The sequence below is a fragment of the Roseibium aggregatum IAM 12614 genome (assembly GCF_000168975.1).
GTDB classification, from domain to species: Bacteria; Pseudomonadota; Alphaproteobacteria; order Rhizobiales; family Stappiaceae; genus Roseibium; species Roseibium aggregatum.
Genome location: NZ_AAUW01000029.1, coordinates 1 through 57671, shown reverse-complemented (window position 1 = coordinate 57671; position 57671 = coordinate 1). Strand labels below are relative to the sequence as shown.

At 57.5% G+C, this 57671-nt stretch carries 47 protein-coding genes and 1 pseudogene (1 of these 48 running past the window's edge); 31 read left to right on the top strand and 17 right to left on the bottom strand.

The window, feature by feature from the left end:
* Together SIAM614_RS28400 and SIAM614_RS28395 are read left to right on the top strand one after the other, a co-directional pair.
* Nucleotides 1–282: the end of an aldehyde dehydrogenase gene (locus tag SIAM614_RS28400; RefSeq protein ID WP_006939978.1), read on the top strand. 1206 nt of this gene lie to the left of the window's left edge; the window shows 282 of its 1488 coding nt (coding positions 1207–1488); its start codon lies beyond the left edge, outside the window; the stop codon is at nucleotides 280–282.
* An 8-nt stretch (nucleotides 283–290) separates the two neighbouring features.
* Nucleotides 291–1529 (top strand): Tm-1-like ATP-binding domain-containing protein, encoded by a 1239-nt coding sequence (locus tag SIAM614_RS28395; RefSeq protein ID WP_006939977.1) that lies wholly within the window; start codon nucleotides 291–293, stop codon nucleotides 1527–1529.
* 237 nt (nucleotides 1530–1766) lie between these two features.
* Here SIAM614_RS28395 and SIAM614_RS28390 read toward each other — a convergent pair whose 3' ends face one another.
* The 5 genes from SIAM614_RS28390 to SIAM614_RS28370 all read right to left on the bottom strand — a co-directional run bounded on the left by SIAM614_RS28390 (nucleotide 1767) and on the right by SIAM614_RS28370 (nucleotide 10922).
* Nucleotides 1767–4328, bottom strand: coding sequence for a GcvT family protein (locus SIAM614_RS28390; protein WP_006939976.1), 2562 nt, complete (start codon nucleotides 4326–4328; stop codon nucleotides 1767–1769).
* A 299-nt stretch (nucleotides 4329–4627) separates the two neighbouring features.
* The gene (locus tag SIAM614_RS28385; protein ID WP_006939975.1) at nucleotides 4628–6820 is read right to left on the bottom strand and encodes an EAL domain-containing protein; all 2193 of its coding nucleotides are present in this window, start codon (nucleotides 6818–6820) and stop codon (nucleotides 4628–4630) included.
* The gene (locus SIAM614_RS30980; RefSeq protein ID WP_006939974.1) at nucleotides 6795–8681 is read right to left on the bottom strand and encodes a sensor histidine kinase; all 1887 of its coding nucleotides are present in this window, start codon (nucleotides 8679–8681) and stop codon (nucleotides 6795–6797) included. The genes SIAM614_RS28385 and SIAM614_RS30980 overlap by 26 nt, the downstream gene beginning before the upstream one ends.
* 381 nt (nucleotides 8682–9062) lie before the next feature.
* Entirely contained in the window at nucleotides 9063–10367 is a 1305-nt protein-coding gene (locus SIAM614_RS28375; protein ID WP_006939973.1) for a glycosyltransferase, read from the bottom strand.
* Between the two features lie 15 nt (nucleotides 10368–10382).
* The gene (locus tag SIAM614_RS28370) at nucleotides 10383–10922 is read right to left on the bottom strand and encodes a MarR family winged helix-turn-helix transcriptional regulator (protein WP_006939972.1); all 540 of its coding nucleotides are present in this window, start codon (nucleotides 10920–10922) and stop codon (nucleotides 10383–10385) included.
* A gap of 335 nt (nucleotides 10923–11257) precedes the next feature.
* Here SIAM614_RS28370 and SIAM614_RS28365 point away from each other — a divergent pair, with 335 nt between their 5' ends.
* Nucleotides 11258–13006: a type I secretion system permease/ATPase gene (locus SIAM614_RS28365; RefSeq protein WP_006939971.1), complete on the top strand. Its 1749-nt coding sequence runs from the start codon at nucleotides 11258–11260 to the stop codon at nucleotides 13004–13006.
* Nucleotides 13003–14397 carry an HlyD family type I secretion periplasmic adaptor subunit gene (locus tag SIAM614_RS28360; protein ID WP_157140145.1) on the top strand — a complete coding sequence of 465 codons (1395 nt, stop codon included), beginning with the start codon at nucleotides 13003–13005 and terminating at the stop codon, nucleotides 14395–14397. The genes SIAM614_RS28365 and SIAM614_RS28360 overlap by 4 nt, the downstream gene beginning before the upstream one ends.
* A 16-nt stretch (nucleotides 14398–14413) precedes the next feature.
* Here the strand turns inward: SIAM614_RS28360 and SIAM614_RS32320 are convergent, their stop codons facing one another.
* Nucleotides 14414–14620 (bottom strand): hypothetical protein, encoded by a 207-nt coding sequence (locus SIAM614_RS32320; RefSeq protein ID WP_157140144.1) that lies wholly within the window; start codon nucleotides 14618–14620, stop codon nucleotides 14414–14416.
* A gap of 309 nt (nucleotides 14621–14929) precedes the next feature.
* Here SIAM614_RS32320 and SIAM614_RS28350 point away from each other — a divergent pair, with 309 nt between their 5' ends.
* The 12 genes from SIAM614_RS28350 to SIAM614_RS28285 all read left to right on the top strand — a co-directional run bounded on the left by SIAM614_RS28350 (nucleotide 14930) and on the right by SIAM614_RS28285 (nucleotide 32340).
* A complete protein-coding gene (locus SIAM614_RS28350; RefSeq protein ID WP_006939968.1) occupies nucleotides 14930–15532 on the top strand; it encodes a calcium-binding protein in 603 nt (200 codons plus the stop codon).
* Nucleotides 15533–15642: 110 nt separating this feature from the next.
* Nucleotides 15643–17853 (top strand): glycosyltransferase family 2 protein, encoded by a 2211-nt coding sequence (locus SIAM614_RS28345; protein ID WP_006939967.1) that lies wholly within the window; start codon nucleotides 15643–15645, stop codon nucleotides 17851–17853.
* Nucleotides 17850–18689 carry a class I SAM-dependent methyltransferase gene (locus tag SIAM614_RS28340; RefSeq protein ID WP_006939966.1) on the top strand — a complete coding sequence of 280 codons (840 nt, stop codon included), beginning with the start codon at nucleotides 17850–17852 and terminating at the stop codon, nucleotides 18687–18689. The genes SIAM614_RS28345 and SIAM614_RS28340 overlap by 4 nt, the downstream gene beginning before the upstream one ends.
* Nucleotides 18689–19945: a glycosyltransferase family 4 protein gene (locus SIAM614_RS28335; RefSeq protein WP_006939965.1), complete on the top strand. Its 1257-nt coding sequence runs from the start codon at nucleotides 18689–18691 to the stop codon at nucleotides 19943–19945. Before SIAM614_RS28340 ends, SIAM614_RS28335 begins: the two co-directional genes overlap by 1 nt.
* Nucleotides 19946–19955: 10 nt before the next feature.
* On the top strand, nucleotides 19956–20750 hold the full coding sequence (locus SIAM614_RS28330; protein ID WP_040441383.1) for a hypothetical protein: 795 nt from the start codon (nucleotides 19956–19958) through the stop codon (nucleotides 20748–20750).
* A gap of 6 nt (nucleotides 20751–20756) precedes the next feature.
* Nucleotides 20757–23018 carry a hypothetical protein gene (locus SIAM614_RS30975; protein ID WP_006939963.1) on the top strand — a complete coding sequence of 754 codons (2262 nt, stop codon included), beginning with the start codon at nucleotides 20757–20759 and terminating at the stop codon, nucleotides 23016–23018.
* On the top strand, nucleotides 23015–24352 hold the full coding sequence (locus tag SIAM614_RS28310; RefSeq protein ID WP_006939962.1) for a glycosyltransferase family 4 protein: 1338 nt from the start codon (nucleotides 23015–23017) through the stop codon (nucleotides 24350–24352). Before SIAM614_RS30975 ends, SIAM614_RS28310 begins: the two co-directional genes overlap by 4 nt.
* A 19-nt stretch (nucleotides 24353–24371) precedes the next feature.
* A complete protein-coding gene (locus tag SIAM614_RS28305) occupies nucleotides 24372–25559 on the top strand; it encodes a polysaccharide pyruvyl transferase family protein (protein WP_040441378.1) in 1188 nt (395 codons plus the stop codon).
* 233 nt (nucleotides 25560–25792) lie between these two features.
* The gene (locus SIAM614_RS28300; protein ID WP_006939959.1) at nucleotides 25793–27322 is read left to right on the top strand and encodes a DUF6212 domain-containing protein; all 1530 of its coding nucleotides are present in this window, start codon (nucleotides 25793–25795) and stop codon (nucleotides 27320–27322) included.
* Nucleotides 27323–27328: 6 nt separating this feature from the next.
* Nucleotides 27329–30130 (top strand): glycosyltransferase, encoded by a 2802-nt coding sequence (locus tag SIAM614_RS28295; protein WP_157140143.1) that lies wholly within the window; start codon nucleotides 27329–27331, stop codon nucleotides 30128–30130.
* A gap of 41 nt (nucleotides 30131–30171) precedes the next feature.
* Entirely contained in the window at nucleotides 30172–31515 is a 1344-nt protein-coding gene (locus SIAM614_RS28290) for a polysaccharide pyruvyl transferase family protein (RefSeq protein ID WP_006939954.1), read from the top strand.
* Between the two features lie 15 nt (nucleotides 31516–31530).
* Nucleotides 31531–32340: a glycoside hydrolase family 16 protein gene (locus tag SIAM614_RS28285; RefSeq protein ID WP_006939951.1), complete on the top strand. Its 810-nt coding sequence runs from the start codon at nucleotides 31531–31533 to the stop codon at nucleotides 32338–32340.
* A gap of 75 nt (nucleotides 32341–32415) precedes the next feature.
* On the opposite strand, the gene galE is transcribed toward SIAM614_RS28285, so the two are convergent.
* Nucleotides 32416–33444: a UDP-glucose 4-epimerase GalE gene (gene galE, locus SIAM614_RS28280; RefSeq protein ID WP_006939948.1), complete on the bottom strand. Its 1029-nt coding sequence runs from the start codon at nucleotides 33442–33444 to the stop codon at nucleotides 32416–32418.
* Between the two features lie 258 nt (nucleotides 33445–33702).
* On the opposite strand from galE, the gene SIAM614_RS28275 reads away from it, so the two are divergent.
* Complete coding sequence (locus SIAM614_RS28275; protein WP_324294010.1) at nucleotides 33703–34257, top strand: ABZJ_00895 family protein; 555 nt, start codon at nucleotides 33703–33705, stop codon at nucleotides 34255–34257.
* 84 nt (nucleotides 34258–34341) lie between these two features.
* On the opposite strand, the gene SIAM614_RS28270 is transcribed toward SIAM614_RS28275, so the two are convergent.
* The 5 genes from SIAM614_RS28270 to SIAM614_RS28260 form a co-directional block, all read right to left on the bottom strand.
* The gene (locus SIAM614_RS28270) at nucleotides 34342–34575 is read right to left on the bottom strand and encodes a hypothetical protein (protein WP_006939944.1); all 234 of its coding nucleotides are present in this window, start codon (nucleotides 34573–34575) and stop codon (nucleotides 34342–34344) included.
* 178 nt (nucleotides 34576–34753) lie between these two features.
* On the bottom strand, nucleotides 34754–35320 hold the full coding sequence (locus SIAM614_RS30970) for a phospholipase D-like domain-containing protein (protein ID WP_006939942.1): 567 nt from the start codon (nucleotides 35318–35320) through the stop codon (nucleotides 34754–34756).
* Nucleotides 35320–35991: a phospholipase D-like domain-containing protein gene (locus SIAM614_RS30965; protein WP_081455379.1), complete on the bottom strand. Its 672-nt coding sequence runs from the start codon at nucleotides 35989–35991 to the stop codon at nucleotides 35320–35322. The genes SIAM614_RS30970 and SIAM614_RS30965 overlap by 1 nt, the downstream gene beginning before the upstream one ends.
* A gap of 21 nt (nucleotides 35992–36012) precedes the next feature.
* Nucleotides 36013–36279 (bottom strand): hypothetical protein, encoded by a 267-nt coding sequence (locus tag SIAM614_RS30960; protein ID WP_006939938.1) that lies wholly within the window; start codon nucleotides 36277–36279, stop codon nucleotides 36013–36015.
* A gap of 349 nt (nucleotides 36280–36628) precedes the next feature.
* On the bottom strand, nucleotides 36629–37825 hold the full coding sequence (locus SIAM614_RS28260) for a mandelate racemase/muconate lactonizing enzyme family protein (RefSeq protein ID WP_006939937.1): 1197 nt from the start codon (nucleotides 37823–37825) through the stop codon (nucleotides 36629–36631).
* Between the two features lie 760 nt (nucleotides 37826–38585).
* Here SIAM614_RS28260 and SIAM614_RS28255 point away from each other — a divergent pair.
* The 4 genes from SIAM614_RS28255 (at nucleotide 38586) to SIAM614_RS28240 (ending at nucleotide 42857) form a co-directional block, all read left to right on the top strand.
* On the top strand, nucleotides 38586–39623 hold the full coding sequence (locus SIAM614_RS28255) for a DUF4365 domain-containing protein (protein ID WP_006939935.1): 1038 nt from the start codon (nucleotides 38586–38588) through the stop codon (nucleotides 39621–39623).
* A complete protein-coding gene (locus SIAM614_RS28250; protein WP_006939932.1) occupies nucleotides 39623–40189 on the top strand; it encodes a super-infection exclusion protein B in 567 nt (188 codons plus the stop codon). The genes SIAM614_RS28255 and SIAM614_RS28250 overlap by 1 nt, the downstream gene beginning before the upstream one ends.
* Nucleotides 40190–40414: 225 nt before the next feature.
* A complete protein-coding gene (locus tag SIAM614_RS28245) occupies nucleotides 40415–41473 on the top strand; it encodes an IS110 family RNA-guided transposase (protein WP_006937346.1) in 1059 nt (352 codons plus the stop codon).
* 271 nt (nucleotides 41474–41744) lie between these two features.
* Entirely contained in the window at nucleotides 41745–42857 is a 1113-nt protein-coding gene (locus SIAM614_RS28240; protein ID WP_006931135.1) for an IS110 family RNA-guided transposase, read from the top strand.
* Nucleotides 42858–43814: 957 nt separating this feature from the next.
* Here SIAM614_RS28240 and SIAM614_RS33485 read toward each other — a convergent pair.
* From SIAM614_RS33485 to SIAM614_RS33475, 3 genes are all read right to left on the bottom strand, one after another.
* Nucleotides 43815–44780: a hypothetical protein gene (locus SIAM614_RS33485; RefSeq protein ID WP_198137422.1), complete on the bottom strand. Its 966-nt coding sequence runs from the start codon at nucleotides 44778–44780 to the stop codon at nucleotides 43815–43817.
* A complete protein-coding gene (locus SIAM614_RS33480) occupies nucleotides 44726–45094 on the bottom strand; it encodes a hypothetical protein (RefSeq protein WP_198137421.1) in 369 nt (122 codons plus the stop codon). The genes SIAM614_RS33485 and SIAM614_RS33480 overlap by 55 nt, the downstream gene beginning before the upstream one ends.
* A gap of 158 nt (nucleotides 45095–45252) precedes the next feature.
* A complete protein-coding gene (locus SIAM614_RS33475) occupies nucleotides 45253–46080 on the bottom strand; it encodes a hypothetical protein (RefSeq protein ID WP_198137420.1) in 828 nt (275 codons plus the stop codon).
* 709 nt (nucleotides 46081–46789) lie between these two features.
* Here SIAM614_RS33475 and SIAM614_RS28230 point away from each other — a divergent pair.
* From SIAM614_RS28230 to SIAM614_RS30955, 3 genes are all read left to right on the top strand, one after another.
* The gene (locus tag SIAM614_RS28230) at nucleotides 46790–47245 is read left to right on the top strand and encodes a hypothetical protein (protein WP_006939908.1); all 456 of its coding nucleotides are present in this window, start codon (nucleotides 46790–46792) and stop codon (nucleotides 47243–47245) included.
* Nucleotides 47245–48528, top strand: coding sequence for a hypothetical protein (locus tag SIAM614_RS28225; RefSeq protein WP_006939907.1), 1284 nt, complete (start codon nucleotides 47245–47247; stop codon nucleotides 48526–48528). Before SIAM614_RS28230 ends, SIAM614_RS28225 begins: the two co-directional genes overlap by 1 nt.
* A gap of 344 nt (nucleotides 48529–48872) precedes the next feature.
* The gene (locus tag SIAM614_RS30955) at nucleotides 48873–50195 is read left to right on the top strand and encodes a glycosyl hydrolase 108 family protein (RefSeq protein ID WP_006939905.1); all 1323 of its coding nucleotides are present in this window, start codon (nucleotides 48873–48875) and stop codon (nucleotides 50193–50195) included.
* Between the two features lie 100 nt (nucleotides 50196–50295).
* Here the strand turns inward: SIAM614_RS30955 and SIAM614_RS28215 are convergent.
* Nucleotides 50296–51379, bottom strand: a pseudogene (locus tag SIAM614_RS28215) (IS3 family transposase).
* A gap of 402 nt (nucleotides 51380–51781) precedes the next feature.
* Between SIAM614_RS28215 and SIAM614_RS28205 the strand changes: the two are divergent.
* From SIAM614_RS28205 to SIAM614_RS28180, 6 genes are all read left to right on the top strand, one after another.
* Nucleotides 51782–52330 (top strand): hypothetical protein, encoded by a 549-nt coding sequence (locus tag SIAM614_RS28205; protein ID WP_157140141.1) that lies wholly within the window; start codon nucleotides 51782–51784, stop codon nucleotides 52328–52330.
* Nucleotides 52331–52653: 323 nt separating this feature from the next.
* Nucleotides 52654–52917, top strand: a complete 264-nt coding sequence (gene rpsO / locus SIAM614_RS33625; protein WP_040441390.1) for a 30S ribosomal protein S15 — start codon at nucleotides 52654–52656, stop codon at nucleotides 52915–52917.
* A 438-nt stretch (nucleotides 52918–53355) separates the two neighbouring features.
* Nucleotides 53356–53766, top strand: coding sequence for an IS66-like element accessory protein TnpA (gene tnpA, locus SIAM614_RS28195; RefSeq protein WP_006939894.1), 411 nt, complete (start codon nucleotides 53356–53358; stop codon nucleotides 53764–53766).
* Nucleotides 53763–54110 (top strand): IS66 family insertion sequence element accessory protein TnpB, encoded by a 348-nt coding sequence (gene tnpB, locus SIAM614_RS28190; protein WP_006939891.1) that lies wholly within the window; start codon nucleotides 53763–53765, stop codon nucleotides 54108–54110. Before tnpA ends, tnpB begins: the two co-directional genes overlap by 4 nt.
* A gap of 62 nt (nucleotides 54111–54172) precedes the next feature.
* Nucleotides 54173–55768, top strand: coding sequence for an IS66 family transposase (tnpC, locus tag SIAM614_RS28185; RefSeq protein WP_050789514.1), 1596 nt, complete (start codon nucleotides 54173–54175; stop codon nucleotides 55766–55768).
* The gene (locus tag SIAM614_RS28180) at nucleotides 55725–56321 is read left to right on the top strand and encodes a GrpB family protein (protein ID WP_050789513.1); all 597 of its coding nucleotides are present in this window, start codon (nucleotides 55725–55727) and stop codon (nucleotides 56319–56321) included. The genes tnpC and SIAM614_RS28180 overlap by 44 nt, the downstream gene beginning before the upstream one ends.
* Nucleotides 56322–56361: 40 nt before the next feature.
* Here the strand turns inward: SIAM614_RS28180 and SIAM614_RS28175 are convergent, their stop codons facing one another.
* On the bottom strand, nucleotides 56362–56850 hold the full coding sequence (locus SIAM614_RS28175; RefSeq protein ID WP_081455378.1) for a helix-turn-helix domain-containing protein: 489 nt from the start codon (nucleotides 56848–56850) through the stop codon (nucleotides 56362–56364).
* Between the two features lie 195 nt (nucleotides 56851–57045).
* Between SIAM614_RS28175 and SIAM614_RS28170 the strand changes: the two genes are divergently transcribed.
* A complete protein-coding gene (locus tag SIAM614_RS28170; RefSeq protein ID WP_006939883.1) occupies nucleotides 57046–57357 on the top strand; it encodes a helix-turn-helix domain-containing protein in 312 nt (103 codons plus the stop codon).
* The last annotated feature ends 314 nt before the right edge of the window (nucleotides 57358–57671 follow it).

Here is a 57671-nt window from a genome sequence, read left to right as displayed (position 1 = left end):
CCCGTGCTGGCCGTGACTGCCTTCAAGGATGAGGAAGACGCCATCCGGATCGCCAATGGTACTGACTATGGTCTTGCAGCCGGCATCTGGACATCCGATCTCGGCCGGGCGCACCGGATGATTGCCGGTGTTCGGTCTGGCGTCATTCATGTGAACACCTACGGCGGTTCGGACATGACCGTGCCGCTTGGCGGCATGAAGCAGTCCGGCAATGGTCACGACAAGTCGCTGCACGCACTCGACAAGTATGTCGACCTGAAGACCGCCTGGATCCAGCTCTGAGGATAGACATGACCAAGACGATCCTGTCCATCGGGACCTACGACACCAAGAATGCCGAACTGGAATTCATCGAGCGGACCATTCGCGATCAGGGCGGTGAGGTGCTGACGATGGATGTCAGCGTGCTGGGCGATCCGGCCAGACCGACCGGCATTTCCAAGCGTGAGGTTGCCCGCGCAGGCGGCATGTCCATCGAGGACGTGATCGCGCAAGGCGATGAGAACAAGGCGTTTCAAGTGATGGCGCAGGGCGCGGCGAAGCTTGTTGCCGACCTTTATGCGCAGGGCCGGATTGACGGCATGATCGCGCTTGGCGGAACCATGGGAACGGATCTGGCACTCGATTGTGCGCAGGCGCTGCCGATGGGTGTGCCGAAATTCATTGTCTCCACGGTCAGCTTCTCGCCGCTGATCCCGCCGGAACGGCTGGCCCCGGATATCCAGATGATCCTGTGGGCCGGTGGTCTTTACGGTCTCAATGAAATCTGCAAGTCGTCGCTTGCGCAGGCTGCGGGCGCCGTGCTGGGTGCTGCCAAAGCCGCGCAGATGCCGGATCGCTCAAAGCCACTGGTCGGGATGACATCGCTCGGCTCCAGTTGCCTGTCCTACATGAAACTGCTGAAACCGGCGCTCGAAGAACGCGGTTACGAAGTGGCCGTCTTCCATTCCACCGGCATGGGCGGCATGGCTTTCGAGAGCCTTGCGCGGGAAGGGGCCTTTTGCTGCGTCATGGATTTCTGCCTGCAGGAATTCGGCAACCTTCTGGCCGGGTCACTGGTCAGCAGTGGGCCGGATCGGCTGCAGAATGCGGGCAGGCAGGGCACGCCGCAGATCGTGGCGCCGGGCGCGCTCGATCTGGTGGACTTTGCCGGCTGGCAGGAGATCCCGGCGCAATATGCCGACCGGCCGTTCCACGAACATAACCGGCTGATCAAGAGTTCCGTCTTCAACCCGCGGGAGCGGCGCCAATGGGCGAATGCACTCGCCGACCGGCTGGAGGCGGCAAAAGGGCCGACCCATTTCCTGCTGCCCCTTGGCGGCATTGAGGCCTGGGACAGGGAAGGCGAGGAGGCCCACGATCCGGACGGGCTGGCGGCCTTCATCGATGAAGTCAGGACGGTCTTTCCCGGCCGCCGTGTCGATATGAGCGAGGTGTCGGCCCACATCAACGACCAGGCCTTCGCGGATGCAGCGCTTGGCGTTTTCGACAGATGGGTTGACGAGGGGATTGTCGTCCGGGGCGGCTGAGGCCGCCGCGACGGGCTCAAAATGCAAAAAGCGTCGGTCAGAGCGTGTCGCGTTTACCGGAAAACCCTGCATCGCGTTTTGCGGTGAAATCTGTGATTTCAGGTAGCAAAAAACGATTCCGATAAGACGCGATTTGCTCTGGCGGCGCTTTTTATGGTCGTGAGATGGGGCTTTTGCTTGTTGTTGTGATCTGACGTCAGCCCGTGGCAAGCCGTTGCCTGCCACGGGCCTTGGTCATCAGGACCGCGGTTTCAGGTTTTCCGGATCGTAGAGCGGCTGATAGCCGACACCGGCGACCTCGACCGGGTAGGTTTCCGAAAAATACTCGACATTCAGTTTGCGGCCGACCTGGCAGTATTCCTGCGGCAGGTAGGCAAGAGCGATGTTCTTGCCGATGGTCGGGCCGTAGGCAACAGAGGTTGTGTAGGAAATACGGCCCAGGCTGTCGACCAGCGTCTTGCCGGTGTCCGGATCCTGAACCGGCATCGCGCCGACCGGATACCGTTTGACGCCCTTCGCATCGGTGTTTTCAAGCATCACCAGCGTGCAGAGCATGGCCGGCTGCTTGTCGCGCTCCCGATATTCGACGTGCTTTGCCTTGCCGCGGAAATCGGCTTCCTTGACCTTCGGACGGGCGAGATCAGCCTCATAGAGGTTGTACTGGGTCAGGAGGTCGGCGTTCTGCAGGCGCAGGGATTTTTCCATGCGGCGCGAGTTGGCGTAGGTCTCGACACCGACGGCGATGACGCCTGTGGACCGCAGCGCGTCCCAGACGGCCAGGCCGTCTTCGTACTTCATGTGCAGTTCCCAGCCCTGTTCACCGACGTAGGACAGGCGCAGGGCCATTACGGACTTGCCGGCGATCTCGATCTGGCGGATGCCCGCGAAGGGGAAGTTTTCCGGATCGAGCGCTGCCGGGTCGGCAACCACTTTCTTCAGGTTCTCGCGGGCGTTCGGGCCCCAGATGCCGATGGTGGTGTATTGTTCGCTGACATCGGTCACCGTGACGTCAAAGCCTTTGTCCTCGGCGATGCGTTTCACATAGTGGTAGTCGCGCGGGCCGGCGTCTGCGCCGTCGACGATGCGGCAGCGGTCGGCCATGCGGAAGACCGTGAGGTCGGCACGGACATTGCCTTCGTCATCGAGGAAGTGGGTGTAGATACCCTTGCCGATGTTGGCATCGCCGCCGATCTTCGCGGCACACAACCATTCCAGCAGTTCCACGTGGTCCGGGCCTTCGACGTCGAACATGTAGAAGTGCGACAGGTTGATGATGCCGCAGTTTTCGCTGAGTTCGAGCTGTTCGGCGTTGGAGACCCGCCAGAAATGGCGGTTGTCCCATTCGTTTTCACGAACCGGAACCCGGTCGCCGTATTTTTCCAGCAGGTGCTCGTTGGCGGCATAGCCATGCGCGCGTTCCCAGCCGCCCAGTTCCATGAAGTAGCCGCCGAGTTCGACCTCACGGTCGTAGAACGGAGACCGCTTGACGCTGCGGCTCGTCAGATAGGGCTCACGCGGATGGATCGCCGGGAAATAGATCTTCTGCGCGGCTTCGTAGCAGCGGTCCTCGATGTATTTCTCGGTCAGCTGATGGGAATAGAAGCGCGAATAGTCGATGGACGCGTGGTCGATTTCGGTCCGCCCATCGGTGATCCAGTCAGCCAGCAGCTTGCCGTAGCCCGGTCCGTCCTTGACCCAGATGGCAACGCAGTACCAAAGGCCGCGCACTTTCTGGCTTTCGCCGCAGGACGGGCCGCCGGCGGCGGAGACCTGCAAGAGGCCGTTGAAGGAATGGCCTTCATTGTAGCCGATTTCGCCCAGGATCGGCGTCAGTTCCATGGCACGCTCGAGCGGCTCCATGACCTGTTCCATTTCCAGGTCGCGCTGGGAAGGAGACAGGCGAGCCTGATCCTTTTCCAGGAGATCTCGCGGGTGGCACATGCGCGGGTGGGTCGGTTCGTAGTACCCCCACTCGATCTGGCCGCCTTCTGCGGTCTTTGGATCGCCCGTGTCACGCATGTAGGCCGAGTTGCCCTGGTCGCGCAGCAGCGGATAGCCGATGTCCTTGCCGGTGCCCTCGAATTCGTTGTACGGACCGAAGAAGGTCAGCGGGTGGTCGACCGGCATCACCGGCAGGTCTTCGCCGACCATTTCGGCAATCAGGCGGCCCCAGAGACCGGCGCAGACGATGACATGATCGGCCATGATCGTGCCGCGATGGGTCTTCACGCCCTTGATATGGCCGTCCTCGACGATGAGGGATTGGGCCGGGGTGTTGGCAAAGGCTTTCAGCTTGCCGGATTTCTCGCCTTCATCGACCAGCTTGCCGGCAACGGTCTGCGAGCGTGGAATGACAAGGCCTGCATCCGGATCCCACATGCCGCCCTGGACCATGTCCTCCTCGATCAGCGGGAATTTTTCCTTGATCTCGGCCGGTGTCACCAGGCGCACGTTGGTGCCGAAGGCCTTGCCAGAAGTGACCTTGCGCTTGATTTCCTCCATCCAGGTGTCGTCGCCGGTACGCGCGACTTCCAGACCGCCGACGCGGGCGTAGTGGCCCATCTTGTCGAAGAAATCGATGGAATACTGAGTGGTCCAGACGGACAGATAGTCGTGGCTGGTGGTGTAGCAGAAGTCGGACGCGTGAGCCGTCGAGCCGATGTCGGTCGGGATGCCGGACTTGTCGATGCCGACAATGTCCGTCCAGCCGCGTTCGATGAGGTGATGGGCGATCGACGCTCCGACAATACCGCCGAGGCCGACGATGACGATCTGTGCCTTGTCAGGAAACGCTGACATGTCTCATTCCTTTTTCATCGACCGAACGCAATCGGTCTGCTTCCGGTCCGTGCGCCTGCACCGGATCTCCGTTTTGTGGCGGCAGTATCGCGACTGATCGAAAGGCAAAATAGCGTAATTGCGTCATGGGGCATTATCGCCACGACACGCCGGCTCAAATCACGGTTTCACCAGGAGGGGGAACGGCCGGACAAAACGCCTGCCTGCGCGTCGTCCGGCATGGATTTCCGGGCAAGGCAATTTGCCGCTTGGCCGTACCGGAGCCACCAGAGAGGACCAGCCGGTCATTGCCTTGCCTTTCAGAAGGAAAAGACTTCGAAGGGGCATGGTTTTCCATAAAGGTAACCCTGCCCGATTGTGCATCCGAGAGATGCCAGCGCCTGTTCCTGTTCGGGCGTTTCGATGCCTTCGGCGACGCATTGCAGGTCCAGCGCCTTGGTGGTCGACAAAATGATTGCCGCCATGCTGTGCCGGGCGTTGTCCGCGGTCAGATCGCCGACAAAACTGCGGTCAATTTTCAGAACATCAACGGGCAGGGCCTGGAGCTGGGACAACGAGGAATAGCCGGTTCCGAAATCATCGAGCGCGATGGTGCTGCCCGCCTCGCGCAACATCTGAAGCTGCGAGATCGCGGTGCTCTGGTTCTTCATGGCTATTCCCTCGGTCACTTCGAATTCGAAGGTCTCCACAGGCATGCCTGCCTTCTCGATCGTTCGCAAAAGCTTCCTGGCAAATCCAGGCAGGTTGAGGTCGTACATGGACAGGTTGATCGAGATCTTGAACCCTTTTTCTCGCGGCGTTTCCTTGAGCCATTCAGCCGATTTCTGAAGCACGATCTCGGTCAGGGCGGCAGTCGCGCCGATTGATTCCGAGATGGGGATGAATTCCCCCGGCATGATCAGTTCGTCGCCATACTGCCAGCGGACGAGGGCTTCCGCACCAATGCAGGTCTTGCTTTCGAGGTCGATCTTGGGCTGCATGTAGACGAGGATGCCGTCATGCTGTTCGACAGCTTTTTTCAAAGCGCCCTTCAGGACGTTCCTTCGTTCGATATCGGACCTTAGTTTCTGATCGTAGTGGGTGACCTTGCCGACGCCAGCAGCCCGTTCATGAAGCAAGGCGGCCACCGCCTCACGAAGGATTTCGAGCGGGAAGGTTTCGCTCTTGTCGAGGTTCCGGAACAGCATCCGGCAACAGGGAGCGATTTCCATCCCTTCGATCATGTAGCTTTGTTGGAGGAATGCCTGGATATCTTCACTGGAGAGCTGATCTGGATCGCCCAGAATGGCAAGGGTGCCATCCCCAACCCGGGCGACGATTTCCAGCCCCTTGAGTCGCGACAGTGCGGCATGCATCTGCCGCAGGCACTCCAGTGCCAGGTGCAGGCCATGATCGGCGATCAATTCGTCGAAGCGGTCGATCTGGATCAGTCCCAGGCTCAAAGGCCTTTTCGTGTGTTTCAGGCAGGCTTCGAAGGACCGGTAGAAGGCGTTGAGATTTGGAACCTGAAGCGTGGTGTCGAGAAAGGCCAGTTCGTCCAGACGTTCGACAAGCGAGATGTTGTCGAAGGCAATCTTGATGTTTCCGCAGTAGAGTTTCACCAGCGCCATTTCGGTTTCCGTGACCGGAACGTCAAGCTCGATCACCGCGGCGAGCTTGCGGTGCGACCTGTTGCTGATCGTGAGGAACAGGTAGTTTCCGGACAGCACAGGCTCTTCCAGGTCGGGAAGCGAGCTCAGGATCTTGACGATCTCCTGTTCGGGAACGTCGCTGACGCGCCGGCCGGTAAAATGCAGGAACCGGCCTGCGGCGCAAACCACCTCACTTTCAAGAACGCAGCTTTCGCTTCGCCGGACGCAGACGAGGCCCTTCGGGCTGGAGTTCACCAGCGCGGCGACCTGGAGCAAGATGCCCCAGGCGAACATTTCCAGATTGGTCGGCCTGAACAGTTCCCGGGCGCTCTTGATGATCATTTCCAGGCCTTTGCGGCTTGAATTGATCGCGTGATATTGATTGTAGATGCGCAGGCAGGAGGTGACGACCGTGATCAGACGGGTACGGTTCAGTTCCGTCTTGGTGCGATAGTCGTCGATCTCGTATCGGGCAATAACGGAAAGCTCGGGCGCTAAGCCTGGCTGCCCGGTTCGCAGGACGATGCGCATCTCCTCGAGACCGGCTTTCCGAATATCGTGGATCAGATCCAGGCCGGCTGTCTGAGTTTCCATGACCACATCTATGATCGCCACCGCAACATCTCTGAACTCGGCCATTCTGGCGCGCGCTTCAGATGCGGAATAGACATGTATCAACTGGATCGGACGACCGAAAAAGGTTTCTTCCTTCAACGCATAGAAGGTTGCCTCATGCACGTCCCGGTCGTCGTCAATGACGAGGATCTTCCAGGGTTTTGCAGCGTGGCGCGAGTGGACTGAGGAGCAATCCTCCACCACTTCGACCAGAAGGCTGTCAGGCTGCTTGCTGAGGTTGGGCATCTACTTTTTCCTGTGCGTAGTCTGTCGCGCCATCTGGGGAGACTCTCGGGAAACGGATTGTCAGCGTCGCGCCACCGCCCTGCGCATTGGAGGCCGAGACTGTTCCTCCCAGAACGGATTCGACGATATTGCGAACGATACTCAAGCCGAGTCCGTTGCCGCCGGAAGCGAGCTTGGTGGTGAAGAATCGTTCGAACACCTGCTGTCTCAGATCTTCAGGAATGCCGTGGCCGTTGTCGGCAACAACAAGCTCGATCTCGTCACTGCCGGCGGCCTTGCCGGTGATCGTGATCTGGCCTGACTGGTCGTCGCCAAAGGCATGCATCTGTGCATTGGTGATGAGATTGATGAGCACCTGTGCCAAGGCGCCCGGAAAGGAAACGAGCGTGAGGCCGGGGTCTATCTTCCGGACGATGACGATCTTCTTGCCGCGAATTTGCGGCGAGATGCTTGCCAGAACGTCCTGAACACAGTCGCTGAGTTCGAATTTGCGCCGCCGTTCACTGGTCTGATCCATGGCCATCTGCTTGAAGTGGCCGATGAGATCGGCAGCCCTTTCGAGGTTGCGCAGCAGAATTGTCATGCCGAAACCGAGATCTCTTTCAAAGACCTCCAAATCGGACCGGAGGATCTTGCCGGACTTGATCATCTCCAGAAATTCCTGGAAGCGGCTGGAGAGTGTGCTGCCAACCAGGACAGCGCTGCCGATCGGAGTGTTCAGTTCGTGGGCTATCCCGGCCACGAGGCTACCAAGGCTTGCCAGGCGTTCCCGGCGGATCATTTCCGCCTGTGCTGCCTCCTTGCCTTGCATCGCAAGGTGACGTGCTTCGGCTGCCCGCGCCCAGCCGAAGCAGATCACGGCGAGAGCAGCCATCAGCACTGCCGTGAGCAGTGCGGATGCGACGTTCCAGCTCCCTGGAATTGTCGGCGACGGGAGTTCGGAGAAAGCGACCAGGGCAACATTCCCGCTCGACGGGGATATGTGCTCGGTCAGGTAAGGCGCAAAACTTCCTCTCAAGATCGTGCGGAAAACGTAATGGACGCCGTCCTGATCAAATTCGCCGTCGCCGTGCTGCGTGATCCACGACCAGAGCCGTGGGTTTTCCGTGCCCAAACGGGTTTCCCGTCCGAACATGAAGCCCCAAAGTTCGGTTTCAGGAGCCCCCAGCAGCCAGTATCCATCCCTGTTTGCCAGTTGAATCGGGCTCGCTGTGTCCGCTTGCGTATGGATCACATTGTTCAGCCATCTTTCCGCGTTGATATTCATGATGAGAACGCTGCGCTTGCCATTCCCCTCAGCCCGAAGAGGGGTCGCCAGACGCAGCACCGGCCGCCAGGGTCTTTCGATCTTTCCGTTTTCTACGTTCAGGTCGATAGGGGAAAAATAGATTTGCCCCGTCTTCAGCTTCAAAGCCTCGGTGAAATAGTATCTGCCAGATTTCTTCTGCAGTTTTTCTTGCGGAACTTCATGCGCGAGCCCGTTTTTCCGGTTGACTCGAATGATTTCCTTGCCTTCGCCGCTGATGATACGAAGTTGTGTGATGGAAGATTTGTGTTCCGTAAAGGACATGAACCCCCGCAAGGTGGGTTGATACATGTCCTCATTTCCGAGGGCGAAATCGAGCAGCCTGTCGTCGTGAGACAGAATGTGAAGATCCGTCGCGAATGCCGACAGTTCGGATTGGATGATGGTTTCCGCGCGCTCCAATGCGGCCAGTATTGACGCCCGGCGCTCCTCGAAGTTCGACGTCTCCGACACGTAAAAGGAGGTCTGGAGAATGACAAACAGGAGCGCAGCGGCAAGCAGAAACCTGGTTAGGAAGAACCTGGTTCTGTTGAATTTGACCAAGGTGTAGGCCATGGAGCTGTTGAAATATCTCCGTGTTTCCCAAGCTTCAGTTGCTCCAATCTTCTGTTAAATCGACAAAGAAGTTATTAATTTCACAGAATAAAACGGATTAACAAATAGTATTTCTTTATTGTTATTCGTGAATATTTCCATCGTGTTTTTTAACTATGGTAATTCTTTCAGATATGATCCGGGAGGACTGATAGAGTGTCCTGAGCCCGTTTGTTGTTCAAAATTCTGGACCTTGGCTGCAAGGTGAAAAGTGGCAATCAGTTTCAGTTTTTGGGAAGGGGCAACCCGCCGCAGGTTGTCCGCCGGACGTCATCTGGATGTCGGCGAAGATCACCGGTTTTGCGTTCGGAAGGGGAGGCTTTGCGCCGGGAAGCTATCCGCCTAGACGCGGCTCCAGTGCGGGCCTGGCGTGTGCCTGCTGGTGGCTGACCCTGTTTTGATTGGCCCTGTTCTGATTGGCCCGTGAGCCGTATGCGGCTGTGCCGACCGGCTCGACAGCTTGGTCAGCAGCGCCTGAAGACGCAGGACGCAGCCAGACAGTTCATATCTTGAAACAACGGTGCGGCGAGCCGCCCGGCGCATGGCTTGCCGGTCTGCCGGCGCCTGCAACGCCGAGCAAACCTCCGCCGCGATGGCTCCGGTATCCCAGAAATCGACCAGTCTGCCGTTGACGCCGTCGCGGACCACCTCCTGGACGGGAGCGGTTTTGGAAGCGATGACCGGTGCTTCGCACGCCATGGCTTCCAGGAACGACCACGAGAGGACGAACGGGTAGGTCAGATAAACATGGGCCGCCGACACCTGAAACAGAGACAGGAGATCCTTGTGCGGGATCTGGCCCAGAAAGTGGATCCGGTCCGGCGGCAGCCCGGTTTCCTGAAGGAGCCTTGCGCGCCAGGTCTCGCCGCGCGACGGAGCGCGGCCGTAGCTGACACCGTCACCGCCGGCAACGACGAAAGTGGCGTCCGGGTTGTTGCGCGCAACCTGGGCTGCGGCCTCCATGAATTGCGGAAAGCCGCGGTAGGGCTCCAGGTCCCGCGCCGCGAAGGTCACCACGGGATCGCCCGCACTCAGGTATCTGCCGTCGGACAGACGGAAACCGGCCATTGCATCAGGGCGGGCACGGGTCGTGTCGATGCCTTCGTGCTGAACGATGATTTTTGACTGATATTCGGCGGGATAACGGCTTCTTTGCCAGGCGGTCGGGCTGATGCCTGCATCGAGCTGCTCCAGGGTGGAGAGCTGAATGGCATTGCGCAGCCTCATGATCTGGCGTTGCTGCAGTGTCGTCTCGTCGGATGGAGCAAAGCCGGCATCGCCCCCCTGGGGTTGGAAATAATATTCGCAGAATCCGATCGCGGGCACGTCCGGCAAGGCATCCTTGACGAACATCATGCCACCCCAACCGATATGTCCCATAACCATGTCGGGCTTGCGCCCGGCCAGGCTCAGGCGGTGAAGGATGTCGGCGACTTTGCGGCCTGCCTCGATATAGGGCACCGAAGGCCGTCCGCCTGCGCCACCCGCCTGATGATGGCTGGCCTGATAGCGAAGCACGCGCAGGCCTGGCACCGGCCGGTCCAGGGTTTCGCAAATGAGCGTGGCGGTCCAGCCATCGGCGATCAGGCGCCGTGCAAGATGAACGAACTGACCGGGGCCATGCCGGTGCACGAACACGATATGCATGCGCCTACCCTTCGCTCAAAAACGGGAGCCGTCCAGACGCAAGGGAGATTGTTGAAGGTCCGTCGCCCAAAGAACCTCCAGCTTGCGCAGTAAAGCGAATGTATCCTCAAGAGCCCTCAGGTCCTTTTCGGAGCGGACGATCTGGTTCTGATTGACCTCGTCGGCAGCCTTGATGGCCCTGCAAAGCATCTTGCCCTTGTCCGTGAGCCGGATGCGTGCGGATCGCCGGTCCCGCGCCGAGGCTGTCCGGTCGACATAGCCTGACTGGACAAGTTGCTTGAGGCTGTAGGATGCGTTCGACCCAAGGTAGTGGCCGCGGTCCATCAGGTCTCTCACCGACAGATCGTCGTCGCCGATGGTGAACAGCAGCATGGCGTGGGCGGGGGAGATGTCGTCCGCACCGATCCGGATCAGGTCGACGCGCAGGCGATCCAGATAGCGGCGGTACATTCTTTCGATGACCCTGACGAGTTCGAAATGGTTCGCCTGAGAGGCCGGGTCCGTGCTTCTTTCTCTTTCTCCGTATCCTGAATGATTGAGAGTTTCTTCAACCATAGGTTCAACCCGTGATACGTGCCCGTTCATTTCACTTGCTACGTCTTCCAAGACTTTGTGCATTTGCCCCAAACTCCCACCTAATTTCGAACTAAATTCGAAATAATCTCATCGCTGTTCTGCTCCCTTTTTATGCATATTGATGCATTCATTAGTTTTGTTTTTTCATTTCTTCTCTTCGTCAATCGAATGCCATAATTAAAGTCACTAGATACCCCAAGTTAGTCTATAAGCTTTCGTCATTCCTATGGAAAAGATGTGTCGTTTTCTGGGCAAATTCGCTTTTTTTCGCACGTGCGAACACACTCATCGGTTGAGGATTCGGAGAATCTTGAATGATTGACAAGACAACACCGGATGCAATCGATCCGTTCCGCCTCATCCGGGAGGCGCGTGTCACCTTTGCAACCGGTCTCGCCGCGGCGGCGGCCCTGAGCGGCTTTATCACGCTGCTGCAGATGATCGTGCCGCTGTTCATGCTGCAGGTGCATGATCGGGTTCTGAACAGCCAGAGCCTCGATACCCTGACAATGTTGCTGATCATTGCCTGTGGCGGGCTGATCCTGTTTGCGATTCTGGAATACATCCGCAGTCAGATCTTTCAGGTGATGGGGAGCGAACTGGTTCGGCGCCTCAACCTGACGGCAATCGAGGCGGGGGTGAAGTCGTCACTGGAAAAGGGTGGCGGTATGGCGTCCGAAGTGCTGCGGGATCTGAACGACCTGCGCACCTTCGTCACCAGCAATGCCATCAGCGCACCGCTCGAGGCCATGTGGGTGCCGTTGTTCCTGCTCGTGCTGTTCGCCCTGCATCCGCTCTACGGGCTGCTGGCGGTTGTTTCCGCGATCACCCTGATCGGCCTCAATCTCTTGTCCGACATGCTGACGCGGTCGCTCCTGAAGGAAGCGAGCAACGCCAACATTCAGAATGTCGCCACGATTGCCTCCACGCTTCGCCATGCCGAGACCATCGAGGCAATGGGATTGATGCCGGCACTGACACGCCGGTGGCGCAAGGGGCAATTGCACGCCACGGAGCTGATGGCCATGGGGAGCCGGCGCGGCAAGGCGATCCATGCAATGACTCGAAGCCTCCGGTTCGGCATGCAGATCGCGGTTCTGGCGCTTGGCGCCGACCTCGTCATCAAGGGAGAGGTGACCGCCGGCACGATGATTGCCGCCAGCATTCTGACGGGGCGCCTGCTGACCCCCTTCGATAATCTGACCGAGAACTGGCGCCAGTGGGTGTTCGCCTCAACGGCCTGGGGCCGGGTGCGCGAGGTTCTGGAGAACCATTCGTCCATTCGCCAGACCGTACCGACCCCGCCCAGCCAGGGGACGCTCAAGGTGGACAAGCTGGTCTATGCGCCGCCCAATGCGCCGGTGCCGGTCATCAAGGGGATCTCGTTCACGCTCGAACCCGGCGATGTTCTGGGGATTGTCGGACCGTCGGCGGCCGGCAAATCGACGCTTGCCCGCCTGCTTGTGGGCGTTCTTCAGCCAACCACCGGTGGCGTCTTCCTGGATGGGCACAATGTCTATCTCTGGGAGCGGGCGTCCTTCGGGGCGATGGTCGGCTATCTGCCGCAATCGGTTTCACTTCTCGACGGTACGGTCCGCGACAACATCTCGCGCATGTATGACGCCGATCCGCAGATGGTCATCGACGCGGCGCGGTCCGCCGGTGTCCATGAGATGATCGGCCGGATGCCGCTCGGATACGACACTCCCGTCGGTGACAACCGCTACACCCTGTCGGGCGGACAGAAGCAGCGGGTCGCTCTTGCGCGGGCCCTGTTCGGCCGTCCGCGCCTGCTGGTGCTCGACGAACCCAATGCCAATCTGGATACGGAAGGGGAGGTTGCCCTGCTGCGTGCCATTTCTCAGGCGAAGGCGGACGATGCCATCGTCATCGTCATCGCGCACCGGCCCGCGATCATGGAAGCGGCGGACAAGATCCTGGTGCTGGAAGATGGCCGGATCGGCCAGTTCGGCGACCGCACGGATGTCGTCAGCAGCATTTCCAGGTGTCTGCCGGCGCCTGCCGCCCCCCGTGCCTTGCCGGCAAGTGGAGAAGTGGCATGACCAGGCGATCCGAGCGGACAAACCCTCCGACTGCCTCGTCTTCTTCCGGCGCAGCTTCCGTATCCGGGCAGGCGTACTGGATGGCCGCCCTGAAGGCGGACGACAGCCGCCCACCCAGCTTGCGCAAACCGCTGATGGCGGCGGTGCTGACTGTCTCGATCGGGTTCGGCGGATTTCTGCTGTGGGGCTTTACCGCCGATCTCGACAGTGCTGCGGTCGCCACCGGCAAGGTCATTGTCGACAGCAAGCGCAAGACCATCAGCCACCTGGAAGGGGGGATCCTGCGCCGCTTGCTGGTTCAGGAGGGCGATTTCGTCGACGCCGGCCAGCCGCTGGTGGAACTGGATGACACAAGGGCGCGCGCCGAACTGGCGCAGCTTAACGGCAAACGCGTCAGCCTTCTGGCGAGGCTCGCCCGCCTGAGGGCAGAGCGGGATCTGGCGGAGGAGATCGTTTTTCCGGAAGAGATCAGGAGCAGCGATGAACCGCTGATTGCCGAAGTGGTTGCGGCCGAGAAGGGCGTGTTCGAAAAACGCCGCCAGGTCTATGAAGGCAAGATCGCCCTTCAACAGAAAGAGATCGAGCAATATGTCGCCCAGATCGAGGCCAATCAGGCCCAGATCGAGGCCACTGGCCACCGGCGCCAGTTGCTGGAGGAGCGGGTCAGCGCACTCAGCGGTCTGGAGAAAAAAGGGTTCACGTCAAAAGCCATGCTCAGCGAGGTTCAGCTGGAACTGAGCGAGATGATCGGCGATGGAGGCGAATTTGCGGCCCAGAAGGCGCGCGCAGAAAAAGCGCGGCAGGGCGCCGAAGTGGCCCTGTTGCAGGCCGAGCAGGAATGGCAGAGCGATATCGCCGGGGAGATCCTTGAAGCGCAGCTTGAGCTCAATGTCACCAACGAGCAGATCATCTCCTCAAAGGATGTGCTCGACCGGCTGGTGGTTCATTCTCCCCAGGCGGGTACCGTCTCCAACATCGAGATGAGAACGCCCGGTGGCGTGGTCGAGCCCGGCAAGGCGATCATGGATATCGTCCCGCGCGACGAAAAGATGCTTGTCGAGGTCCGGATGAACCTCAACGATATCGATTCCGTTCGGGTCGGTTCCGAAGCGCGCATCCGGCTGACAGCCTACGACCGGCAGACCACCAGCCCGCTGGGCGGCGAAGTGACCTATGTCGCTGCTGACCAGACAGTCGACCCTCAGACGCAGGCCGCCTATTATATCGTGCGTGCGCAGGTTCTCTCCGGCGAGCTTGAGGGCAAGCCAGCCCTGTCCCTCTATCCGGGCATGCCGGCGGAAGTCTTGATCGTGAGGCGCGCCCGCAAGGCGATGGAGTACCTGCTCGAACCCATCACCGAAAGCCTCGATCGCGCTTTCAGGGAAGATTGACGCGCTTTTTTTGCAGTCAGCCAAATTTTTTTAAGGCGTGGCGTTGGTGGCCAGCCGGCGCCTCGCCGGGCTCGCGGTCGACTCCAGCCCCCGGTGCGCGCGCCTGTAGCTTTTCAAAAAATGCACTTTTAGCGCGAATGTTGCGTTGCAAAACGACCATGTCGTTTGTTTTCTCGGTTTTCCGGTTGAGTGCTGTTTCTCCGCAAACTTCTGCCAGTTTCAAGCCTCTGAAAAAGCGTAGGAATTGGATTTCAATCTATGGGAGATCAGACGGTTTCATCGATTTTATTTTGAATTTCGATATAAAGTGCAAGCAAAGGATTTGTATTTTCGAATTACAATTCAATAAAAAGTAGAATTGTTTTATGTTATTCAAAATATTGCCTTATTTTTTTCACTATTCGTCCCTTTGAAGAGATTAGTAATTGTGTATTGTACTTCTTGCGCTGCAAAAATACGGGGTTTGTGCAGTGCGGTGTGCCGCGGTTCGCGGGGCGTCAATTTAACGAGGCGAACTTCAGGAGTTAGCTACATGGCCACGATTGAAGGCAGTGCTTTCCAGGATTTCCTGCAAGGTACAAATGCTCAGGATTTTATATTCGGACTGGGTTCATCGGACATTCTGCTCGGCAATGAAGGGGACGACTTCCTCTTCGGTGGTCGCGGCAGTGATCTGATCGTCGGTGGAGAGGGTGCCGACAAGCTTTTCGGGCAGGGTGGCGAAGACGTCATTCTGGGTGGTGAAGGCAGCGACACCATCTTCGGTGGTGCCGGTTCCGACTACATCGAAGGCGGTGCAGGCGGCGACATCATTTTCGGCGGCGAAGGAACGGATATCATTGACGGCGGTGCCGGCAACGATCTGATGTTCGGCGGCGGCGATCACGATGTCTTCGTGTTCACAGGCGGTGGCGGCAACGACATCGTCATGGATTTCCAGGTCGGCGATCTGGTGCAGATTTCCACCAACATCAACGATACCGGTGTCTCCTCAGCCGCCGATGTCGCCGCGCGGGCGACACAGGTTGGCAACAACACCGTCATCGATCTCGGCAACGGCGATACCGTCACGCTCAACAACGTCGATGCCGACGATCTTCAGGACAATCCCGACGGCTACATCGTCGTTTCCTGATGATCCCGCACCCGGGCACGCGGCTTTCCGTGTGCCCGGGTACCGGCCTTTGACCGGCCTTTGATCTGGGGGCCGTTTGTAACTCAGGTCGTCAACAGTGATGGACAAAGATGCTCGAGACCCTGGGCAAATACGCCGAGGCGAAGTTTGAGTCGCCGCATTTCTTCCAGCTTACGCCGGAGGTTCTTCTGCTGGTCTGGGACCCGGCCCATCAGGTCAATGCAGCGCCCCGGCTGGTGGAGCAGAACGGTCTGCCCTTCGGCTCCATCGCGAGTGTCAGGCTGGCCCGACTGGATGGCGGGTCTCGTGTGGTGTGGGCTGTTTCCCTGAAGGAAAAAGCCCGGCTCAGCCTGAAGCTGAGCGCTGGCGCGGTCGGGTCGGAGGCAACGCTTGCCGTCGATGCCACGCAGCCAGGCCCTCAAGCCGACGCCTTTGCCATCACCAACGGTCTCAGTCAGGCCGCTTGCGCAGTTTTCGTCACCACTTTCCTGAGCGCCTGGTCCGGCATGTTCCGGCTGGGGCGGTCCCGCAGCTTCGTCAATTTCGCACGGGACCTGCTGCGCTCCGTCAACGATACGCCGCCTGTTGTGGAGGCCGTCGCCAGCATCGGCTCCGTCCGGTTGCTGGAAACCCTCATCAACAGCGACAGCACGGACATCAAGACGGCGGTGCTGATCGGCGATGCCGGTGTGGTGCGCCTCGACAGCGCGGTGTGCAACACCCCTTATAACAGCGGAAAGAGCAGGTTGTTTCTGGGCACCGTCGACATGCCGCAGACACCGGCAAATGCTTTCCTGGTGCTGTCCGGAAACTGGGGGCTGGCGATCCGCAGGCTGGCAACGGACAACGTGAAGCGCACGGTGGGCCTTTGGTGGGCCGCCAATTCCCGCAAGTTGCCGGAGGTCCGCGACTATCTGGTGGCGGACGTAGGCACGAAGTCCGATGCGGCCCGCGCGGCCATTCGCGACCTGCAGATGAATGATCCCTTGCCCGCGCGGCGGCACGGTACGCTGTCGGAAACAGGTTCCTTCTGCGCGGTGGAGACGGCTGTTGCCTGCGAAGCCGGTGTCCTGGTCGGTGGCTGGTTGCGCGATCCCGGCCATGTCTACCAGGGCATCGATATTCTCGCCGGCAGTTCCGCGCCGGTTCCGCTCAAGCTGCATACCTTCGACGGCGTTCTGCCGGAAACGCAGGGTGGCTACGCCATCCGGCGCTTTGTCGCGTTTGCGCCGGTCGGCAGGGCGCTGCAGCACAATCTGCAGCCCAGGTTCGAGGTCCGCCTGGCATCGGGCGAACGGGAAGCACTTGTGCCCCCGCCGCAGCCGGGTGACGTTCCCGGCATAAGGGCAAAGGCGCTCTCAGTGGTGACGCCGCGCCATGCGAGCGACGATGTTCTCTCTGGCTGCCTGTCGCATGTTCTGGCCGATATTCAGTCGCGCTTCCGACAGTCGGTCGGCGCACCGTCCGAAGTCCGGTTCGGCAAACCGCTGGCCGAGCCCACGGTGTCCATCGTGATCCCGCTCTACAAGGTGTTCGAGTTCATCAAGGCGCAGCTCGCCGCGTTTTCCGCCGACGCTTGGCTGGCCGGGAATGCCGAGGTGATCTACGTGCTCGATTCTCCCGAGCAGGTGACCCATGTCGAGGATCTGCTGGCCGGGTTCCACCTTCTTTACGGCCTTCCCATTCGCCTCGTCGTCATGGAGCGCAACGGCGGTTACGCGCTCGCGTGCAATGCCGGTGCTGAGGCGGCGCGCGGACGCTATCTGGCGATGATCAATTCCGATGTCGTGCCGGTGGACGCCGGCTGGCTGGAGCAGCTCTGCGCCAGTCTGATGATGGACGAGCAGGTGGCGGCCGTCGGCGGCAAGCTGCTTTATGCAGACAACGCCATTCAGCATGCCGGCCTGAAGTTCATTCAGGACGACAAGGGCCGCTGGTTCAACCATCACTACTTCAAGGGGTTTCCGCGCCAGTTTCCCGAGGCCAGTTCCTCGCGCGAGGTGCCGGGGGTCACCGGTGCGTGCCTGGTGCTGTCGAAGGCTGATTTCGAGGCGGTCAATGGCTTCACGACGGACTTCATCGTCGGTGACTACGAAGACAGCGACCTGTGTCTGAAGCTGCGCAAGCTGAACCGCAAGATCTACTATCTGGGCGACGTCGAACTTTATCATTTCGAGCGCGTCTCCATTCGCAAGAACGAAGACTACACGCGCGGCGTCGCCTCTCAATACAATCGCTGGCTCCACCAATCCCGATGGCAGGACGACATCATTGCCCTTATGGAAGCTGCGGAGCGGCGTGAACAGGGGCTGACAGCATGAATTCGCCGGTTCTCATCAAGGATGCTGCCAGCGTGGTTTCGTCGCCGCTCAACAGCGAGCGTCTTGCCGACCTTCAGAGCCACATCGGCCGTAACCGGTTCCTGCCGGTTCCCCCGAGCGAGGACAACTTCGTCGGCGACGGTGATTATCTTGCCATCGGAACGGAGTTCCTGGGCCATTTTATCGAACTTGGCGGTCTCAACACGCACGAACGGGTGCTAGATGTCGGTTGCGGGATCGGCCGCATGGCCGTGCCGTTGACGCAATATCTCGATCCAGAAGCTGCCAGATATGTAGGCATAGATCCTGCCTCCGCAGGCATTCAGTGGTGCACGCGCAATATCGGGTCGGTCTATCCCAATTTCCGCTTCATGCATCTCGATATCGCCAACGCACTCTACAATCCCGACGGTTATATCCGCGGTACGGAGATCGCCCTGCCGTTTGCCAACGGCTCGTTCGATTTTGCCATCATGACCTCGGTGGTCACGCATCTGCCGTCCGAGGAAATCCTGCCCTATTTCCGCGAAATCTCTCGGCTCATGGAACTGGGGGGCAGGCTGTTCCTGTCCGCCTTCGTGATCGCGCCGGACCGGGGGGCAGGTTTGAGCCCGCGTGTCGAATTCGCCCGGGATGGCGAGGGCCCTGCCTGGTATGGCAATCCGCGAGCACCGCTCGCAGCCGTCGCCTTCGACGACGGTTTCCTCGACAAGGCACTGGAGGTCGCCGGGTTCGAAATCGCCCTGAAGCGGTTCGGACACTGGCGGGGCAGCAACGGGGCTCCGCATTATCAGGACTTTTTCGTTGCCGTGAAAACCTCCCGGGGGGTGTCGTAATGCGGATCCTCGTCTTTGCGCACAATCATCCGGACCTTCACCCGGGCGGCACGGAAACCGTCGCGCTCGAACTGGCCAGGGCCTACCGCAAGGCCGGACACCAGTCGCTGTTCGTCGGCGCGACCAATCACCTGCACCGCGACCCACATCCGGGCACGAGCTTTCAGGCGATCAGCGACAGTGGTGACGAGTTGCTGATGTGGGCGGGTCATTTCGACCGCTTCAACATGAGCCAGATCGACCTGCAAGCCTTCGTGCCGGACATGCGCACGCTCCTGGAAAATTTCCGGCCTGACGTGGTGCATATCCACCACCTGCTGCTGTTCGGCGTCGAGTTGCCGGTTCTTATCCGCAGGGTCTTGCCCGATGTGCGCATCGTGATGACGCTGCACGACTATTACGCCATCTGCGCCAATGACGGCGTCCTGATGAAAACGGCGGACGAGACCTGCGCGGCTCTCGGGCCTGGCGGCTTGTGCAGGTGCCTGCCGGAGGCGACGCCCAACGACATGCGCCTGCGCGAGCGGTTCATCAAGACGCATCTGGAGGCGGTTGACGAGTTCGTGTCTCCAAGTGCGTTTCTGCGCGACGTCTATGTGCGCTGGGGCTTGCCGCCGGAAAAGATCCGGATCATCCGCAATGGCCGGCCGGAGGTGACGCCGGCTGCCGGCCGCGCGGACACCGACACGCCGAAGACCGTGTTCGGCTATTTCGGCAATCTGACCCCCTGGAAGGGTGTCGAGGTGCTGCTGCAGGCGGCAAAGCTGCTGGTGGAAAAGGACATGGATTTCGAACTGCGGGTCCATGGCGGTGCGCCGTTCCAGAACCAGGAATTCGTCAAGCGCATCGACACGCTGTTTGAGGAAACCGCGCCCAGGGTGTCGCGTCTGGGACCTTACAAGCCTGAGGATGTTGCCAGCCTCATGGAGCCCGTCGACTGGGTGGTGGTGCCATCGCTCTGGTGGGAAAACGCACCGCTTGTCATCGCCGAGGCGCAGCAGCACGGGCGGCCGGTGATCGCCAGTGGCATTGGCGGCATGGCCGAGGCCGTCCAGGACGGTGTCGATGGGCTGCATGTGCGCAAGAACGATCCGGTTGGCCTTGCCATTGCCATGGCAACGGCTGCCGGAGACGCCGCGCAGTACCGCAAGCTTGCCGCCAACACCCGCAAACCGCCTTCCGTCGGCGCTGTTGCCGAACAGTATCTGCGCCTTTTTGCCGACAGGCAGAACGCGGCGCGCGAACCAGCAGCCTGAGGAGACCGGTATGAGCGTAACCCCTCTCGAACAGGTGAAACCCGGAACGGACGCAAAGCCGCAGCAAGCCGGTGCGGAAGGCAAGGAACAAGCCGTGACCGCAAGGTTGCAGGGGCGTGTCGATGCGTTCGAAAACGGACGGTTGCTCGGTTGGGCCTGGGATGCATCGAGCCCCAGCGACCGTATGACCATCCACGTCTTCCACGACGGCGAGCGGGTGCTCAGCAAGGTTGCGGAAACCCAGCGCATCGACCTCAAGCGCAACGGCATCGGTGACGGCAATTATGCGTTCGACATCGAGTTGCCTCAGGCGGTTGCCGCTGCGCCCGGCGGCCTGACTGTGGTGGCGGAAACTCCCAAGGGGGAAGCGCAGCTGAAGTTGCCGCGCCCTAGCGCCGAGGAACGCGCAGCGGAAGCGGCCGTTGCGATGCCTCTGGCAGTGGTGATGGAGAAGGTCGACCGCTTGATCGTGGCGCAGCGCCAAAGCGCCATCGGCCAGCGGGATGCGACCGCGGTGTTGCGCGAGACTGTGCAGCGGATCGATGCTCTGGCCTCCAATGAGGGCGAGCTCGGCGAGGCCATGTCCATTCTCAAGAGCGGTCAGGGCGACCTTTCTCAGCGGGTCAAGGAGCTGGAAGTTTTTCTGCTGCGCTTCGATACCACGCTGAAGGGCTTCGATGATCGCCTGAAGGCTCTGGGGGAGCAGAGCCGCAACAATCTCAAGGTTCATATGCTGGTGCTGGCGATCCTTCTCGGGTTTGTCGGCGGCATGCTGTTCGCCGCTGCCGGCGGTCTGTGGAGGTAAGGACCGATGGAGCCTGTCGTCACCCTGGAAGGCGTGAAGAAGCTGCCCGCAGGTGCAGAGCGGCAGGCCTCCGCGTTCAAGGGACAGGGGGCTGTGGTTCCTCAGGTTCCGCTTGACGGTCATTCGGTTCTCCATGTCAGCCTCGACCGCGAAACGCTGTTGATTGCCGGTGTGGGAGAAGCCTTTGCAGGCGGGCTGCCGGCCATCCTCAACGAAGATCCAAAGTTGACGGTGCCTTGCACGGTTTCCGTCTTGCCGGCGGGCAGCCGGCTTTCAGGCAAGAAACGCCCCTTCGTCGCGATCCTTTCGCTCGCCAACAGTCCGGTTTCCCGGCCCGAGCGGGTGACCATTCGAAGCCAGGGCCACGCTTATCCGTTTGGTGTCCGGCAGCAGGCTGCGGATCTGAAGAGCTTCCTGCAGAGCGTCGGTGACCTGACGCCGCAATCGGTGTCCGACATTGTCGACGGCCTGGTCCAGGCACTGCTGCTTGCCGGCGCGGGGCCTCAGGCCATGCAGACGGCCGCGCGGATTGTCGACGCGGTCGCGGGCCGTGACGGTTTCATTGAGGTTCTGGGCGTCTTCGATGCCGGAGACATCTATCTTCAGGGGTGGGCCAAGGGCATGCCGGCAGGCACCAATCGGGTGTTTGTCTTCGACGGGGCGCTGAAGCTTGGAGAGCTGTCGGGAAGTCTGTTCGAGCGCAAGGACACTGGCGGCAAGGCCTATGGTTTTGCCGGTTTGCTGGAGGTCGAGGGCGGGCTCGATGCCGGGCTGCTGCGCAAGGTTTTCTTTCGCGGTCGCGCGGGCTGGAGCGCGGTCGTGGTTCATGAACACAGGACGATGCCGCCGGCCCGGGCTCTTCCCTCCCACATACGGGCCCTGTTGCCGAAGCTCTCCCCCGCGGGTGACGGCAGGGCCCGGCTGGAGCTGGCGGGCCGGCGGTTCGACGGCCGGGAAACGGTTAGCGAGCTCGACGTCCCCGTCAGGGTCGGTATCGATTTCAGCGCTTCGCTGGATCGGGCTGGCGTCCTGTTGTCGGGCTGGCTGCTTAATCCGGAAGACCGGGTCGATGCGGTGCTCTTGCGCTCGGGCTGCAAGAGCTGCCGACTCGACACGCGCTGGACGACGCAGCCACGGCCGGACGTGACCAGTGCCTTTGAAACCCTATCGCCCTTTCTCAGCGGGCCGGACGCCCTTCAGCGGCACGGGTTCCTGGTTCACGTGCCAGCGGAGGAAATGTCGGGTTCCGACGGGACCTATCTGGAGATCGTGCTGAAAGACGGCCGCACCGCCTTTGCGCCGTTGGCACTCGGCAGGGCCTCGCCGCGTTCCGCGCTCCGCCGGCTCTTGTCCGGGCTTGACCCGGCAACCGCCTTCCGTCCCGACTTTCTGGAACGCCATCTCCTGCCGGTCCTCCAGGCAAGCGATGCACCCGATCCCGTAGTCGTCGAAACGATCGACTTCGGGCCTGTTGCGGACGGCGCTGTTTTTGCTCTCGTGATCGGGCTCGACGGAAATTTCGAGACATCGCGCGTGCTGTTGTCCCTGTGTGCTCTCGATCCGGTGCTGCGCGGGGCGCCTGTCGTCCTGGTTGCTTCCCAGGCAGATGCGGTGGAGCAGATTGAGGACTTCAGACAGCTTGCCGGTTTTTATGGTCTCGCCGTCCGCCTGGTGCTGGCGGACCACGTCGAGGACGCGCTCGATGCGCTTCAGGCGGGCGTCGAGGCCTCTCCGTCGGAGACGGTCGTGTGCCTGTCGTCCGGCGTGCTGCCGCGCGCGGCGGGGTGGCTGGAACCCTTGCTCGCCGCGTTTCAGGCCCACGACGAGGCATGCATCGTGGCGCCCACGCTGCTCTACGAAGACGATACCATCAGATGGGGCGGTGCCTGGATCGAGCCGGAAGATGGCCGCCATCTGCTGAAGCAGCATTATCTCGGTTATCCGCGCCGGACCCTTCATGGTGCGGAGGTCAGTCCGGTTGCCGCTGCCCCGTTCGATTGCTGCGTCCTGCCGAAATCGGCTCTCACGGAAGCCGGCGGCTTTTCCCGGAAATATCTCGGCACGGACGAGAAGGGGCTCGATGCCGCCCTGCGGCTGAAGCTATCGGGCATCGGCTCGCTGTGGGTGCCCCAGGTGGAAATGATCCATGCTGAGGACGGCCGCCCGGGCGAGCGGTCCTGGAAGAAGCTGGTTGGCGAACTTGACCGCCGCAGTTTCGAGCGGATCTGGTCTCCGGTTCTTCCCGATCTGGCGGAGGACATCGCATGACGGCTTCTTCTCGGGAAAGAACATCGGCGGGCGGCGACACGCTGCGGGTGCTCGTCATCTCTCACGGCCACCCGTCGCTGTCGCTGGGCGGGGCGGAAGTGGCGTCCTACAATCTTCATCAGGGCCTGAAATCCCTGCCGGGAACGCAATCGTTCTTCCTGGCAAGGGTGGGAGACGGTTACCCCCGGCATGGCCAATCCGCGCTGATGGGCGTGGACGATGCCGACGACGAGCTGCTCTTTCATGCCGACGATTACGACCCGTTTCTTGTCTCCAACCGCAACACCGGAGACCTTTCCAGGGACCTGCGCCGGTTCGTGCGTACCCTGCGTCCGGACGTGGTGCACTTCCATCATTTCATCGGCTTAGGCCTCGAGGCGCTCTATACGGTGCGGGACGCCTTGCCCGATGCGGTCATTCTGGTGACCTTTCACGAGTTTCTGTCCATCTGCCATCATCACGGACAGATGGTCAAAGCAGGTGGCCACAAGCTCTGCGATGCAGCCTCGCCGATTGCCTGCAACGGCTGCTTTCCGGAGATTTCACCGGCCAGCTTCCTGCGCCGCCGACAGTTCATCAAGTCCATGCTGGGTCTTGCCGATGGCTATATTTCGCCCAGCCGTTTCCTGGCCGATCGCTATGTCGCCTGGGGTCTGCCTGCGGACAAGATGACCGTTATCGAAAACGGCCTCAACGTGGGTGAGCCCGCAACGCCGCGCCCACTGGCGGCTGATGGGCGCCGGAACCGTTTCGGGTTCTTCGGCCAGATGACGCCTTACAAAGGCGTGGACGTGCTCCTGGATGCGGTTCAGCGCATTCCCGAAAGCGTCTGGGGAGACGATGCCACGCTGACCATTCATGGCGGAAACCTGGAGCGTCAGCCCGAAGCGTTTCGAAGCCGCATTGCAGAGCTTCTGGAGGCGGCAGGACCGCGCGTGCGGTTCGCCGGCAGCTACCAGAACAAGGACATGCCTTCGCTGATCCGGCAGACCGACTGGGTGATGATGCCGTCGGTGTGGTGGGAGAACTCGCCGGTGATCATCCAGGAAGCGTTCTTCCACGGGCGTCCGGTTATCTGCAGCGGCATCGGCGGGATGGCTGAAAAGGTACGCGACGGCGCCGACGGGCTGCATGCCCGTCCGGCAAGCCCGGAAGACCTGGCCGATCGCATGGCCGAAGCTTTGAGCGATCCCGGTTTGTGGCAGCGTCTGCGGGCGGGAATCCGCCCCCCGAAAACACATCTGGAAAGTGCCGGTGAGCACGTGACCCTTTATCGCGAGGTTCTTGATGGCGGCCTCGCGTCTCGTCCCGGTGCCCTCAAGCAAAGCGCCTGAGAAGACAAAGGAATATGGAATGACACGCGTTCTGGTGATGATACCGTCCGGCGAAGTCTATGATCACAACAATGTCCGCTGGTACAGCCATCAGGACATTCAGCGGAACCTGGACCACTATCACAACATCGGCGATGCCTTCGTTTTCGATTCATCCCTGAAGCTGCTGAAATACGACCGGCTGGAAACCCTGACGATCCGGGAATTCGACCCGGTGGAAGTGGACCGTCTGCGGGATGAATTCGACTATGTCGTTCTGCGCGGCTCCAATTACATTCACGGCGACATGGACTGGGAAATGGCCGAGCAGGTGTTGCGCCGGCTCGGGCTGCCGGTGCTGGCCTTCGGCATCGGAGCCCAGGCGCCGGTGGATGGCAAGCTGGTGCTGTCGGAGGCGACGAAGAACGTCCTGCGCCTGATCGCAGCTTCGACGACATCGGTCGGCGTTCGCGGTGCCTACACCGCCGAGGTGCTGGCAGACATCGGCATTTCCAATACGCGGATCATCGGCTGCCCGACGGCGTTTCGCCACAACGATCCGGGCCTCAGGATCACGCTGCCCGAGATCGACCGGATCAAGAAAGTCGGCCTGACCGTGCGGCGCGAAGTGTCGCCTGCCTATGCCAAGGATATCCGGCAGTATCTCACGTTTCACCGCGACCTGATCAAGTCGGTCGCGGCGCGCTTCGATACGGTTCTGATGGCGCAGGGGGAGCTTGAGGAAAAGAAGATGGTGCTCGGAACGCCCGGGCAAAAGGACCAGGCGATTGCATCGCTGCGGGAAAACGCCTGGGTTGGCGAGTGGTATCTGGATGACGACATCGAGTGCCTCTACCGGAACGCCATGTTCTATTCGGACGTGGTTGCCGACTACGACGCCTGCGTCAAAGCCTGCGACCTGGTGCTCGGCTATCGCCTGCACGGCAATCTGATGGCTTTGGCCAACGGGGTGCCGGCGCTTTACTTCACCTATGACAGCCGCACGCGCGAATTTGCCGAGACCTTCCGGATTCCGAGTTTCGATGTCTTCAGCGAGAAGGTGTTCCGCCTGAGCGACTACTGGGATCAAGGCCTCTTCGACCGGTTCAACCGGGCGTATGAGGCCACCTATTACGCCATGAGCGACTTCCTTAGCGAAAACGGCGTGCCGCATGTAATGCAGGAGCGTATGCCAGCTCAGCAGCGGAGAGTGGTTGCTCTTGTGTGATTTTCCAATGAAATCATTTCGAATATCGAAGTATATTACTTGTATAATTAACGTAAAATATCATTATTTACGCAGTCATAGTTATATTGTAGGCGGAAAATAGATAAATGTATTTACATAATTCTTTGTGCGCCGCATTATTGTCATAATAAAACGCAAATAATGTGCATGTATATTAATTAGGCAGGCGGACTCCGGCAGGGAGACGCTTCACAGTTCAGATGGGGGCTTGCATGACAGTCGTGGCCACACAAGACACGTTTCCCGTTCACAACGCTGCGCGCGAGATGGTGTTGCTGAAAGAGATGACGTTGATCGTCGTCGGCGTTTCAAGGCAGGACATTCCAGGATCGTTGCTCGAGGCGGTCAAGACGGTCTGGTTTGAAGGCGTCGAGGACGATTTCGCCCTGTTTTCCGACGAGAGCGCCGGTCGCTACCAGGTGTCGGAAGCCCCCCTTCTGCCGCTGGCCGTGATCGTGGATCCGGCCGCCACAGAGGCCAAGGACGAGCTTTTGAAGTGGCTGCAGCAGCGCGGTGCCGCTCAGTTGCCGCCGGTCATCGGCTGGGGCCGGGGTGGTGAAGTGGAGGCGGTGTCCTCAATGGTCGGGCTGGTGGCCGACCACGTGAAGTCGGGAGCGCGGCGCCTGGTTCTGTCCAGCAAGGAGCTGAAGACGCTGCGCAGCCTGAACGACGATTTGCAGAACCGGTTCGCCGCTCTTGAGGCATTTCTCAACCGGCATGGTCTGCAGCCGCTGGATCTCCTGTTCAGCAACGAACCGGCGGAAAATCCGCTCAATCCGAATGTGCTGGCAAGTGCGTCCATCGACGGTGTCAGCCAGATCCTGCCGGTGCCGAGTTCCGGTGTCAGCGGCGTGGCGGTGCATGTGGAACAGACCGGCAGCCGCCCCGACATCAAGCTGCGCGCCCAGTTGATGACGCTGGAGGACCAGAGGATCGTCGATACCTGGCATTTCTCCAGCGGCGATCTTTCCACCGGCTGGAACATCTTCGGCCTGTCGCGCTCGACGGCGGGTCTGCGCAGAACGCTGGAATTCCGTCTGCAGGTTGAAGAGACGGAAGACGAAGTGCCGCTACTGTCCGTGGGTGGCCTGCAGCCGGTCGAGATGTTCCAGGTGCGGGACGCGGCCAATGGCTTGCCGGTTCTCAAGAACAGTCTTGCGCTTCAGGTCTGGGGCGGCATTCCTGGCGTTTCCATGCCGCCGCATGCCAATTACATTCCGGCGCAGTCTCAGCAGGTGAACCAGGACGAAGGCTTCCGCGACATGCCGATTGCCCCCGGCATCCTGGAGCATGCGAGCCTTGCCAATTCCGACGAGGTGTCCTTCGATTTCGAAGCCATCATGCCGTTGCCGACGGAACGGGCCATCGGCTGTCATCCGCCTGCGGAAGGCATGACAATCGGACAACTGCCGGCGGCCTGTCCGCCGCAGGTGATCCGTATGTCGGCCAAAGCGTTCATCGACAACAGCCGGGCGGCCGACATCGATTTCGCCATTGTGGTTGCCAAGGATCTTGGCGCAGCCAAGGCGCTCTTCAAAGGCGAGCGGGAACCGGCGGTTGGCGAAGCGTTCTCTGGCTGGAAGACCGTCAGCTTCGGCGAGACGGCGCATCTGAGTGCCTTTGCCGGCGAGCGGATCGGGGTCTGGCAGAACGTCTATTTCGCCACCCGGATGAGCGAAGCGACCGGCAATGATTTTGCCTGGGCGAAATTTGCCAATTTCCGCGCCGTCGTGAGCGGGTAGGTGGGCATGCTCCAGCACACTGGCTCAAGACCGGGCCTGCCGAATGTGCGCTACGCACAGTTCGGCGGTTCCGGCATGCCATCGGCCACGGTTGCCATCGTCATTCCGGTCTACAAGCACTCGGTCCTTCTGACCGAGGCCATTGATGCGGCGCTGGCCCAGCAGGCCCCGTTCAATATCGCGGTTGTCATCGTTGACGACGGCTGCCCCTTTCCCGAGACGGCGCAGACCGGCCGTGCCTATGCGCTTGCCTATGACAATGTCTATTACCTCAGGAAAGCCAACGGCGGGCTGAGTTCGGCGCGCAACTACGGCATCGACTTTGCCCTGCGCAGCTTCTCCGATCTGGAGGCGGTCTACTTCCTGGATGCCGACAACCGGATCACACCGTCGGCGATCCGGGTGCTGCTGGACTTCATGCGGTCCAGCGACGGCGTGGATTGGGTCTATCCCAATATCGACAAGTTCGGGATCGAATGGAACGGCAACTACACGGCGGACTATTCGCGCCTTCTGCACGTGACTTTCGACAATATCTGCGAGGCCGGCAGCCTGGTCTCCAGATCCCTCCTCGACGCCGGGGTTCGTTTCGACGAGAGCATGAAGTCCGGCTTCGAGGATTGGGATTTCTGGCTGCAGGCGATCTCTCATGGCTTCAAGGGATCGAACTATCCCTTCTTCGGCTTCGAGTACCGCCAGCGCGCCGAAAGCATGTTGCGGGATTCCAACCGCACCCGGGACAGCATCCTTGGCTACATCAAGGACAAGCACAAGAAGCTGTTCTCCACCGAGACGCTGCTTGGCTGGGAGCACGAGGAAGCGCCGCGGTTCGTCGCTTTCGGAGCGGACACCTATCTGGTCGACCTCTTCACGGACCCGGCGGTTGCGCACAAGAAACGCAGCATCGAAGAGTTCGTGAAGACCTTCTGGGCAGCGCAAGCCGAACCGGAAACCTATGGCGTGCCGCCGTTCTGGCTGTGGATGTCGCCTGCACACAGGGATGCACTGAAAAGCTGCGGTCTGCTGCACAACGTTTTGTGGCTGACCGAGCGCCTGTCGGCGTCCCATCACTTTGTCGCGCTCCGGTTCGAAAGCGACAAGGACCGGCTCGCGATCGAGGTGAATAAACTGGGCGAAGGCAAGGAACTTGCCAAGAAGCCGCTTGGATGGATGTGCTCCCTCGACATCATGAAGCAATGCGTCGAGGACAAGTCCGACGACTGGATCCGGACTTTGCGCGGCGCCAACCCGGCACCCAAGATTGCCGAAGTCGTCGTGCGCGGGCCGTTCTCGGCGGAAGACATTCAGGGCACGGCCCTGTCCGCCACTAACAGCCTGCTGGCGACGCTGGGGGCCTTGCGCGAATCCGGTTACCGGCATGGACCCGGTAAACGCTGGATCTGGCGGTCGGCCTATTTCCCGGACCGCAGCAAGTATTTCGAGCTGCTGCGCCACAGTGCGGGGGCATCGCCGGTCATGCCGCGTCTCGGCCGGGAGGGGGCGCCGCTCAGGGTCGGTCTGCTGTTGCCGATCGCGACGTTCGGCGGGGTTGAGAAGGTTGCCTATGCGGCCGCACGGGTTCTGAAAAAGGCCGGCTGCGAAGTCCATCTCTATGTGTTCGGCAAGCCTGTCTACAACCACATTGCCGACAACGACGGGGTGTTCGACACCATCAACTTTCTGGCCGACGACTATCCTTTGTGGGGTGGTCCCAACATGTTCTCGGGCCATGAGTTGCTGATGGGGCATGACGAAAACGCGCGGGCCGAAGAGGTTCTCGGGTTCCTGTCCGGTCTCGACGTGGTGATCAACAACCAGCTTGCCCCGGCCAACGCCATTTTCGGTGAGCTGCGTCGGCGCGGGGTCAAGGTCGTCAACTATGTGCATGTGCTGGACAGTTCAGAACTCGGCCGTCCGGCAGGTCACCCTTATCTGACGCTCGCCTATGAGCACATCTACGACAGCGTGCTGACCTGCTCGCGGGATATGGCCGAATGGCTGCACGGCATGGGCGTGCCGGTTGCCAAGCTGCTTCACATCCCGAATGCCGCCGGTTACCCGATGGCCGCGGAAGAGGTCAAACGCCTGGCGAATAACCGCCAGCAGGACCGCGATGGCCGCTTGCGGGCGGTGTTCCTGGGCCGGCTGGACAGGCAGAAAGGCATTGAGCGGATCTTTGCCGCAGCGCGCGCCCTGAAACGCAAGGGTGTCGACATCGACTGGCGCATCGTCGGATCGGACGTCATGGACACCGGGGCAGGCGGCTCCTGGAAGGAGCGGTTCGCCGAACTCGGTATCCGGGTCGATCCGCCGATCTATGACAGCCGCCGGCTCAGCCGCTTGCTGGCCTGGGCGGATGCCTTCGTGCTGCCATCAAGATGGGAAGGCGCTCCGCTCACGATCATCGAGGCGCAACGTCTCGGCTGCGTGCCGGTTGCCACCGATGTCGGGGCCGTGGGCGAGCTGATCGAGAACAAGGTCGACGGGTTGCTGCTGCGCTCCACCGATGACGGCGTGGTGACCCACGACCTGATCACTGCTCTGGAGACATTGGCAAAGTCGGAAAGGCTGCTTCGGTCCCTTTCGGCAAATGCCGCGCAGCACAGTGCCGAGCGCAGTTGGGACAAGAGCCTGCAGCCGTTCCTGAGACAGTTGCACAACTGGTTCCCGGACCGTCTGCAAAGCATCCGCCGGACCAAGGCGCCGGTCGCGCAGATTTCCAGTTCATCCGAAACGCCGGGCAGGCGCGGAAAAGCTGACGGGGCGCCGCTCTTTCAGCAACGGGGACGGCAGACGTCCGTCCGGTAATCGAAGGGCCTGAGCCCACATTTTTGAAAGGTGCAGTTCACATGAAGAAGCTCTTCGTTCTCAACGGCGGCGCTGCCGTCAAGCCGGGCAACAAGTCGGCATTCCTGAAAATCGACGATCCGCTGTCGACCTTTGCGCGTGGCGGGATCAACACGGGCGACGTTCTCGTCTATGACGCCATGCTGAAGGCGCTGGCCTACGACCAGATCACCAACGTGCAGTTTGCCCATGCGGCCGACGAGAAACTGTGGCCGACCGGCGATTACGACGCCACCGTCATCCGCGGGTCCAACTACCTCACCGAAACGGTTGATATCGGCAATGTCATTCCGCTCCTGAAGAAGCTCAAGGGGCCGATTGTCCCGGTGGGGGTCGGTGCCCAGGCGGCGAAGTACAAGAAGCTGGAAATGCCCAAGGGCAGCATCGAGGCATGGAAGATCATCGCCGACAAATGCGAGACAATCGGCGTGCGCGGTGTCTACAGCGCCGAGGTCTTCAACGACATCGGCATAAAGAACATCCGGATCATCGGCTGCCCCAGCTTCTATCGCAATCTCAGACCCTCCATCGAGATCAAGCCGCTGGACCCGGCGAATGCGCGTGTCGGCCTGACGCTGAACAAGTATCTGTCCGCCGACTATGCGTCCAACGCGACCAAGACGAACCGCATGCAGCGTGCGCTTATCGAAGCCGTCGCCAAGCGTCCGGCCAATCGTCTCTATTCGCAGGGCGAGCGCGAGGAAACGCTGGCGATCTTCGAGACCGGCGAGGCCAAGCAGAAGCACATCCGGTCGATCCTCGGGAAATACAATCTGGAGGGCGACAAGGATGTCGAGGCGCTGATGAGCGAGCGGATGCAGGCATTCTTCGACGTCGACGAATGGGCGGCAGATGCACGGGACAATGTCGACGTTCTGGTCGGCTTCCGCCTGCACGGCAACGTCATCGGCCTGCACCAGGGCATCCCTGCCGTGTTCTTCACCTATGATTCCCGCATTCGCGAATTGTCGACGTTGTTCGCAATCCCGTCCGTCGAGATCGAAGACTATATGCCGATCAATCTGGAAAAGATCTTCGAGAGTGCCGACTTCTCCAAGGTTCAGCATGTCTACCGGCTGAATTACGCCGAATATCATCGTTTCCTGACGGAAAACGGCCTCAACCATGTGCTGGCAAAACCGGTGGCCTCGCCGCCTGAACAGCCGCTGGTCAAGCCGAACCTCGTTAAGATCGACCAGTCGACCGAGGAAGTGACTGACTGGTTCCGGGGGGAGGTCGATTTCATGACCGGTGAGATCGAAACCCTGCGCAGCCGGGCGTGGAACCTGGAGCTGAAGCTGCGTGAGAAAACGTCGCCGGAGGCCGGTACGAAACTGGCGAGCTGACCGGTTCGCGTGATCATGCCACGACAAAATCCTGTTCTGAGCCGCCGCCGGTTTCTGACCGGTGCGGCGGCTGGCGGACTTGCGGGGGCGGCGCTTGTTGCGTCGCCCCGGCGCCTGTTGGCGCTGACCTCGAACGATCTGCCTGCACCCCTGCAGCGGATGGAAGGGGACTGGCGGCTGACCTTCCAGGATGACTTCGACGACCTCAACCGGTTTCAGCAGACCTGGGAGCGCATGCGGATCGGTGGGGATGGTCATCCGACCATGCGCTACCCGAAAAACGTGGTGATGCGGGACGGAGAACTCGACCTCAAGCTCGGCCATCAGGCCGACCCGAAACGACCCTTCACGGGCGGCTACGTGCGGACCCGGAGCTTCCGTCAGACCTATGGCTATTTCGAATGCGAGATGCGCATTGCGCGCGAGGCCGGTGTCAACAACGCGTTCTGGCTGATATCCGACCGCGCGACGGAGGGGGACACCCATTTCGAACTGGATGTGGCCGAGGTCAAATATCCGAACATCGTTCAGGTTTCAGCCCGCCGGTGGCGCCCGGAAAAGAAGGTGTTGGCCGCCAGCTACCGGGCGCATATTCGGCTGGACGACACCTTTCATCGCTATGGGATGCTCTGGACCCGGCAGGGGTTTCGGTTCTACGTCGACGACATGGAGGTCTTCGACGCACCCAACGATTTTGCTCACACACCGGCGCTGCTGCTTCTCAGCAATGCCGTCGCGCCCTTTGCCGGCAAGAATGACGGCGACGTTGCAGGGGCTGCGACCAGCGTCCGCACCGTAAGAGTGTTCCAGAACGCTTCAGCCTAGAAACCGGTGGCGTCTGCCATGAATTGAGCCGGCAAGAGTGCTTGCCGGCTCAAACTTGTAAGGCGTCAGATTTGGTCAGGCGACGGTTTCGTAGCCGCGCGGATTTTTGCAGACCCAGTTCCAGGTGTCGCGGCACATGTCCTCAAGGCCGCGCTCTGCTTTCCAGTTGAGTAGTTTTTCCGCAAATTCCGTATTTGCGTAACACTGTGCCACATCGCCTTCGCGGCGAGGTGCGATGGAGTAGCGGATCTGTCTGTTGGAGGCCCGCTCGAACGCCTTGACCATCTCCAGCACGCTGTAGCCGTTGCCGGTGCCAAGGTTGACCGCAAAGCAATTCGACGGGGCGGCGCCTGATCCGAGCACTTCATGGGCCCTCAGATGGCCTTCGACCAGATCGATGACGTGGATATAGTCGCGAATACCGGTTCCGTCCGGTGTGTCGTAGTCATTGCCGAAGACGGAAAGCTCTTCCCGGCGGCCGTCGGCAACCTGGGTGATGAAGGGCATGAGATTGTTCGGGATGCCTTGCGGATCTTCGCCCACCAGCCCGCTTTCATGCGCCCCGACCGGGTTGAAATAGCGCAGGATGCCGAAGCGCCAGGAGGGATCGCTGGCAGCAACGTCGCGCAGCATTTCCTCGATCATCAGCTTGGTGCGGCCGTAAGGGTTGACGGCGCTTGTCGGGTGATCCTCGGTCAGAGGCAGGAATTGCGGGTCGCCGTAGACGGTCGCCGAGGACGAGAAGATCATCTGCTTCACGCCGCAATTGGCCATGGCCGACAGCAGGCGGTGGGTGCCCACGACGTTGTTGTCGTAATAGGCGAGGGGGATCCTGGTGGATTCGCCGACCGCCTTCAGGCCGGCAAAATGCACGACCGCCGTGCAGCGGTACTTCTTGAGGATCTCCTCCATCCGCGACTGGTCCCGGATATCGGCTGTTTCCAGAGACACCTTCGCACCGGTGATGGCCGCTACCCGCTCGAGACTGACCTGGCTCGCGTTGGACAGATTGTCCACCACGACGATGTCATGCCCGGCCTGAAGAAAGGCCACGCAGCAGTGCGAGCCGATATAACCGGCGCCGCCGGTAATGAGTACAGTCATCCAAACCTCTTTCGGGTTCGACGGTGAAAACGAAAAGGAAATACAGCCCTGAGTATAAGATGATTATTGTTCTTTGATTTCATTCAGTCATCAGTATTTGTTGGGCTGAAATAAGGCCTCAAGATCGAGGCAAAATGAACATATTTTAGGGGCGTTTTGAAGCGTTTGTTCGTGGCGTTGTCATCAATGCAAGCGACCTTTGAAATTACAACTTAAGATTTAGCTTCTATAAGCCTGCTGGTTGTCGCAGGACATTCCGTGCGAGCTTGCCGTGCCCCGACCGGTCGGGCCAGTGCGCTTGCCTTTGTGCCTGCCAGAAAATGTTTGTGTCTCTTGGGGGCTGTTGTGCAGAAAAAAGTTGGATTGGTCAGATTTGGGCTCGTATTCACCGGATTGTTGATCGCATTGGCGATCGTAACTGCTCTTCTGGAGACTCTTACCGGAATTACTGTGAGTGGTTCGGTGAACCAGATTGCTGCAGTCATGGGAGCTGCGACGGACGCAGGGCGACAGTTCTTCAAGAGATATGAAGCCACCCCGGACAGCGGTTTCGCCTGGAGGGCGTCCTTTCAGATGACGCTCGTGGAAACCGTTATTTCCGTGTTCATTGGCGGGGTGTTTCTCTGGAGCCAGTTGTCGCAAAGCGAGTCCGGCCTACAGCTCTCCTCGTTGATGATGATCATCGTGCCGTTGTTGATCTTCATGTTCGCGGTCTCCTGGGTTGCCAAGCGCTACGTGTTCAGGAGCAGCGCTCGGCACGCCGAGAAGGCTCACCTCAAAAAACTGGAAAAGAGCAGCACCGTTTTCGAGTGACTTCGGAACCCGGCCGGAGACGCCACACGGCTCTGTCACCAGCAGGATAAGACTCGGCAAACGGGGAGGCAGGGCAGCTTCGGATTACGAAGCTGCGAATGTGACCTTCACGCCGCGCTGGCGGAAATAGGCCTGCAGCAGCTTTCGGCCGGACCGGTTGTTCTGGACGAGCTTGTTCGGATCAAAGACAGCTTCTTTCAGACCCTCACGTTTCAACGCGGCCTTCAGGGCTGCGATGTGCAGATCAATGTCTTCATTGTCCGCCTGAAGGGATTCATAAACGCGGTTTGTTGCATCCGCTACGGTCAGTTCGCTCAATGGTGCATTCCCGATGTTGTTTGATTGGCGCTTATTCGATCCCTTGGAATAACACAAGGTCAATAGCGTGTGCCGACTGGATGTCTTTGCATGCACCATATGCCGTGTGCACGGTTTGCAGCCTGTGCCGGCGCAGCATCGAGCACAGGCAGGGAACTCAACACCCCGGCAAGACCGGTCACAACTGCCCTTCGACAGGGAGTGTTGCGATGATGCCGGTGGTAAAGCGCTGACCCAATGTCGATCCCGGATCCGAAGTGAAGGTCACGATCTCGCCATTCTCTTCGCTCTTCCAGAGGATACTGCCGTTGTCGTCCAGTTCGAGCCCGTAGCTGTTTTTGAGCGAAACGCCTTCGTTCAGGAAGGCTGTCAGCCGGCGGGCAAGTTCGGGGCTTTCCACGTAGAGGCCGATTTCCGGGTTGAGGTTGGCAGACCGCGGATCCAGATTGAAACTGCCGACGAAAATCGCCGCGCCGTCAAACACCGCGGCCTTGGTATGCAGTCCGGCCTTCGAGTCCGTTGAAAAGAGCGTTTGCTGGACCCTGGCGGAATCCGCCCTGACTTCGTGCAACTCGACACCGGCTTCCAGACGTTCCACGCGGTATTTCGAATAGCCGGCGTGAACGGCGATCACGTCGTTTGAGCTGCGCGAGTTGGTGAGAACACGGACCTTCACGCCGCGCGCCGTGAGCTCCTTCAGCTTGTCCGCACCTGCCTGTGTCGGAACGAAATAGGCGTTTTCCATCAGGAGTTCGCGTTTAAGCCCGTCCACCTTGCCGGCAAGTGCCTTGAGGATCTTGCCGCCGCTTTTCCCGCGATGAAATCGGCCGGATCGTCCCAGACGACAAAGGCCGGTGCCCAGACCAGTTGCCTTGTGAGCGCCGACATCGACTGGCGGACGGCAGTGACCCTCTGGCGGAAAGGATAGGGATATCCTTCGGTATCGATGGTCTCTTCCAGTTTCACCCGGGCCACTTCCAGGTCGGTTTCGCCAAAGGTCCGGTCGACGCTGGCCCCGACAGGCACCGACCAGTCCTTGTTCCAGAAATAGTCGAAGACGCTCGAGGCATCCCGCACCACCGGGCCGACCGCCGCGATGTCCAGGTCGCGATAGTTGGAGTCCTCGGAGACTTCGAAATAGTGGTCGCCGATATTGCGCCCGCCGAGAAGCGCAACCGCGTTGTCGGCGATCATCAGCTTGTTGTGCATGCGGTGGTTCAGGCGGTCGAAGTCACCGATCAGATTGAAGACCCGTGAGGACCGGTTCACGAAGGGGTTGAACAACCGGATCTCGATGTTCGGATGGGCATCCAGACTTGCGAGGTTTTCATCGCGTCCGTTGACGTTGATATCGTCAATGAGAAGGCGCACGCGCGCACCGCGATCCGCGCTGCGTAACGGGGCCTGCGTGAGGATGCGTCCGCTCTGGTCCGCGTCTCAGATGTAGTATTGCAGATCGAGGCTGTGCTCGGCGAGCTCTGTCATCGCTACCCTGATGGCGAACGCGTTGCGCCCTGTCGTGACAAGCGAGACATCGGATTTGCCCGGATGACTTTTTTCGGCTGTCCGGAAAAGGCGGCCCAGATAGGTGCTGCGATAGGCCGTAAAGGCGGTCGTCTCGACGCGCGGATAGTCCGTGTTCAACGTCGAACAGGCTGCCAGAAGCAGCGTTGCAAGACAGCGAAGGCAGGCCCAGCTTCGCATCGTTCCCCGCATGACAGGCACAGGTTGCCAAGGGGCCCCGCGTTCCCGCCCGGCGTCAAGGATCGACCTTGGTGACTGAGGCAAGGACCGGGGCTATCGGCAAACTCTACCCAGAATTGTTACTTCATGCCTGCACGCCGGTCCATTGTGCAGATTGACAGGCGCGCTCCAGCACCTGCCGTGCGGTGCTTCTTTTTCATGAGCGCCTCAGGACATGACATGCAAAGACGCACGGTTCGGCTTGAAGCTTCGGCGCAGGAGGTTTCCAACACCGGGATGGCAGAAACCTGTCCTGTGCCTTCGGGGCGAAGATCGCGTGAACGGCGCACGCCAGACGTGGGGGAGACCTTTAAGGAGCAGGCAGTGCTTCAGGCATCCAGTGCGTTGAGTTGCGGCTGGCCCTGAAGAAGCACTGCCCGTGTTTCTCGAGGGTTTCCTGATTGATCTCGAAGCCGAGGCCAGGTGTCTGCGGCATGGCGAACCAGCCGTTTTCGTGCAGGAATGGCTCTGAGAAGATCTGGTCGCGGCCTTCCGGTGTCCAGCCCGGCGGTGAGAGCGGATATTCAAACAGCTCCTCACCGGCAAAGCCGCTGGCGGCAAAGACATGCGCATTTGCGATGAAACCGAAGCCGTTCGACCAGCAATGCGGCGTGAACCTGATACCTTCTTGCCAGCACAGCGCGGCCACCTTGAGGCACTGGGTAATCCCGCCGGCCCACATGGCATCGGGCTGGAAGATATTGTAGCACCCCATCTTCATCATCCGCGCCAGTTCCCTGTAGCCCATGACATGAAGTTCGCCACCGGCGACAGGAACGCGCGAATAGGTGGTCAGTCTGGCGATTTCCTCGTGCCATTCGCCAAACAGCGGTTCTTCCACCCAGGCAAGGCCGACATCCGCGGCGGCATCGACAAAGCGTTTGGCCCTGTCCAGCGACCAGAGCGGCGCATCGCCGTTCTGGGTCAGGCGGAAGGCCTGATTGCAGTCGACCGAAATCCTCATCCGTCCCTGCATATGACGGGCGATATCGGAAATATGGTCGATATCAACGGCCTCATCGAAGTCATGGACACGAATTTTCATCGTGTCGAACCCTTCGGCAAGCCGGGCTTCGGCTTCCTCGCGCCGCGCGCCCGGGTCCCGAAGCTCGCCGGATGAGGCATAAAGCCTGATGCGGTCATCCGTTCCGCCAAGCAACTTGTAAAGCGGCAGGCCCGCACTCTTGGCCTTGATGTCCCAGAAGGCAGGCTCAAGCCACCAGTTGAAATTGCCGCCCGCCGCCATGATCTGGATGCGCTCGGAAAGCTTATCGATATCGCCTGCTTCCTGGCCGAGAAACAGACCCGCCAAGAGGTCCCCCAGCCCGGCGCGCTCGCGCCCCGCGGCCGGAAACCCGCTCCATCCTTCAACACCGTCATCGGTGATGAACCGGACGATGCACATGGAGACATGGGTCCGGATCGTTCCAGGTATCCACGAGGGCGCATGTGGTGCGGGCAGGGGTGTTTTCACAAGGTAGAGTTCAACGCGGTCAAGCACTTGCATGTTCGGTCCATTGAAAAGGGGGCGCTGCCTGAAGGATCCAGGAGCATCAGGAGAACAGTCGGCTGTTGCGTGAACGCTAGAAAGGAATTGGTCTGGCCAACATATCCAATTTGACAATTTTCAGAGTCCAATTGGATGGTGGGGGCAGTCACTATAGAGGCAGCATTTCGGCTTTCGCGAGGCGAGCCAATCAGGCGTTCCGGGAACGAGGTGAGAGAGCGTGCCTCGGGGTTGCCTCGGGAGGGGCTCGACAGCTTTGCGTCCCCAAGTAGGACGTTCACAGGATTTCAGCTCGGCCTGAAGAGCTGCCATTCGCTGCATACTGATCGAATACCCTGAAAGGGTGGATTCCGGACATTCTCTACGGACGCGAAATCGCAGGGTGCCCTTTGCAGAAGCTGACATTCAGAGCAACCAGAGTGTTCTTTGCCCATGTTCAACGGGTGAGCGGGAAGCAGAACTTCGCTGCGATAACAAAACACGATGCTTAACCTTCAAAGATCGGCCGCCCCATCCCAGCCAGAGCTATTCCAATCAATTTCCTTTCAGCGTAAGCTCGTGTGATGTAAGTAAAAAGTGAATTTCGATGAATGCTATCACATCCAATTTGGCAGTGTGTAATGCTACCCAAAACCTTAGTAGAATCACGGCTGCAAAACTGGGCAGATCCTACACTTTCGACCTCCTGCGCCGCACCATCACCTACACCCTCGAAACGGTGATCATTGTGAAAGGCCAGCAAACACTGGACACATGAACCATGCCAGGGAATTACTCGACCGAACGAAAGGGCATCGCCGCTGTTCAGGCTAAGTTGGCCGACCTTGAACTGATCTGGCGAGAAACTTCGACCGGAGATTTTGGTATCGACGGGCACATCGAGTTCCTCGACGAGAACAGCGAACCGACCGGCATGATGGTTGGTGTTCAAGTCAAATCAGGACAGTCGTATTTCCTTGGCGAAACTGACTACACCGTGTCCTACACCGCAAACGAGAAACATCAGAAGTATTGGGAACACTATCCCGTGCCCGTGCTCCTCATCCTTCACCATCCTGATCGCAAGGAAACGTTCTGGACGGATGCTCGTCAGGAGTTTCGAACAGGCAAAGCCCTTGGGAACAAGATCGTCATACCAAAGTCAAACAACTTCATGACTGCCCAAGTGGACGATCTCTTCAAGAATGCCGGTTTGACCCAGACGGAGTATGTTAAAGACATCTCCGCTTTGCTCGAATACATGCTGACCCAGTCAACCCGGAACGCAGGTTTCGATTTATCGTTTTTTGATCTTTTCTGCCTCGGCATGACGAACATATGCCGGAGCCTTTACTTTGGTATGGACCTCGCCTTGAAGATTGCCGAGCATAAACTTGCAGCAGCAGAGTCCGAGTTTGGCGTAGGATTGGGGCATTCGGAATACGATTTTCTCGAATCGTATATCCGCTTCCTCGTCAGTCAGAACTTGGTTCACGCCAACTATTCTGACTTGCTTATTGACCTTGAGCTTCGGGAAATGGTGCCAGAGTTTATCGTACCACTTTCGCGGCGTGGCACCGCTTTGAAGGACCTAATTTCAAGGAGAGAGGATGATTTGGTCGAGCAGGGCCTCCTGCTGGAAAGCCGAAGTCGAGTGGCACAAGAGGCTTTCATTGAAATCGTAGAAATGTCGATGTTCCCGCGTTTCGGTAGAGTCGCCGAGATTGCGCGAATCTTGCGCCCCAATCCGGTCCCGCAGAGTTCGCAAGGCGCCATTCCAATTGCCGACAGTGTGGAAAAAGTAGGAGCGGAAAATTAGTGCCCGATCTTTCCGCTCTCCTTGCACCTTTGAAATCCCCGAAGGCCGCTCTTGCGGTCTTCATATTTAGCGCCGCCTTGCTCTTTGCTCCGTTTGATCGGCTTGGGTTGACCCGCCCAGCCTTCACAACCGAGTATGAGAGTTTCTTTGTCATCATACTCTTCCTGTCCGCGGCCATCCTGGTCGTTGAATTGTTATCAAAGGGATGGCGGCTGGCCCTACGTCTGTACTACGCACGGAAACGTAAAAAGCGGGTCGAAGAAACCTTCCTGTCCCTGAACCTTCAAGAGTTGTGCGTGCTGTGGGCAATGACGCGCTCCGGCACGAAAACAATCAAGGGATCGTTCAGCAATCACCTGATGCTATCTTTACGGCAGAAAGGATGCCTACACCTTGTCTCGGGGCTACAATCAGCGAACCAGCTTCACCATGCGATGCCAGACGACGTTTTCAAGATAGTGTCCGAACGAGGCTATGACCGGATGCCTGACGACTTCAAGAATTCTGTTCGCTTTGAAGACGAAGTGCGGAACATCGTCCAAGCAGCTACGGACCCTTCGAGTTGAAGACTTATGTCAACAACATCAGCCTCGAAACAATGTAAATTGTGAAGGGCCCGCCAAGGACGCACGGGTTCAATAGGGCTTTGTCAGCGCCCGCATTTGGAGGTTCGCTTTGGGTAATCTGCGCCGCAGCGTTTTTGATGGTTTTGGATGGCAGCTAATGGGATGTACCGGCTGCTTCACCCAGCAGGTTAGGCTTGGCCTATTTCTGCATGATGGAGAAGTAGCATGGCGAAGACAGACTTTGATGAGCTGATGTCGATTGGCATCGATATTGGCAAAGACACGTTTCACGTCGTTGGTTTCGATACGGACGGGCAGCTTGTTTTGCGAAGGCAGATCAAACGCCTGGCGTTAATTGCGGTATTCGAGAAGCTGCCGCGATGTATCGTCGGGATGGAGGCGTGCCTGAGCGCCCATTTCGTGAGCCGGTCTCTGCGTAAGATGGGCTTCGAACCTCGGATCATTCCTGCGATCTACGTGAAGCCTTTCATCAAAGGGCAGAAGAACGATTACAACGATGCGGAAGCGATTGCCGAAGCAGCATTGCGTCCCAACTTGACCGTCGTTCCTGAGAAGAGTCAGGAGCAGCTCGACTTGCAGGCGCTCCATCGCGTTCGTTCGCGTCTGGTGTCGCGCCGGACGGCAACGATCAACCAGATCCGCGCCTTTTTGATCGAGCAGGGCATCACGGTGCGCAAGGGTTTGCGCGCCCTGAAAAACTCCTTCGAAGCGATCCTGAAGGAACGCGAGGACGAGATTTCACCGCGCATGCGCACGATTTTAATCGGGCTCTATGGCGATTGGCTATGGCTGGACGAGCGGATCGACACGGTTTCGAAGGAGATCGAACAAATCAGCCGAACCGAAGAGAACTGCGTCAACGTCATGACCATCCCCGGCATTGGCCCAATGATCTCGACGGCTATGGTTGCAGCTGTCGGCACAGGTGAAGCATTTGAGCGAGGTCGCGACTTTGCGGCCTGGGTTGGGCTAGTGCCTCGTCAATACAGTACCGGTGGGCGAACGGTCCTCGGACGTATCACCAAACGAGGCAGCCGATACCTTCGAATGCTCTTCGTCCAAGCCGCCAAGGTCATTCTGATGAGAACAAACAGGTGGCCGGATTTCAGTTTCGGCGGGTGGTTGACCAAAGCGGCGGAGAGGATGAACCGAAACAAGCTCGCGGTCGCTCTGGCGAATAAGCTGGCCAGAATGGCTTGGAGCATCCTGAGACACAAATCGGCGTTTGATGCGCCAAGAGACGAGGTCGCCATCGGCGTTTAGGCCGGATCGGCCCAAAGGAGTTCGCGATAGATAGAAAGCATGGAACGGAATAATTACGCCCCCAGAGTCTGACGGCCCTTTCGGTCAACTTGGACCTTGCCGCTAATTAGATCAAGGCGCGTGCGTAACCCCAACAAGGCCACGACCCGCGTGTCGATCAATAGGCCGGATACATATGAGCGACTTCCGAGAACATGCTAAAAAGATCCTATGAGAGCGGCTCTGGCTCTCGGATAGGCTGACCGCGTTAATTTGATACGGGAGGCACACTATGGATCAGTATCACGACGCAAACTCGACGGCCTACGTAGCGATTGAGCTCAGCAAGCGCAGCTGGATCGTCGGCATCGCCCATCCGGACCGCGACAAGCCGTCGATACATCGACTTTCTGGTGGTGACACGAAGGGGCTTCTTCGACGACTGGCCGCTACACACAGCAGTGGGCGTATGATCATTTGCTTTGAGGCCGGGCATGACGGTTTCTGGCTTGCCCGCTTTCTGATCGCCCAAGGCTTTGATGTTCGCGTGCTCGATCCAGCAAGCCTGCAGGTCAATCGCCGGGCGCGACGGGTCAAGACGGATCGTATCGATGCTTTGGCGATGCTCAGGGCGCTGGCAGCACTTGATCGCGGGGAACGTCATGTCTGCGCGCAAGTGCGCATATTGAGCGTCGAAGAAGAAGACGCACGCAGGTCACATCGCGAGCGGGACAGGCTCATCCATGAGCGCACAGCCCACGTCAACCGGATCAAGGGGCTGCTCTTTGCCCAGGGCATTCGTGACGTTGAACCAAGGCAGCGCCGAAACCGCATTGACTTCACCCAACTCCAGACAGCGGAGGGACACAGGCTCCCACGACGTCTTCTCGCGGAATTAAAGCGCGAATATGCCCGCCTGATCATGGTCGAAGATCAACTGCGTGAGGTCGAGAAGGAGCGCGACACAGCCGATGCGCAGTCCCCAGCAGTCGAACAGAAGCGACTGGATCTTGAGCAGCTTCATGGTATCGGCGGAACAGCCTCCGCCATTCTTGCCCGCGAAGTCTTTGCACGAACGTTCGCATCGCGCCGCCATTTGGCGTCGTATCTTGGCCTGACACCGAGCGCATACGACAGCGGAACTGTGACCAAATGCCAAGGCATTTCCAAGGCTGGCAACGCGTGGGCACGGCGCATTCTGATTGAGATCGCCTGGCTCTGGATCAAATATCAGCCAGACAGTCCCCTTTCGCGCTGGTATCTGACTCGAACACAAGGCCAGGGCGGCCGCATGCGCCGGATTATGCTGATCGCACTGGCCCGCAAGCTTGCCATTGTGCTGTGGCGCTACGTGGAAACAGGCGTTCTGCCAGAGAGGGCACGACTGTCACCAACCATGGCATAAACTGAAGAACGAAAGAGCTTCAGACCTCCGGCCAGAGGTCTGAGGGCGGGATGACGGGCGTCGTGTCAACGATTGGCGCACCCTCGGAGCGCCGGCAAAAAGTGTGAACCCGTCCCCGATCCGTCCGCGTGAATGCAAGATTGTGGTCAGCCGTCATGGAGCTACCGGATATAAGTTGATGCGGGCATATCCGCATGACCGTCGCGCAACGATCGAACCGTCCGAACTATAACGTATTAGCACTCGCGCTCTGCGGGTGATGGTGCTTTGCAACCCTATTGACAGAAACGGCCTCATATAAATCATTTGCGAACAGCAGCCGGTACATACATCAGGGCCGGAAGCGCCAGCGGGGCCGATACAGTTGAATGATTGCTTCGCTCGGATCGACCTTTACGAGCAGACTGTCCCCTCCCAGCCCCAACCAGGACGATTGTGGTGTCTGGTGCAAAAATTGGTCGTGATCAATTCGGCGGGTGCTGAAACCAAACTTTTGGCTGCTGTAACGCGCAAGAACGTCTGGCCCAAAGGGTGAGCTGGGATTAGGTGAGAATAGCCGATAACTGGCGGTATTCCGCGGCGTTCAGGATTTTCATATTAATTGATCGCGCAAGTTCACTTGGCGCGAGACCAAGCGCGATTTGAATTTGCAAATTGAGCCAAACGAAAAAACGCAACAAAAACAATTGTCGTGCAAGATCAAGGTCGGAACAGAATCCATTTTTCGGAAACCGCTTCCGACCTTGACAACATTCTCGATTTTCTGCGGTTATCTGGTTTTTTGAGCCAGAAATATGCACTTTGAGGTAGGAACTATGAAACCCTATACGTTTGCCCTTTAAATTCGGTTTTCAAGGCATGAGAGAAGCTCTTCAAAGCTTCCTCTCCATCCGCCGTTTTGAGCAGGCAAACGGGTTGTCGGTTGAGGTCACTTGGACAATCTGAGAGCGCACGCTGTTACGCAGCCTCCCAGACCTGGTTGAGAATTCTAGCTGCGATCTCAGCCTTGTCCTGTGGCAGAAATCGTCCGTAGTGTTTGGCCACCATATCCGGAGTGTCCTGGATGGCATAACTGGCTTGCTCATATGATCCAGTCTGCTTGAGGATATGCGTCGCCAATACGTCTCGTACGTTATGTGGACCGTGCGGCAGCAAGCCCTCAATGGCACCACGTCCTGTCCATGGGTTATATATCCCGTACCGCGGAATTGCGGCTCGCCAAGCCTCGAAGAAGGTGGTCTGTGAATAGGCGGCATTGGTGCTGGTTATCTTGGCCGTCTTGACGAAGAATGTACCCGGATCTGCTGCAGGGCCAATTAGACGACATCTGTGTCGATCGATCCAGGCATCAATGAGCTCGTAGAGTCTTCCCAGATCAGGCAGGATCAAGCGGAAAGGTTTCGACCCAAAAAAGGAAGAGTTTGCGTTCTTGAAGGCAACCGATGGGATGAGAATCTCCCAACCTTTTTCGCGAGTGCTCCAGCGCAGTTCGCCTCGCTTCAGGTCTTCCAATTTCCGTTCTGGTGTCGGCAAGTCGCCAGGTCGGCAGAGAAGCAGTTCTCGCAGGTTCTTCTGGCGCAATCCCGTATGGAGGCCGATACGAAGAAGCAGAAATGAACGGGTTGCCTCGGCTGCTGCGCGCGGTTGACGCTTTTCATCAGGCATGCGGAGCAAGATTTCCTCGGTAATCTTGCGATATTCGCCAACTGGGCTCGCGGCTTCTAGGACAGGCATGATCGGCTCAAATGGATCCCGATGGATTTTCGCGACGCGTTCAATCTCCTTTTTGCGGCGAAGCGCGTGCTTAAACATTGTGTCGCAGAAGCCTGGCCAATCGTCTTGTGCCGCTATGATATCCTGTTGAGAGATCAAACCTTCGATTTCTGAAGGTTGGCAGCTATTTTTGGTGACTGACGCAACCATCCAGTCTCCTCTCGGCACAGCGCGGCAGCAATTACCAGCATATCGATCTCCCAGCGGGTATAGAAGCCGCGGCGGCGCTCTCGCCATTGCAAGTACCAATCCCAAACTTGAGGGAAGACCATCATTGCGAAGGTCAGAGTTTCAGGTTTTGCACCAAAGCCTTGGACTTCACCTTCAGAGGGGGCGGTGAAAGCGCCGAACCATAAGCCGAAGTGTTCGACTTTCTGAGAGGCGGTCTCGGCCCCCCAAACACCATTGCGTTGTTGGCCGAATGCCGCAAAAGTTGATGTCTTGAAGCGGAGGATCTCCTCCATTTCATCGTTCAATCGCTTTGGGGCAGCCACGACCCCGCCGGGTGCTGTTGAGCGAGAACCCGAGTTTTTTCGCTGTGGGCCAGCATCGCAATTGAAGCGTACAGCGTAGCGTTGGCGCGTGGCAGCTGCCTGATATCGGCGATATTCGGTCGACCCACTTATGATGACGTTGCGAACCCAGGAGATAATCTCGGCCTTTTCTCTGTCTTTGATCGTCGTCGAAAATCGTCCGGCAGATGCCAGACCAGGCGCCGCCGTTCCGCGGCAGTCATATCGTCCAATTCGCAGCTTCCGCTGCTTCGTCCAGCAACTGCGGGAACACTGGAGAAATATCCTGCTGGTAGCCGATATCGACGTTCGATGCGGCCAAGAATATCAAGGCATATCGGTGCTGCCGGCGCGGTTTTCCTACGGCCCCACCCTAGAAAAGTACTGCGCTTGATGCCGTCGTCATTGCCGACCACAGCATTGTACAGGTGATAGATCGACTCCCCGTGTCGTTTGGAATGCAAACGAAGAGCTGCTCCAAAGTCTGATGGCTGATCCCATTTCGATTGCAATGGATCTGGAAACTCGACAACCGGTCGATGTTGTTTGCCTCGCCGCTTGCGATCTTCGGGAAGACGTTCCGAAGAACGTTCGGGCACCTGTTCATCGGGACGAGCTTCTTGCGGTCGCGATGCTCGGCGCCCCATTGTATCGGGATGCATCGAAGTATCAGCAATCGATCTCGAAACAGCGTCAAATATGGGCTGGAGATTTGACCTTTCTGTCGCAAGTCGATGAGCGTCCAGTCCCAAGTCATCCGCCAACGCATGTATGTCGAGGCGGCTACCTTTGTATGTTGGGTATTCGCAGCGTTCCAATAGAGCCATCAGATGGCGCTGCAAACTTTCGACTTCGTGCGAAGAAAAGAATGGCTGCAGGCGTTTCTCGCAATAAGCTGCGATCATCCGTGGGGTTAGGGCGGATCTTCTTGATTTCATAGAATAACTTCCAGAGACTGAGCACGCTCGGCCTACAGGGAGTCGTTTGACGAAAAAAGGGGTGGAAGCGACACCGCTGTGCATAACGACCGGTTTGCTTGCAAGTTTCCGGGGCTTTACCAGCAGTCTCGTTTCAGAGGCTTCGATCTCAACCCAACTCATTGATCTTTCGAAGCAATGAAGGGGCGTGATATACCACTCTTCCATCAGAACTCGTGCGCGGTCGCCATTTGCGGGCGTGAACTCTGGGCTTTCGTTTACGCAAAGTTAGAGGGGGTATATGTGGAGCACTAACCTGGCAACGCTCTAAGCTCTAACATCACCGCCATTTCTGAAAAGTCTGTCGAGCTGATAAAAACAATATCTTAGAGGTGTTATAAGGTGCATCTGCGTCAGTTTTGTCGTATTGGTTGAAAAGTGTGTTCTTTGGTTGTATACTCACCTTATTAACTCTTGTGAGATTGTTGGAGTGAGTTATGATCAAGAAACCACTTTGCATTATTCTGTGTGTTGCTTTCCTTCAGGGTTCAATGGGTTTCATTACTTCGGCAAGTGCAGGTCCATGTAATCCTGCTGTTCAGACGTGCTAAAGTCGGTTCGGTCAGGCTACATTCAAAGAAAAGGGCGTGCAGACCACGAAGCAGATTCATTTCGATCGAAGCCACTATTCTTTTTTCGGCGATCTTTTTGGCTTGGTAGGAAGGAGTCTTTGGCTCAAGAGCTGACGTCTGCATTCATCAAGTCTGCGTTGATTGCAACTATAGCCTTTTTCGTCTTGGAGTACTCGAAAAGTTTAGTTGAGCTGTATGACAAGCGTCGCGCGCTGGTCAATTTCCAGAACCGAATTGTGCAGGATGCTATTGCCGGGCTGCAGACCGAATATACGGAAAACTTTCAATGCGTGGCTTCTGTGGCCCGATTTGAAAACGAAGATTGCGCAACGTTCTTGAAGGAATTTCGGGTTGATCTGGATGTCCAGGCAAACCTGGTTCAAGGCATTTTGGGTAAGGAATTGATCGCCTTAAATGCGCTTTCTGCAGGAATTGATAATCTGGTTGAGCTTCATAAGACCAATTTAACTCAAAAGGAATTAGAAAAACACGCTTCATCAGTTAAGGAATCCTTGAAAACTTCTATAGAAAGTCTTTCTCAGGAGATTCGATAATGAGAGTTTTTTTTGCTTTGTTCGTGTTGATTATTGTCACGGGATATAACTCAAAGGCGAAGTCTCTGGACGACGAAAATGTCCCAGCCGGACGTTGGGTCAGGGAAGGAACATATGCGCTCTCAGGATTTGCCGCTAACCCAGACAGAGCGCGAACTTATAAAGGCTCTGGCAACGAGCGTGCTCGCTTGTTGTCCTATCTGCCAGCAATGACAATCGTTTTTCCGGACTTCATAAGGTTGAGTGCGGGTTACTCTGTCCCGGATGGTTATGTCGCTGGCATTACTCAGACTGGAACTCCTGTGGTCGTTCTGGGCTCGGAACTGTCTAAGCAGAAGTTTGGGACATATGATACGCATGATGTGGTCATACACCGTAAACACCATGCCTGCACGAAGCCGTACTGCAAATTTGAAACCGAAGCTCGCCCAGTTGCCGAAGGGTCGTCGTACAAGATTGAGGCTGCAAACGACGAACTTGTCCATCTGACACATCCCCAGGATGAGAAAGATTACTACTACAGAACTGAGTATTTTAATACGCTTGAGCGACGCGGTATTTTGACGCAAATGAAGGGGCGAATTGTTCCTCGCTGGGATATTCGCGAGGGGTACGCAAAGGAGCTATCGCTGGGATGTGGTGGAGAGCATCCGACTGGAACGACTTTTACTGTCGATCGGCAGGCTTACGGACGGAGTCCTGCTACTTGGGACCAGAATGCGACTCAATGGTCTGTCAAGGCCGCTCACCTGTTCGTTGGTAGTCATTTCGAGGAAGTGGAGGGGGTCTCTTCAGTTGAGATTAGCTCGAGAATACATGATGTTACCAAGGCTGTGGGCGAGCAAAATGACAGCTATCAGTCGGCCATAGATTTCACTGTTTTTGCTTATCGTGATCGCAACGACCCCAGTAGCGACTATCAGTATGCCGTTTTGATATCCATAGTGGCATGCACTCGCTCGATCTATGGAGATGCTGAGCCGAGCTACATTCGACAGGCGCATTTGTTCTTTGAGAACAACCGATACATATTGCCGCAACAGCTTTCCAATCAGGGAAAGATAGAATTGTCTATGCAGATCCCAAGATCGTTTATGTACAGTTTAAATTCTCCCGAGCAATATGAAGAACTGTTTAGTCGATTGGCAAAAACGTTAAGCGTAGAGTATTCAGACGTTGCAGCTAATTTGGTCGCCGTTGTTATTGCGCGATTAAATGCCACATGTGACGATGCGCGGCGTTCAAGTTGCAAGAGAATAGTCGAAAAAGAAGTTAGCCCATAGTGAATGTTTAAACATTAGTGCATGTAATATTTGTAAATTTATTTCATTAATGCATTAATTGTGTGTGAGAATATCTGTGTATTCGCTTTTGTTTATACTTATTTTGATGGTGGAAATCACTTTTCGGTCTAATTTTTTGAAGATTGATTAATCACGAATCAAGAAATTGAATTAAGATATCGTGTAGATTAATTCATTCGCGTGAATAGAAGGTGGTGTGTGAAGCCCTCGCGCGCATCTTTATAGATTATTTTTCTGGTTTTATGGGTAAATTTAAGTCATTTTGAGCGCCTTATTTGATTTTTTCTGAACAAGTCGCCCTAGTTTTCTGAACGGAGGTCATTATGCCAGTAGCTATTGCGCCAATCGTTGCAGTGGCAGCATCGATTGTTCCAGGTATCATTGATGTACTTCTTTCGGAGAAGGATAAGAAAAAATCTGAACAAATATCAGAGAGTATCGCGAACACAATAAATGCGGTGGTTGGAACTACCGATCCGGAGGAGGTTCGCAAAAGAGTTTCTGAAAATGCGGCAATGTCTGATGAACTGCGAATTGAACTAAAGAAAATTGAGGCTGAGGAGAAATACAAACTCAGGCAACAGGAAATAGAACTCAAAAAGCTTGAGCAGGAGGATTTAGAAAAACGACAATTGCATGAAATAACGCTGATCAATACAAAAATTGAGGAAGTCGACAAGACGCGTCAGCACGAGTTTGAAGAATTCAAGGCGAGACTCGGGGATGTTCAGGACGCGAGACAATCATTCCGGGACTTAGTGAAAACTGGAAATGCCATAGCTTGGGCGCCTGTAATCGTCTCAGCTATAATTGTCTTTGGGTTTTTCATTACAATATTAGTCCTTCTATCAAATACTTACGATCCTTCTGAGAATGATCAGGTTTCCCAGATTGTAAATATCGTAATTGGAGCGCTGACCGCCGCATTTGCTACGGTGGTAAGCTTTTGGTTGGGTTCTTCTCAAGGATCACGTCAAAAGGATGTCGTAAATTTTGAGATGCAAACTCAGCAGAACAAGTTGCTCAGAGAGACGCAAAAGTATCAAGCCGATACCAGAGGCACGGGTATTAGCGAGAAATCTTCAACGACGATTATTAACAAGCAAAGAACTGCATATGCTGATGAGAGCAATTTTTCCAAATGTGTCGATCTCGTTCTTCAATACGAAGGCGGCTATGTGAAACATCCAAAAGACCCAGGCGGTGCAACAAACTTAGGCATCACGATACATACACTCCAGAATTGGCGGAACGATGACGTCACCGACCAAGACGTCAAAGATCTAACTACCCTGGAAGCGAAGCAAATTTATCAAGCAAACTATTGGAACGCCTTGAAATGCGATCAACTTCCACTTGGTGTTGATTTGGTGGTGTTTGATTTCGGTGTAAATGCCGGCCCAGGAAGATCCGCCAAGATTTTGCAAAAAGTTATTGGTGTTGGGCAAGACGGTATTATCGGACCAATAAGCCTCAAAGCGCTCGAAGTGGTTTCTCCCGAGCATATCGTGCGCCGCTTTAGCCAATTGCGGATGGACTATTATCGAAGTCTAAAGAATTGGGACACCTTCGGTGCCGGTTGGCAATCCCGCACCCGTAAGACCGAAGCTGAGGCTCTAAAGATGGTCAACTCTCGTACGTCATGATTGGTAATCTCGATGTGAAGTCTAAATTGCTTTGCTCATAACCTTTGAAGTGCTCTCCGTCTTTGGATCGCCCCGGGCCGGAGTTTCCGGGGGTGTCGGCTCAGAGGGCGGAAACCTCCGATGAGCCTTTCATGAGCGATATCGGCGGTTTGTTACCGATGGCGATATGGGGACGGACGGTGCTGTAGTCTTTACGCCATTCCTCCATTTTTGAACGGGCGTCCTCAAACGTCAGGAACCAGTGCGCGTTGAGACACTCTGTTCTGAACTTGCCGTTGAACGACTCGATGAAGGCGTACGGCCGGGAGAAGTCCAGCTCAACATCTCTCTGATAGGCCAACAGGTCCAGATCGCGGGAGATGAACTCCGATCCCTGGTCGACCCTGATCGTCTTCGGGTAGCCGACGAACCGGCACGCTTGTTCCAGCGTCGCCACGACATCCTCACCGCGATAGCTGAAGCGCGGATTGACCACCGGCGAGAAGCGCGAGAAGGTATCGACGACTTTCAGTACGCGGATCTTGCGGCCTGTGGCGAGCTGATCATGAACGAAGTCCATCGCCCAGACGTCATCGGCATGCACGGCCTCTGCCCGGTCCTCGCGCAGCTTCGCCTTTACCCGCCGCTTCGGCGTCTTGTTGCGGATCTGAAGGCCCAACTCCTTGTAGAGGCGATAGGTCTGCTTGGCGTTCACGGGCCACCCCTCCCGGCGTAGCAGCACATGGACACGCCGGTAGCCGTATCGCACCCGCGTTGCCGCGATCTCCTTGATCCGGGCCTCAACGCTGCCTGATCGCCCCGCTTCGACTTGTAGTGATAGAGTGAGGTGTCGATCCGCAGGCACGAACAGGCACGGCGGATGGATACCTTCCAGTCCTCACGGACCTCATCGACAAGACGGCGGCGGCGAACAGGCTTCAAAGCTTTTTTGACAGCACGTCCTGCAACATGGCCTTGTCAAGCGTCAGGTCGGCAACGATCTTCTTCAGCCTGTTGTTCTCGTCCTCGAGCTGTCGCATCCGCTTCACCTCGGACGGCGTCATGCCACCATAGCGCTTGCGCCAATTATAGAACGTCGCGTCGCTGATGCCGGCCTTGCGGCACACTTCCAAGACCGGGGTGCCTTCATCCGCCTGGCGCAGGATGAAGGCCATCTGCGCTTCGGAAAACTTCGACTTCTTCATGGAACTCTCCATCTCCCGTCAACGGGATCATAATTGGAAAATTCCAGCTCAGAACGAACCGAATTGTGGGAGGCACGTCAGTGTTGAAGTGCTCCAGGCATCGTTCAAACGGTTCCTGGCGGCAAAGTTACGATAACTGGGAATTATGGGAAGCAGGTCAATTATGTCAGAAATGACAATAGGCTCGGTACCTACACCTCTCTCTATATCAGTGAATAATCGCTTTCTAACTTTACTTCTGAAGCCTAAAAGCAGAAATGTGTTGGTAGTTGCGCCAATTATGTTGCAAGGCGACAGCACAAGTTCGCTTATGTTTGTCTTGTCCAAGATGGTATAGATATTAGAAAGAAATGCATTCGATTGCGGTTCTAGTTCGCGTATAGACACAATGAGTTGCGCCATTTGACTGGGAAACTTGATCCAATATTAGATATATTTAAATACTTTGAGGAAAAGTCTAGTGGTTTCGCTGCGTTGCCTAATTACACCTCAAGGGGATTTAGTGCACCAGAACAAGAACTAATAGAGTTATATCAAATGGGAGGACTCCAGGTTGACATTCAGGCGCATAGAGATGGAGAAAAACCTTCGCAGAATCTTGAAAAATTGATTGGTTTGGCCAAAAAATTTTCCGATTCTTCAAATCTAGTCGTCTATCGTGGAATTTCGGTTGACGAGGTTCCCATCAAGGGAAGTGTGCTATCATTAAAGGGGATTAGCGGCTGGTCACTCTACCCTAATGTTGCGCTCGGATTGGCAAAGGTGCAGCTTGGTCAGCATAAACTGGTTATGCGCGAAAAATGTCAATTGTCGGAACAAGGATTGTTCATAGACGAATGGGAACAAGAGATCATTCGACTTGATCTGACAAAGTCCGTGACACGCATTACGAAAGGTACGAGAAGCACACCCCTAGGTGACGAGAGCGTTTACGTTCTGGACTTGGCTTGAGGTTTATCATGACTGCATTGAGTCGATCGACGAAAACAAAACTACCGAGCAAAAGCAGTGTTACTAGCCATGCTTATTTTGATGCGACCACAGAAAAACTTGCGCGAATAGATCGCGTATTCAAACCGTTTATCAAAGACTCAGTTCGTTTGCATGCGAAACTCCCAGATGGAAGAGATACCTACCATTTGCCGAGCCAAATCCCTGAAGTGCGCTCAATGGTTGAAATGGGACTTAGGAAAAACGCAAGTATCTTGACGGACCTTGTCAGTGCGTTGTGTCGGCCTTTCAATAAAACTTCGGTGATTGAGCGACTGGGAAAAATCGAAGACGAAGTAAAAGCTCAAGAAAGGGATTTTTATAGACAAGCAAATTTGGACGAAGGGTCTGTGGAAGTTCAGGTCGCGATTTTAACTGAGCGCATTAACAGCCTGACTAAGCATTTCAAAGACGTTCGAAATGACAACCAATCCCGACGAGGTTTGCTGAAGATGGTTGCGCAGCGACGTTCGCTTTTGGACTATACACGCGGCAAAAGCGAAGAGCGATATTTAGATTTGATAAAGCGACTTGGCATTAGGCGGTAGCTGGTTGCTTTGGGATGCAGACGGCGGCGACTAAACTAGTTGATCAGTTCGTGAGAGCTTGGTGTTTTTGATTGGCCCGCGGGTCACCTGAGACCTGGATGCGCTCATCGGTCTACATAGGTAGCAGGTCGTCGTGGTCTCAGGTAACTGAGCCCAACCTCGTAACATGGCAATTCTCAAACAGTTTCAGGAGGTTGGTAGTTAGGAGTAATAGATCCCAACCCGACTATTTGTAAGAAACCTGTGTCTCAGGTCATGCGAGTATCGCCACTACGGAGATCTATACCATGGTTCTGATAGTTCACTGATCGCCGCGATTGATTGTGCAGATACACTGGTTCAGGTGTAATCGTCCGGTGACGCTCCCTTTTCGATTTTGGGTCTTCGGTTGAAGTTACGGAATTAGATACGTCATTAATTCCGTAGCGAAGGTGATCGATGGGTCGGGTTGAGATTTTGACGGGCCGGGAGCGGCGGCGCATTTGGTCGGATGATCAGAAGCTTGCCATTCTTGAGGAGGTTGCGACAATCGGTCTGACGGTTGCGGATGTGGCGCGGCGACATGATGTTCTGCCACAGCAGATTTACGCCTGGCGCCGGAAATTTGCTGAAGACCGGGGCAAGCTTTTGCAGGAACCGTGTTTTCTGCCTGTGACACTGGTGGAGAGCGAGTCAGCGACACCTGGTAAGGCATCAGAAGAAGAGGCCGTGCGGAAATCGGCTCCGAAGAAGGCTGCGCAGATCGGGCGGATCGAGATCCGCTGCAAGGGCGGCCGGGTTCTGAAGGTGGATGCCGGGATGGACCCTTTGATGCTGCAAGGACTGATCCGTTCGGTGGAAGAGGCATGATTGCGCCCGGATCGAACGTGCGAGTGTATCTGGCCTGCGGGGCGACAGACATGCGGAAGGGGATTTCCGGTCTGTCTGTGCTCGTCCAGGAGGTTCTGCGTCAAAAGCCAGCGTCCGGCGCGGTGTTCGCCTTCCGGGGGCGGCGCGGCGATCGGGTCAAACTGCTTTATTGGGATGGGCAGGGCTTTTGTCTTTATTACAAGGTTCTGGAACGTGGCCGCTTTCCTTGGCCGTCGGTTACCGATGGCGTTGCGCGGTTGACGGCAGCGCAACTGGCGATGTTGTGGGAAGGCATTGACTGGCGGCGCCCGGCCTGGACGGCCCCACCGATGCGGGCCGGATAAAGCCAGCTTTTCAATGAGGATAAGGTTGGCTGAACTCAAGCAAATCAGCTAAGAAATTGGGCATGAGTTCCGCTGTTGCCAGCCTTCCCGACGACATTGATGCCTTGCGTGCGCTGTGTGCCCGGCAGGCTGAGGAATTGGCCAGACAGAGCGGGCAACTTCAGGCGCGCGACAGTCTGATCGACAGGCTGAAAGAGCAACTGGCGGTTTTGCGCCGGGCACGCTTTGGCAAGTCTTCGGAGAAGATCGAGCGCGACATCGCGCAGTTGGAACTGGCACTGGAGGAGATCGAGGCGGCGGAAGCGGAAGCGCCGCTGGCGGCTACGCCCGGTCGCGTCGAAGCTCCGAAGATCAAACCTGCGCGTCAGCCGCTGCCGGACCATCTACCGCGTCACGAGATCGTCCACGACCTGGGTGAGCGTTCCTGTCCATGCTGTGGCGGGTGTGAGTTCCTCAAAAGCGGCGTGGGCATCACCGAAGTGTTGGACTACGTCCCCGCGTCCTTCCGTGTTGTGCGTCATGTCCAGCCACGCTTTGTGTGCAAGGGTTGCGACGCCGAGGTCACCGCGGCAATGCCGTCGTTGCCGATTGAGCGCGGCAAGCCCGGCCCGGGCCTGGTTGCGCATGTGCTGACAGCCAAATATTGCGATCACCTGCCGCTCTATCGCCAGTCAGAGATTTACGCCCGCGAGGGCGTTGAGCTTGCCCGCTCAACCATGGCGGATTGGGTTGGTAGAGCGAATTCGCTGATGGCACCGTTGATCGAGGCTCTGCGCGGTCATGTTTTTGCCGGTGATCGTTTGCATGGGGACGATACACCGGTTCCGGTGCTGGCGCCCGGCAAGGGCAAGACGAAGACCGGTAGATTGTGGACCTATGTCCGCGAGGGCCGGCCGTATGGATCCGAAACGCCGCCGGCAGTCTGTAACTTCTACAGTCCGGACCGGAGGGGCGAACATCCTCAAGCCCATTTGAAGGACTTCCAGGGCATTCTTCATGCCGATGGCTACGCCGGGTTCAAGGAGCTCTATGAGGCGAAGCCGCCGAAGGTTCTCGAAGCGGCCTGCATGGCGCATGTCCGGCGAAAGTTCTTCGATCTGACGGGAAATGGGCCAGCGCCGATTGCCGAGGAAGCCTTGCAACGCATCGGCGCTCTCTATGATATCGAAAAGGCCATTCGGGGATCACCACCTGATGAGCGGCTGAAACTCCGTCAGACCAAGAGCAAACCGATGTTTGAGGCTCTACAGAAATGGCTGAAGACGCGCCTTGCCGAAGTGTCCGGGAAGTCCGGCACAGCGGAGGCAATCCGCTATGCCCTGAACCGCAGGCAGGCCCTCGGGCGGTTCCTTGAGGACGGCACCATCGAGATCGACAACAATGCGGCTGAGCGTTCCATCCGCCCGATTGCTCTTGGGCGCAAGAACTGGCTGTTCGCCGGATCGGACAAGGGCGGGGACCGGGCCGCCGGCATCCTGTCGCTGATCGAGACCGCCAAGCTTAACGGGTTCGATCCGGAAGCCTATTTGCGGGACGTGCTGACCCGCATCGCCGATCATCCCATCAACCAAATTGGTGATCTGTTACCGTGGAAAATAAGAGAGACGACAAGTGATGTCAGAGATCCCAGCCTTGGGTCTCCGGCAGGCAACCCTTAGTCTTGTCGAACACGACCCCAGATGGGCTGACCTATACGAATCCGAGGTCACGCTAATCGCTGAAGCATTGCCTGGTGTGGCATTTGAAATTGACCATATCGGAAGTACCGCCGTGCCGGGTCTGTCTGCCAAACCCATTCTGGACATCGCGGTACGTTCAACCAATGAGACCCAAATAGCCGCTGCACTCACCGGCTTAGGTTATATTGATCGCGGCATTCGAAGTGGTCGTCTCTTCATACGCCTGCGCGACGGCGATGTAAGAACCCACAACCTCCATCTATATCCTCCAAACGATACAGATTGCCTTGATCAGATCGCATTCCGCGACGCGCTGCGCGCTGACCAGAAACTCCGAGAGCAGTACACCGAACTCAAGCAAAGCCTCGTTGAAAGTCTGGGAGATGCTGGGCGTGGTCAATATGCGGCCCGAAAAACAAACTTCATCAAATCCGTTATCCAAAGCCAAAAGTTGAAGAAACGCGCCCAAACCGGACGCTTACGTTCAGATGGATCCATAGTTCGGATGACTCAGAATTATCGGATTTCCTGAGTTAGCACCAAAGGCGCAAGAATGCCTGAGAACCCAGCTATCAAGCCTGATTTTTTCCGATTCCTGGTGCGACGGTCGTGGCCTTGAGGGATTTTCTGAGGCGAGCTTCTAGCCAGGGAATTAGGCTAAGCAATTCTTCAGTGTCCGACGGGTTATCAGCTCGCTCAATCAGGGCGTTGTATGCGCTGGATTGTTGGTCCAATAGCGCGTCGGCTGGAAGTTTTACGCCTTCGTCTCGGTGCACTTTGATGACCAGGCGGCCGACTTGCTTGAAAAGCGCTTGATCGATTTTCCTGATTATTGAGCCGCTCTGCGGTTTCAACGGTTCGCTGAATATTTCGCCTTCACCTGTTAGAAGCCACGAAACGTTCACGCCGAAGTTTGAGCCATAGGCGGCTACAACGGATGCGGAAGGCTCTCTTTCGCCGCGTTCATACCGCGCAAGGCTATTGGCGCTCATGCCTAGCTTTTTTGCAAATGCGTCACGTTCAAGATCACCAACTGAACGCCTTATCTCACGCAGTCGCATAGCTAGAGGCGTTTGCGGCTCGCTTTCAGGTCTCGCCAAGGCATCACCTATAAATACCCAAATGGGCGTTTACAAAAACACCGAACGGGTATAAACCTATCTTATCGGCTCGAACCTTCGCGCCGAGTTGTCACAACAAATCCCAAGAAAACGGCCTGCTGCAACACGCCGCTTTCAGCTTAAGAGAGGCACCTCATGGCAAAGCCGGATCAGGTTCCCCCGAACGGATGGGACAAGCATTCCATCAAGGCCGAGCTTCATCGCCAGGGTATGACCCTGGCAAAGCTGGCCGAGCTGGCCAGGATGACCCCGAATAGCTTTTCCCACGTGTGGACCCGTCCAGTGCGCAAGGCTGAAGCGTCGATTTCAGAATTTCTGGAAACGCCGCTGAAAGACCTGTGGCCTGATCGGTATCCCATTAGGACCGCTCGAATCCTTTCTAGCAAATACGAGAACTTGCGCGCTAGCCAGAAAGGGCAGGCGGCGCCGGACAAGAAAGCGGCCTGAGCTTGGGCTCGATGTCCAAGATCGACCAATCGACGGGCACAGAAAGCCGCCGCACTCCTGACATCCTTCTTCTACGCCACCTTGCCGGGCGGTCCATGAGGCCGCGGAGGCGCCTGCGCCCGGTTTCTATTCTCAGCAATTTTAGAGGTCTGACGTGAGCGCGTATCAGTCCATCAAAATCTCCTTGATCGATATCCCGGAAGGACGGCTTCGGAACGTGGACTCGGATTGGGCCGACTGCCTTTCCGGTATGTTCGATGAGGTCGGCCAGAAGACGCCTATCGACGTTGTTGCGAACGGCAAACGCTTTTTGC

Excerpts from the sequence above, each read along its gene's own strand:
- SIAM614_RS28395 (WP_006939977.1), top strand. The coding sequence starts at position 291 with ATGACCAAGACGATCCTGTCCATCGGGACCTACGACACCAAGAATGCC.
- SIAM614_RS28390 (WP_006939976.1), bottom strand. The coding sequence starts at position 4,328 with ATGTCAGCGTTTCCTGACAAGGCACAGATCGTCATCGTCGGCCTCGGC.
- SIAM614_RS28385 (WP_006939975.1), bottom strand. The coding sequence starts at position 6,820 with ATGCCCAACCTCAGCAAGCAGCCTGACAGCCTTCTGGTCGAAGTGGTG.
- SIAM614_RS30980 (WP_006939974.1), bottom strand. The coding sequence starts at position 8,681 with ATGGCCTACACCTTGGTCAAATTCAACAGAACCAGGTTCTTCCTAACC.
- SIAM614_RS28375 (WP_006939973.1), bottom strand. The coding sequence starts at position 10,367 with ATGCATATCGTGTTCGTGCACCGGCATGGCCCCGGTCAGTTCGTTCAT.
- SIAM614_RS28370 (WP_006939972.1), bottom strand. The coding sequence starts at position 10,922 with ATGGTTGAAGAAACTCTCAATCATTCAGGATACGGAGAAAGAGAAAGA.
- SIAM614_RS28365 (WP_006939971.1), top strand. The coding sequence starts at position 11,258 with ATGATTGACAAGACAACACCGGATGCAATCGATCCGTTCCGCCTCATC.
- SIAM614_RS28360 (WP_157140145.1), top strand. The coding sequence starts at position 13,003 with ATGACCAGGCGATCCGAGCGGACAAACCCTCCGACTGCCTCGTCTTCT.
- SIAM614_RS28350 (WP_006939968.1), top strand. The coding sequence starts at position 14,930 with ATGGCCACGATTGAAGGCAGTGCTTTCCAGGATTTCCTGCAAGGTACA.
- SIAM614_RS28345 (WP_006939967.1), top strand. The coding sequence starts at position 15,643 with ATGCTCGAGACCCTGGGCAAATACGCCGAGGCGAAGTTTGAGTCGCCG.
- SIAM614_RS28340 (WP_006939966.1), top strand. The coding sequence starts at position 17,850 with ATGAATTCGCCGGTTCTCATCAAGGATGCTGCCAGCGTGGTTTCGTCG.
- SIAM614_RS28335 (WP_006939965.1), top strand. The coding sequence starts at position 18,689 with ATGCGGATCCTCGTCTTTGCGCACAATCATCCGGACCTTCACCCGGGC.
- SIAM614_RS28330 (WP_040441383.1), top strand. The coding sequence starts at position 19,956 with ATGAGCGTAACCCCTCTCGAACAGGTGAAACCCGGAACGGACGCAAAG.
- SIAM614_RS30975 (WP_006939963.1), top strand. The coding sequence starts at position 20,757 with ATGGAGCCTGTCGTCACCCTGGAAGGCGTGAAGAAGCTGCCCGCAGGT.
- SIAM614_RS28310 (WP_006939962.1), top strand. The coding sequence starts at position 23,015 with ATGACGGCTTCTTCTCGGGAAAGAACATCGGCGGGCGGCGACACGCTG.
- SIAM614_RS28305 (WP_040441378.1), top strand. The coding sequence starts at position 24,372 with ATGACACGCGTTCTGGTGATGATACCGTCCGGCGAAGTCTATGATCAC.
- SIAM614_RS28300 (WP_006939959.1), top strand. The coding sequence starts at position 25,793 with ATGACAGTCGTGGCCACACAAGACACGTTTCCCGTTCACAACGCTGCG.
- SIAM614_RS28295 (WP_157140143.1), top strand. The coding sequence starts at position 27,329 with ATGCTCCAGCACACTGGCTCAAGACCGGGCCTGCCGAATGTGCGCTAC.
- SIAM614_RS28290 (WP_006939954.1), top strand. The coding sequence starts at position 30,172 with ATGAAGAAGCTCTTCGTTCTCAACGGCGGCGCTGCCGTCAAGCCGGGC.
- SIAM614_RS28285 (WP_006939951.1), top strand. The coding sequence starts at position 31,531 with ATGCCACGACAAAATCCTGTTCTGAGCCGCCGCCGGTTTCTGACCGGT.
- galE (WP_006939948.1), bottom strand. The coding sequence starts at position 33,444 with ATGACTGTACTCATTACCGGCGGCGCCGGTTATATCGGCTCGCACTGC.
- SIAM614_RS30970 (WP_006939942.1), bottom strand. The coding sequence starts at position 35,320 with ATGGAAAACGCCTATTTCGTTCCGACACAGGCAGGTGCGGACAAGCTG.
- SIAM614_RS30960 (WP_006939938.1), bottom strand. The coding sequence starts at position 36,279 with ATGCGAAGCTGGGCCTGCCTTCGCTGTCTTGCAACGCTGCTTCTGGCA.
- SIAM614_RS28260 (WP_006939937.1), bottom strand. The coding sequence starts at position 37,825 with ATGCAAGTGCTTGACCGCGTTGAACTCTACCTTGTGAAAACACCCCTG.
- SIAM614_RS28255 (WP_006939935.1), top strand. The coding sequence starts at position 38,586 with ATGCCAGGGAATTACTCGACCGAACGAAAGGGCATCGCCGCTGTTCAG.
- SIAM614_RS28245 (WP_006937346.1), top strand. The coding sequence starts at position 40,415 with ATGGCGAAGACAGACTTTGATGAGCTGATGTCGATTGGCATCGATATT.
- SIAM614_RS28240 (WP_006931135.1), top strand. The coding sequence starts at position 41,745 with ATGGATCAGTATCACGACGCAAACTCGACGGCCTACGTAGCGATTGAG.
- SIAM614_RS33485 (WP_198137422.1), bottom strand. The coding sequence starts at position 44,780 with ATGGTTGCGTCAGTCACCAAAAATAGCTGCCAACCTTCAGAAATCGAA.
- SIAM614_RS33480 (WP_198137421.1), bottom strand. The coding sequence starts at position 45,094 with ATGGAGGAGATCCTCCGCTTCAAGACATCAACTTTTGCGGCATTCGGC.
- SIAM614_RS33475 (WP_198137420.1), bottom strand. The coding sequence starts at position 46,080 with ATGAAATCAAGAAGATCCGCCCTAACCCCACGGATGATCGCAGCTTAT.
- SIAM614_RS28225 (WP_006939907.1), top strand. The coding sequence starts at position 47,245 with ATGAGAGTTTTTTTTGCTTTGTTCGTGTTGATTATTGTCACGGGATAT.
- SIAM614_RS30955 (WP_006939905.1), top strand. The coding sequence starts at position 48,873 with ATGCCAGTAGCTATTGCGCCAATCGTTGCAGTGGCAGCATCGATTGTT.
- tnpA (WP_006939894.1), top strand. The coding sequence starts at position 53,356 with ATGGGTCGGGTTGAGATTTTGACGGGCCGGGAGCGGCGGCGCATTTGG.
- tnpB (WP_006939891.1), top strand. The coding sequence starts at position 53,763 with ATGATTGCGCCCGGATCGAACGTGCGAGTGTATCTGGCCTGCGGGGCG.
- tnpC (WP_050789514.1), top strand. The coding sequence starts at position 54,173 with ATGAGTTCCGCTGTTGCCAGCCTTCCCGACGACATTGATGCCTTGCGT.
- SIAM614_RS28180 (WP_050789513.1), top strand. The coding sequence starts at position 55,725 with ATGTCAGAGATCCCAGCCTTGGGTCTCCGGCAGGCAACCCTTAGTCTT.
- SIAM614_RS28175 (WP_081455378.1), bottom strand. The coding sequence starts at position 56,850 with ATGCGACTGCGTGAGATAAGGCGTTCAGTTGGTGATCTTGAACGTGAC.
- SIAM614_RS28170 (WP_006939883.1), top strand. The coding sequence starts at position 57,046 with ATGGCAAAGCCGGATCAGGTTCCCCCGAACGGATGGGACAAGCATTCC.